The following is a 55354-nucleotide window of genomic DNA, read 5'->3' as shown; positions in this document are numbered from 1 at the left end:
CGGGCGCAAGGGCGGTGTGCAGGCGCTCGGCAACTCGTTCGGATCCTTCGATCACGCGCCCTATATCGCGCTGTCGGGCGATGACCGCACCGGCGACGTTTCGGCGGGCGAGACGCTGCGCATCAACGGCGCGTTCTGGCCGCAGATCAAGCGCGTCGCGGTGTTCGCCAACATCTATTCGGGCGTGCCCAACTGGCAGCAGACCGATGGCGTGGTGCTCGTCACCATGCCGGACCAGCCGCCGATCGAAGTGCGGCTGACCGAGGGGCGCGACGACCGCAGGCTGTGCGGGATCGTGCTGATCGAAAATGACGCGGGTGCAATCAAGGTTACGCGGATCGTGGAATATCTCCATGATACGCGCATGTTCGACGAATCGCTCGGCTGGGGCCTGCGCTGGGTCGCCGGGCGCAAGGATTGAGGCCGCACGCGGCGAACCGGGGGATGATGGTGTTCAAATATTTCAGGGGATCGTTGCTCTTCACCGCGCTGTGCCTCGCGATCGGCGCGGTGCTGGGCTGGACGATCACGCATGATGTCGCGGGCACGCTCGGCATCCTGTGGATCGTGCTGGTGCTCGGCGTGCTCGAAGTCTCGCTGTCGTTCGACAATGCCGTCGTCAACGCGACCGTGCTGCGCGACATGGACCCGATCTGGCGCCGCCGCTTCCTGTCCTGGGGCATCATCATCGCGGTGTTCGGGATGCGAATCCTGTTCCCGCTGGTGATCGTCGCGATCGCCGCGCAGGTCGGGCCGATCGAGGCGCTCAAGCTCGCCGCGACCGATCCGGTCACCTACGAGCGGATCATCACCGGCGCGCATGTCGGCATTTCCGGATTCGGCGGCGCGTTCCTCGCGATGGTCGGGCTGACGTTCTTCCTCGACGAAGACAAGGACATGCACTGGATCGGCGTGATCGAGCGCCCGTTCGCGGGCCTGTCGCGGATCTCGGGGCTGGCGATCGGCATCGTGCTCCTCGCGCTCTACGGCATTTCGCGGCTGATCGCACCCGAGGAGGCGATGACCTTCATCACCTCGGGGATCTTCGGGCTGGTCGCCTATATCGCCGTGCAGGCGATCGGCGCGGTGCTCGAACAGGCCGACGGCGACGAGGATTCGCAGGGCGGCGCGGCGCATGCCGGCGGCCACGCGGTCGCGGTGACGGCGGCGAAATCGGGGTTGGCGGCGTTCCTGTACCTCGAAGTGCTCGACGCGTCCTTCTCGTTCGACGGCGTGATCGGCGCGTTCGCGCTGTCGAACAACCTGTTCATCATCGCGCTCGGCCTCGGCATCGGCGCGATGTTCGTGCGGTCGATGACGGTGATGCTGGTCGATCGCGGCACGCTCTCCGAATATCGGTATCTCGAGCATGGCGCGTTCTACGCGATCGTCGCGCTCGCCACGATCATGCTGCTGTCGGTGCGCTTCGAAATCCCCGAGACGGTGACCGGGCTGATCGGCGCGGGGCTGATCGGCCTCGCCTTCGTCGCGTCGCTGCGCGCCAAGGGTGACGACGATGACGACGCGATCGTGGCCACCGGCGAGCGGCTCAACAACTCGTAAGCAGGAGACACCACCATGTCGGTTAGCCTCACCAAAGGCGGCAATGTCAGTCTGTCGAAGGAGGAACCCAACCTCAGCAAGATCCTGATCGGGCTCGGCTGGGACACCCGCACGTCGGACGGCGCCGACTTCGACCTCGACGCGAGTGCCTTTCTGCTCGCGGCGGGCGACAAGGTGCGCAGCGACAGCGATTTCATCTTCTACAACAATCTGCGCTCAGGCGACGGATCGGTCGAGCACACCGGCGACAACCGCACCGGCGAAGGCGATGGCGATGACGAAGCGCTCAAGGTCGAGCTGACCCGCGTGCCCGCCGACGTGCAGAAGATCGCGATCACCGTGACCATTCACGAGGCCGAGGCGCGCCGCCAGAGCTTCGGCATGGTCTCCAACGCGTTCATCCGCATCGTAAACGATGCGACGGGCCGCGAGATCTCGCGTTATGACCTCGCCGAGGATGCCTCGACGGAGACGGCGATGATCTTCGGCGAAGTCTATCGCAACAACGGCGAATGGAAGTTCCGCGCGGTCGGGCAGGGCTTCAAGGGCGGCCTCGCCCCGCTCGCGCGCAATTATGGCGTCAACATCGGCTGATATCGGCCGGACAAGGAGTTGGATATGGCAGTTTCACTTTCGAAGGGCGGCAACGTCAGCCTCAGCAAGGAGGCGCCCGGCCTCAAGGTCGTGCGCGTCGGCCTCGGCTGGGATACGCGCGTGACCGACGGCGCCGGGTTCGATCTCGATGCCAGCGTCTTCCTGCTGAGCGAGAGCGGGAAGGTCCGTTCGGACGCGGATTTCGTGTTCTACAACAACAAGAACGGTGCCAACGGCGCGGTCGTCCACCAGGGCGACAACCAGACCGGCGAGGGCAGCGGCGACGACGAGGTCGTGGTGGTGACGCTCGATCAGGTGCCCGCCGAGATCCAGAAACTCAGCTTCGCGGTGACGATCCACGACGCCGACGCGCGGCGCCAGAATTTCGGCATGGTCTCGAACGCCTACATCCGCGTCGTCAACAATGACGGCGGCACCGAGATCGCGCGCTACGACCTGTCCGAAGACGCATCGACCGAGACGGCGATGATCTTCGGCGATCTCTACCGCAACAATGGCGAGTGGAAGTTCAAGGCGATCGGGCAGGGCTTCGCCGGCGGGCTCGGGCCGCTCGCGCGGTCGTTCGGCGTCAACGTCTGACCCGCAGGACATCGCCCGCCGATGCGTGATCTGGTCGCGGGCGAACGGGCCGCCATCTCCGGCGCGGGCGTGTTCGCGCTCGCCGGGGATGGCGGCGACCCGCCGACGCTGGCGCTGATCGCGCTAGGGGCGGATCGGCGCGTGTCGCCGGTCTTCGCGCCGATCGACGCGGTGACGCGGGAGATGCGCCCCGCCGCGCGGTTCGAGGGCGCCACGCGGCTGCGCGTCGCGCTCGACGAGATGCCGGGCGCGGTCGAGCGGCTGCTTCTGATCGCTTTCGATCGCGGCAATCGGCCGATCGAGCGGGTGGTCACGCTCGACCTGGGCGACATGCGCTTCGCGGCCGATCTGCGCGCACGGCCCGATGCCGCCGTCATCCTGATAGAATGCTATCGGCACCAAGGCGGGTGGCGGATCGCCGCCAACGGCCAGGGCTTCGCGATGGGGCTGAGCGCGATCGCGGCGGCCTATGGGATCGATCATGACTGGGTGATGCGGCTGATCCCGCGCTTGCAGCCGCCGGATGCGCCGGATGGCGAGCGCGGCCCGCGCGCGGGCACGTCGAGCGGGAGCGGTGTCGCGGTCGAGCGCCACCATATCCTGACCAACGCGCATGTCGTCGAGGATGCGCGGGTGGTGACGGTGCAGGCGGGCGGGCGGCCGCTCGCCGCCGACACGGTGTTCGCCGACCGCCGCAACGATCTCGCGCTGCTGCGGGTCGAGGCGCCGGTCGCGGGGATCGCGCAGTTCCGCTCCGAAGTGGGGCTGCATCTCGGCGAGGATGTCGTCGCTTTGGGGTTTCCGTTGCAGGGGCTGCTCGGCACCGGGCCGCAGGCGAGCGCGGGCAACATCGCGGCGCTGACCGGGATCGGCAACGACAGCAGCCTGTTCCAATTCACCGCGCCGATCGCGAGCGGCAACAGCGGCGGTCCGATTCTCGACATGGCGGGGCATCTGATCGGGCTGGTATGTTCCTCGCTCAATCTCGACCGCGTGCGCCAGACCGGGGCGAGCGCGGAGAATATCAATTTCGGCATCAAGGGCGCGATGATCCTCAGTTTCCTCGATTCGTTCGGCATCGAGCCGCAGATGGCGCACGGCAATGCCGTGATCGGCCGCGCCGCCGTCGTGCGCCAGGCGCGCGACATGATCGCGCGGGTGACGTGCGAATGCTGAGCATCGCCGAAGAGACGCGCACGGTGGAGTTGCCGACCGGGCGGCTCGACATCGCGGTCGAGGAGGCCGCGTGGCCGCTCGACCGGCTGTGCGCGTTCGCCGCGCGCGAGAACCCCAGGCGCGGCTTCCTCGTCGTGTCGCGCGTGCTCGGGCGGCATCTGCCGACGCCGCCGCACCTGATCCGCGAGAGCGCGCGCGATCTGGCGGCGCGCATCCCGGCCGATCTGCCGGGGCCGGTGATGGTGATTGGCCTCGCCGAGACCGCCGTGTGCCTCGGCCAGACGGTGCATGAGGAACTGCGTGCGGCGACCGGGCGCGACGATGTGTTTTTCCTCCATTCGACGCGACAGCAGCTCGACCATCCGTTGCTGTGCCGGTTCGAGGAGCCGCACAGCCATGCTTCGGCGCATCTGATCTACCGCCCCGACCTGCCCGAGCCGCGCAGCCTGGTGATCGTCGATGACGAGATTTCGACCGGCACGACCTTGTGCAACCTCGCCGAGGCGCTGGTGGCGGCATGGCCGCGTGTCGAGGAGATCGTGGTGGCGACGCTGACCGACTGGTCGCGCGGACGCGACTGGCGAGCGCGGATGCCGCGACCGACCGCGGTGGCGGCGCTGCTCGGCGGGCGGCTGGCGTGGACGCAGGGCGCCGACGTGGCGGCGGACGCGGGGTTCGATCGGGCGGCGGCGTCGCTGGGGCGGATGCGGTCGCATCGTAACTTCGGGCGGCTGGGCATCGCCGCGCCGGTGGCGCCGCCGCCGGTTAGCGCCGTGCCCGAGATCACCGGGCCGGTGCGCGTGCTCGGCACCGGCGAGTTCACCTATCTGCCGTTCCGTCTTGCCGAACGTCTCGCGGGCGAAGGGCATGACGTGGTCGTGCAGGCGACCAGCCGCAGCCCGGCGCGGATCGGGCTGGCGATGGCCAGCAAGCTCCGCTTCTCCGACAATTATGGAACCGGCGTGCCCAATTACCTCTACAACGCCGATCCGGCGGACGGCCGCATGACGCTGATCGCGCACGAAACCGGCGCGGACACGCTCGATCCGGCGCTGATCGCCGCGCTCGATGCCACGCCGATCGGCTGGTCGGCATGATCCGCGCGATCGCGCTCGTCGATCTCGACGACACATTGTTCCAGACACTCCGAAAATGCCCGCCCGACGTGCCGGTCGAGCGGCTGACCCCGCTCGGCTTCGCCAAGGACGGCGCGCCGCTGAGCTATGCGACGCCGCGCCAGATGCGGTTCCTCGAATGGCTCGCCGAGACGACGCATCTCGTGCCCGTCACCGCGCGCAGCCTCGATGCGCTCAGGCGGGCGCACATTCCGTTCCGCGCGGCGGTGTGTGCGCATGGCGGGGTGATCCTCGACGATACCGGCGCGATCGATTCGGGCTGGGCTGAGATCATTGCCCTGCGCGCCGCCCCCCATGCCGAGACGCTGGCCGTGTTCGCCGACGCGATCGCCACCGAGGCGCGCGCGCGCGGCGTCGCGATCAACGCGCGCGTGCTGAACGAGGGCGATCTGCCGCTCTACACGCTCGCCAAGCACGCCGATGCCGATGCCGAGGCGCTGTTCGCGGTGGTCGATGCCGCGATCCCCGCGTTGCCCGATGGCTGGACCGACCATCGCAACGGCAACAATGTCGCGCTGATGCCGCCCTATCTCGGCAAGGCGCATGCCGTTGCGCATATCCTGCCGGCGCTGCGCGCGCGCTTCCCCGACGCGCCGGTGATCGGCGTGGGCGACAGCCATACCGATGCGCCGTTCATGGCGCTGTGCGACTTCGCGATGATGCCGCCGCGCTCGCAACTCGCGGGGGGCCTGTTCGATGTCGGCTGAAGCCGCGCCGTTCTCCGGCAGCTACGATCCCGCCGACGTCACCTTCCTGCTCAAGCCGGTGGCAATGCCTGCGACCGATGTCGCGGCGAAGGAAGCGGCGATCCAATCGGGCCGGCGGCATTATTCGGAGATGATCGCGCCGGAGAGCGTGCCGGGCGCCGACTATCTCGCGCTGTACCACGCCGCGCTGGCGCGCAACGGCGCGCGGTTGGCGCAGGATGTCGCGAGCCTCGCCGCGCATCTCGCGGAGCGGCGGCCGGGGCGCGAGGTGGTGATCGTGTCGCTGGCGCGCGCGGGCACGCCGATCGGGGTGCTGCTCGCGCGGACGCTGCGCGCCTGGGGGCACCGAGCGAGCCATTATTCCGTCAGCATCATCCGCGATCGCGGCATCGACCGGAACGCGCTCGCTCATATCGCGGCACGCCATGATCCGCGTGATGCGGTGTTCGTCGACGGCTGGACCGGCAAGGGCGCGATCGCGGGGGAACTCCGCGCCGCGCTCGCCGAGCGCCCGTTCGGCTTCGCGCCCGAACTCGCGGTGATCGCCGATCCGGCGGGGCAGGCCGACCTCGCCGCGACCGACGACGATTATCTGATCGCGTCGGGGCTGCTCAACGGCATCGTCTCGGGGCTGGTGAGCCGCTCGATCCTCAACGCCGACGTGGTCGGGCCGGAGGATTTCCACGCCTGCGTCACCTATCCGCAGTTCGCCCACGCCGATCTGTCGCGCGCCTTCGTCGATGGCATCGCGCCGCTCGCCGCCGCCGCCGCGCCCCGGCCGATCGCGGACCACGCCGATCGCCGACCGGCGCTGCGCGCGGGGTGCGAGGCGATGATGGCGGCGCTGCTCGCGCATGCGGGCACGCGCGACCGCAACCGGATCAAACCCGGCATCGCCGAGGCGACGCGCGCGTTGCTCAGGCGCATGCCCGAGCGCCTGCTGGTGCGCGATCCGGGTGACGCCGATGTCGCGCATCTGCTCCATCTCGCCGCCGAACATGAGATTCCGGTCGAGCCGCTCGGTGAGCGCTCGCGCTACCGCGCGGTGGCGATCATCCGCACTTTGGGACACGATGCATGACCCTCGACCCGCTTCCCGCGCTCGCGCTCGGCGCGACGCTGTACATGCCGTGTACGCGCGACGATCTCGCCGAGGCACTGCTTGGCGGTCGCCGGATCGCCGGGCTGCGATCGGCGGTGCTGTGCCTCGAGGATGCGGTGCTCGATCGCGACGTGCCGTTGGCGCTGGCGCATCTCGCGGCGTTCCTGCGCACGCTGTCGGCGCGCGGCGCGGGGCCGGGCGAGCCGCTGCTGTTCGTGCGCCCGCGCGACGCGGCGATGCTCGAGCATGTGCTGTGCATGCCGGGGGTCGAGCGGCTGACCGGCTTCGTCATCCCCAAGGCGCATGCGGACACCATGCCGGCCTATCTCGCGCTGCCGTTTCATGACCGGCACCGGCTGATGCCGACGCTGGAGACGCGCGAAGCGTGCGACCCGCACGAAATGCGGCGCCTGCGCGACCAGTTGCTGGTGGTGCAGGATCGCATCGTCGCGCTCCGGATCGGCGGCAACGATCTGCTGCGCGCGATGGGCTTGCGCCGCCCGGCGGGGCGCACCGCCTATGACGGGCCGCTCGGCGGGATCATCGCCAGCCTCGTCGCGAGCTTCGCGCCGTGGGGCTTCGCGCTCAGCGCGCCGGTGTTCGAGCGGTTCGCCGATGTTGCGCTGCTGCGCGAGGAGGTTGCGCGCGACATCGAGCACGGGTTGCAGGGCAAGACCGCGATCCATCCCGATCAGATCGCGGTGATCCACGCCGCGCTCGCGGTGCCGACCGCGCAAATCGAGGAGGCGCGGCTGATGCTCGCCGACGACGCGCCGGCCGTGTTCGCGCATGACGGCGCGATGTGCGAGCCGGCAACGCACCGCGCCTGGGCCGAACGGCTGCTCGAACGCGCGGCGCTTTACGGAATCGCCGACCCGCAGCCCGCGCTGCGCCTCATCACAGGAGCCGACCAATGAGCGATTTTCGTACCCGCATCGACGAGCAGGCCAGCGCCGGCGTGCGCTTCGAAGTCTATCAGTTCGAGCGCAAGAGCCATGCGCTCCACATGCCGCTGCCCGCCGCATCGGCGAGCAGCGGCACCGCGCCGGTGATCCATCTGCACCCGCCCCACGCGGCGACGGCGCGGCAGGTCCGCATCGTGCTGGAGGGCGGCGCGGCGCTGCTGGAGCCGGGCGCGCTGCAATATGCGCATGGCAAGCTGCAGGTCGATATCCAGAAGAACGCCGGCGCGGGCGGCTTCCTCTCGCGCGCGATCACCTCGGCCGGATCGGGCGAGAGCGCGTTCGCGACCCGCTATGCCGGCTATGGCGAGGTGTGGACCGAGGTGACCACCAAGCACTTCATCCTCGCCGCGATGGACGGCCCGCAGGATGCGCTGATCCTCGACGACGGCGCGTTCTACGCCTGCGACGCCAATGTCGCGCTGTCGACCCATATCCACCGCTCGGTGCAGGGCATCCTGTCGGGCAATGGCCTGATGCAGCCCAAGCTGACCGGCGCGGGCGCGTTCGTCGTCGAGTCGCCGGTGCCGGCGGACGAGATCGAGGTGGTCGAACTCGACGGCCAGAAGGAGCTGATCGTCGATGGCGACCTGATGCTGATGTATTCGGCGGGCTTGCAGGTCGAGCTGCGTCCGCTCGTGCGGGGTCTGCGCAACGCGTGGCGCAGCGGCGAGGGGCTGGTGTATCTGTTCCGTGGGCGCGGGACGGTGTGGCTGACGCCGACGATGCGGCTGGGGTAATTCCCGCATCCGTTCGTCCCGAGCGAAGTCGAGGGACAGTGCAGGTGTCTCGACTTCGCTCGACACGAACGGTCAGGGAAGACCTCGCTATCGCAGCGGATCGTCGCCCTTGCCGTAGCGATTCTCGATGAAGCGCAGGTTGTCGGCGAAACTGTCGAGATCCTCCTGCGCGAGCGAGCGCGACAGCGCCTCCAGCCGGGCGATCATGCGTTCGAAGCCTTGGTTGAGATTGTAGCTCGCCGAGCGCCCGGTCTGGCGGAAGATCTCGGCGCGGTGGCTGGGCGGAATCTCGGCATAGCTTTCGATCAGGCGGGGCAGGTGATCGTCGCGCATCTGCCGCACCTCGGTCGCCGCCGAGATCATCAGCGTGTCGTCCCGCGTCCGCGCCTCGATCTCGGCGATCAGCGCGAGCAGCCGCGCGACCAGCGGGCGCGACGTTTCGGGCAGGCGCGGATCGTCGGCGGAGATGGCCGGGCCCGCGGGCGGGGCGGGCGACGGCGGCGCGCCGGTCACCGTCGGCGAGGATTCGATCGGCCCGCTCAGCCATTCCGCCAGTCTGTCCAGGAATCCCGTCAACTCATCACACTCACGCCTGCGCCGTCGCAGCCACGGTAGAGCATCGACTCGATGGCGCGCTAGAGGGCGCCACGCGATGCCTCGGCCGCGTCGATCGCGCGGCGTGCCTGCGCGATCGCATCGTCGAGCGCGCGGTGCAGCGCGTCGCCGGCGGTGGGCGCATCGCGCGCCGCATCGGCGGTGCGTTCCAGCGCCGCCGCCTGCCGGGAGAGCGCCTCGCTCCCCGCCACCGCGCGGCGGGCGGCGAGCGCGGTGCGCAGCGCGGCGATACTCGTCTCGCGGGCGCGGTCGAGCGCCTGCGCGAGCGCGTCCTGGCTGTTGGCGAGCAGATCGAGCGTGAGGATGCCCTGCTGGGTGACGGCGGCCTGGGTGAGCACGTCCTGTTCGCGCGCGAGCAGGCGCCCGGCGGCGGGGCCGCGCAGGAAGTGTGCGCGGTCGGGCCGATCGCGTGCGATTTCGCGCGCCGCCGATTCGACCGCCTTGGCGCAGGCGCGGATCAACTCGATCGCCCCGTCGAGCGCCTCCGCGGCGGCGCGGAGCCTGGCCCGATCGGTGTCGATCATGATCCGCGCGCGTGTGAGCGAATCGCGTTCGCGCGCGAGCGGGTCGACCAGCGCCTCGATGCGGGCGGCGGGGGGCGTCGGCGTTTCGGCCACGGCGCGGCCGGGGAACAGCGACCACGCGGGTTTGGGCGGCGGCTCGGCGATGCTCTGCGCGAGCGTCTGCAAGGTCTGGAGACCCTGTTCGGCGGCGGCGGTCGTCCCCACGCCGCGTTCCAGCCGCCCGCTCGCCTCGGCGGCGGCGGCGATCGCCTGCCGCCCGAGCGCGTCGATCGCGGAAAGCACCGCGTCCTCCGCCGATGCGAGCCATTGCCGCAGGATCAGCCGGGCCTCGGCGCGAACGTCACGGTCTCGCTCGGGTACGGACAAACGCAGATCCTTCAAGACCCATCGGGCAACTGGCGCGCCCGGAGGGATTCGAACCCCCGACCAAGGAGGTAGAAGCTCCTTGCTCTATCCAACTGAGCTACGGGCGCGCGCCGTGCCCCGGTTAGCGCGGATTGCGCCGTTGCGAAACGGCGATATTACCAAAACCGGGAAGGGGGCGCGATGATGCTCGACAAGGTGGTGGCGGCGGATCTGCGGGGCAGGCAGTTCCGCTACTATGATTTCGTGATGGTCGCCTTCGTCGTGATCCTCGTGCTGTCGAACGTGGTCGGCGCGGGCAAGCGCGCGGTGATCGATCTGCCGTGGATCGGGCTGTGGCCGTTCGGGGCGGGCATCCTGTTCTTTCCGCTCTCCTACATCCTCGATGACGTGCTGACCGAAGTCTATGGGTACGCCCGCGCGCGCCGCGTGGTGTGGGCGGGGTTCGTCGCGCTCGCCTTTCTGGTGGCGATGGAGTGGACGACGGTGGCGCTGCCGCCCGCCGCCGATTGGGGTGGGCAGGCGCATTACGAATATGTGTTCGGTTCGCCGCCGCACATCGTTGCGGCCTTCCCCTATGTCGATGTCGGCATCGGCGGGCGGATCGCGTTCGCGTCGCTGTGCGCCTTCTGGGTCGGCGATCTGCTCAACTCCTATGTGCTCGCGCGGATGAAGATCCTGACCGACGGCAAATGGCTGTGGACGCGTACGATCGGTTCGACGATCGTCGGGGAGGGGGCGGACAGCCTCGTCTTCTATCCGCTCGCCTTCTACGGACTGCCCGACTGGCCGGTACAGGCGATGCTGATGGTGATGGCCAGCCAGTTCGTGCTGAAGGTGGGCTGGGAGGTGCTGCTGACCCCGGTCACCTACGCGGTGGTGGGCTTTCTCAAGCGCCGCGAGGGTATCGACGTCTATGATCGCGGGACCGATTTCTCGCCGTTCCACGCAGGCGTCTGAGCGGTTTCACGGAACGCGGTCGCGCCGGCGTCGTTCAGCGGCACGGCGCGGCGTTAGCATTTGGGAAATCACGCTTCTTTAGCGTCGCCGCCGCCGCGTGACGGGCTCGCCCGTGCCGTATTCCCGGGAAGCCAAGACGATGCGATTTTACGATGCCACGCGGTTTTTGTTTCCGCGCAATTTCCACCTGCGCCTGTTCACCTTGTGCTTCGGCGCGGTCCATCTGCCGCTGATCGCCTTCTGCATCACCGAAGCCGTCGTGCGGCAATGGGACTGGCGGTTGTTCGTGCCGTTGCTCGCCGCGACCATCACCGGCACCGCAGCGGCGATCGGCGCGATCTGGGCGCTGCTCGCCCCCGTCGCGCACGCGACCACGCTGCTGCGGATGCTCCAGCGCGGCCAGCGCATCGCGGAGGTTCCCGAGGGCGGGCCGGACCTCGTCGGTGAGTTGCTGCGCGGGGTGGCGCATGCCGCCGCCGAGACGAGCGCGCGAATCGAGCGGCTCGCCGACGCCGCCGAGAAGGACATGCTGACCGGGCTTCGCAACCGGCGCGGCTTTCTCGATGCGGTCGCGCCGTTGCTCCACCGCGAGCGCACCGCCGTGGTGGCGATGCTCGATCTCGACCATTTCAAGGCGATCAACGACCGCTTCGGGCATGACGCGGGCGACGAGGTGCTTCGCGAGTTCGCGCACCGGCTGGGCGGTGCGTTACGCCGCTCCGACCTGAGCGCGCGCTGGGGCGGCGAGGAGTTCGCGGTACTGTTGCCCGACACCGGTCTCGATACAGCGCGTGAGATCATCGAGCGTTTGCGCGCCGGGCTGCGCGCCAATCCGATCGCGGCGGGGACCGGCCACGCGCTCACCTTCTCGTGCGGAATGGCGGTGGCGCGTGACTATGCGACGCTGGCGAAGGCGATGGGGGATGCCGACGACGCGCTGTACGGCGCCAAACACGCCGGGCGGAACCGGACGATGACCTGAGCGAGCGAGGGCGAAGCGATCAGGCGCCGACGGTTTCGAGCAGCCCCTCGAACAGCCGGCGGCCGTCGTCGCCGCCATGCGCCGCTTCGATCCGGCGTTCGGGATGCGGCATCATGCCGAGCACGTTGCCGCCGGCGTTGAGCACCCCGGCGATGCCGCGCGCCGAGCCGTTGACCGCGCTTGCATATCGGAATGCGACGCGGCCCTCGCCCTCGATCCGGTCGAGCGTCTCGGCATCGGCGAAATAATTGCCGTCATGGTGCGCGACGGGAATGGTGATCGTCTCACCCTGCGCGTAGCGGCTGGTGAAGGCGGTCTGCGCGTTCTCCACCGTCAGCGCGACTTCGCGGCACACGAAGTTGAGGCCGGTGTTGCGCATCAGCGCGCCGGGCAGCAGCCCCGCCTCGGTCAACACCTGGAAGCCGTTGCAGATGCCGAGCACGGGCAGGCCCTTGTCCGCCGCCTCGACCACCGCACGCATGATCGGCGAGCGCGCGCCGATCGCGCCGGAGCGCAGATAATCGCCATAGGAGAAGCCGCCGGGCAGCGCGACGAGGCCGACGCCGTCGGGCAGCGCGCTCTCGCCATGCCAGACCATCTCGGGCTTGCGGCCGGTCACCGATTCGAGCGCGACCGCGATGTCGCGGTCGCAGTTCGAACCGGGAAAGACGATGACGGCGGTCTTCATGCGCGTTCCACCCGGTAATTCTCGATCACGGTGTTGGCGAGCAACTGGCGGCACATCGCGTCGATGCTGGCGTCATCGGTATCGTCGGCGACGTCGAGTTCGATCAGCTTGCCCTGGCGGACATCGTTGACGCCGGCGAAGCCGAGGCCGTCGAGCGCCTTGTGGATCGCCTTGCCCTGCGGATCGAGCACGCCCGGCTTCAGCGTGACGAAGATGCGGAGCTTCATGAGCATTATCCTGCTTGAAAAGGTTGCGGGCGCTATGGCGATGGCGGGCGCGCGCCGCAAGTCTTGTCAGAACAGCGCGCTCGGCCAGCCCAGCGTCACACGCGCGCCGTAGCGGCGCAAAGGCGCGCGCGGCCATGGGCCGGTGAGGTACAGCGGGGCATAGCCGCCGGTATCGGTGCCGGCGAGTTGCGCGGCGATGCGTTCGTCACCGATCCAGCGCTCGTCGCCCGCGAACGGCCGGCGCAGCGCGACGGCCCGAACCTCGGCAGGGTCGAGGATTTGGTGATAGTCGAACGAATTGCGCTGCTCGCCGTGCGCGTCGGTGATCCAGGCGGTCGCGAAATACAGATCGCTCCAGACGCTGCCGCGCGGTTGGCTGAAGATCAGCAGGCGGGCGGGATCATCGGCGTCGACGGGGACCGGCACGATCTTCACGCACAACAAAAGCAGGAACGGGACGATCGACGCGAGCGTCGCCGGGCGGCGCGCGCCGACGATCACGAAGCGCACCGCGAACAGCCCGAACAGCGGTAGCAGCCATTTGAAATAATGGACGTTGTTGTAGCGCCACAGCCCGGTCGGCAGCAGATCGACATAGGCGAGCATCAGGCTGGTGTAGAGCGCGGCGGCGACGGCGAGCGCGATCGCGGCGGCGCGGCGGTCGCGTGGGCCGGTGAGGCAGGCCTGCACCAGACCGGCCGCGCCGAGAATCAGCCAGGGCGCGACCTTGAGCAGCCCGGTGCCGCCGCCGAACCATGCGTGCGGATCGACGAGGATGACATAGGCCTTCCAGCCGAGCCACGCGAAGTTGAAGCCGTAGCGCGCCGAGAACAGCATATAGGGGCTGGGGCCGGGGCCATAGACGAGCAGCCAGGGGATCGCCGCCAGCGCGAAGGCGCCGGCGCCGGCGAGGAACGCGGTCAACACTACGCCCCGGCGAGGGGGAGGCGTGCATGGCGCGCGCAGCATCGCCGCCAGCCCCAACCCCGCCGCGATCAGCGCGATCGGCGCGTCGCCGGGGCGCGCAAACGGGGTGAGCGCGACGGCGATGCCGAGGATCGCGGCCTCGCGGCGCTTCGGCATCGCCTCCGTCCACGGGTGCGTCGCCATGCCGAACGCCAGCCACAGCAGCGCCGCCGAGGCGGTGGTGGTCCACGGCTCGATCCACGGCTTGGCGAACACGAACTGGACGAGCGTGGTGGCGGCGAAGATCGCGGCGGCCGGCCAGCGCCGCACGCCGAACGCGGCGGCGACCCGCTGGAACCCTGCGAACGCGAGCAGGTAACAGGCGAGGTTCGCGATGAAGAACGGCTGGCTCGGCCACAGGCCGACGAAGGGCGTGCCGAGCAGCGGATAGAGCAGCGGATACCAATGCTCCGACGCCGCGAAATCGCCGCGCGCGAGCGCGGTCGCCGAGCGGACGTAGAGCGACTGGTCCTGCCAGCCGCGCCAATACAGCACCGACGGGTCGTGAAGCGCGGCGGGTGTCGCCACCCGCAGCCATGTCAGCAGCCAGCCGACCGCCAGCGCCGCGAACGGCGTGGCGGGCGCGCTCGCGAGCCGGCGAATCACGCCGCCCGCGCGCTTATTTGCCGCGGTTCAGCCGGTGTTGTTCGAGATCGAGGACCGCGTTCTCCGCGCCTTCGGGAAGCAGGCCGAGCCGGCGCGCGACCTCCTGATACGCCTCGACCTCGCCGCCGAGATCGCGGCGGAAGCGATCCTTGTCGAGCTTCTCGTTGGTCGCGATGTCCCACAGGCGGCATCCATCCGGGCTGATCTCGTCGGCGAGGATGATCCGGCCGAAATCATTGTCCCAGATGCGGCCGAACTCGAGCTTGAAGTCGACCAGGCGGATGCCGATCCCGGCGAACAGCCCGCTCAGGAAATCGTTCACGCGGATCGCGAGGTCGGCGATGTCGTGCATCTCCTCCTGGCTCGCCCAGCCGAACGCCGAGATATGCTCGTCGGTGATCATCGGATCGCCGAGCGCATCGTCCTTGTAATAATATTCGATGATCGTGCGCGGGAGCGGCGTACCCTCCTCGATGCCAAGCCGCTTCGCGAGCGACCCCGCGACGACGTTGCGCACCACGACTTCGATCGGCACGATCTCGACCTGGCGGATCAACTGCTCGCGCATGTTGAGCCGGCGGATGAAGTGCGTCGGCACGCCGATCTGGCCGAGCAGCGTGAAGATGTGCTCGGAAATCCGGTTGTTGAGCACGCCCTTGCCGTTGATCGTGCCCTTTTTCTGGGCGTTGAACGCGGTGGCGTCGTCCTTGAAATACTGGATCAGCGTGCCCGGCTCCGGACCCTCGTAGAGAATCTTGGCCTTGCCCTCGTAGATCTGGCGGCGGCGAGCCATGCGGCGATACCCCTGAAATGAGCGGCCCCGGCATCGCGGGACGCGCGGCCGGGGCGGGAAGGCCTGACGCTATACCGAAAGCGCGCGGGGCGCGCAATCAGTCGCTTGGCGGGGCAGCGTCTGTCCGGCGCCGGGTGATGCGTTTACGCAACGACCAGCGCCAGCCGAGTCGCCGCTTGAGCCAGAGCAGCAACGCCAGCAAAGCGACCCACGGCAGCGCAACGATCACGAAGGTGAGCAACGCCGCCAGGCTGTTCCCGAACGACTCGCCGGCAGTGCGAGCGCTGCGTCGGACGGGAGCGAATATCGAGCGTGGATCGGATGAAGTATAGTCCACGTCGATCTGCGACATCGCGACGCGTTGGCGCAGTTCCGCCTGAAGACTGCGCGCCGCATCGACTTCTTCTTGCGTGTCCGAATACGCCTTTTCGGCAGCGACGAGATCGCCGACGTTGCCGCTGCCATGCTGGATCAGCGCGAGCAGCCGATCGGCCAGCGCCTGCTTGGCGCGGACACGGGCGTCGGTGTCGATGGTCTGCTTGGTGATATCTTCCGCATTGGTCGAGCGCGACTGGACCGTTCCGCCGGCGGCAACGACGACAGCGTCGAGCTTGGCATTGAAACCGTTGGCGATGCCAGCCGCTACCAGCAAGCTGGTCTGGCCGTTCGTGCCGCCCTCGATGGTGTCGGTTCCGACGCTCGTCTTGATGATCCGGCAGCGCGCGCCGCCAAGGGCGGTGCAGAGCGCGACCTGCTTCGCCTGCACTCCGGCGATGCTGCCGGCGTCAATCCGGTAGGTGACCGAATAGCTGTACGCGATCTTCGGCGCGCCCGACGTGTCCGCAGCCGGTGCGGCAACGTCGAACGTGTTCATCTTCGCCGTGTGACCCGCTTTGTCGCAACCCGCCAATGCGGCGCTCGCGATTACCAGCCAGACCAAGCGCATCGTTGCCCCCTCCGAGTACGTTACACTGTAACATAAACGATCGCGGGAGGCCGACAAGTGCGCCCGGTCACAGCCTCAGCGGCACTCCTTCCGCTTCACCTCGCGCCGCCACGGGGCGGCGAACTGGTCCTCGTTCAGGCGCTGGAAGGCGGCCATCGTCGCCGTGAAAAGCTTATGGATCATGTCGCTAACTCGTTTGTGCTGGTCGGCCCATTCGGGTCCGTGAAAATCGTCGTGCATGGCAATCCTCCTCGTTTCCAATTCGGTGCGCGCGGGACCGTAATGGCACGATGCGCATGGGAGCGCCAACAAAGCGCTCGACATGATCGACAAGCTGGGCTTATCAAACGGGCATGCGCCGCATTCCGCCTCTCGCCGCCGTCCGGGTGTTCGAGGCGGCGGCGCGGCATGAGAATTTCACCGCCGCCGCCGCCGAACTCGGCATGACCCAGGCGGCGGTCAGCTATCAGATCAAATTGATCGAGGAGCGGCTCGGCGTGCCGCTGTTCCGGCGCGAGAAGAAGCGCGTGCTGCTCACGGAGGCGGGGCGGCGGCTGTCGCCGCAGGTGACGGGCGCGTTCGACACGCTCGACACCGCCTTCGCCGCCGTGCGCGCCGACGACGGCGCGCTGCTGACGATCTCAACCTCGAACACCTTCGCCAACGCCTGGCTGGCGTGGCGGCTCGGCAGCTTCCAGGTCGCGCATCCCGAGACGGCGGTGCGGGTGCTGACCAGCGACGCGATGGCGGATTTCGTGACCGACGACGTCGATGTCGCGATCCGCGCCGGCGTGGGCGGCTGGCCCGATCTCGCCGAGCACAAGCTGATCGAGATCGACTTCACGCCGATGTGCAGCCCCGGCTTCCTCAAGCGCTACGGCCCGTTCACGCCCGAGGATCTGTTGCGGCTGCCGATCATCAGCCGGCATGACATCTGGTGGCCCTATTGGCTGCGTGAGGCTGGGGTGGACGTGCCCGAGGGTAAGCCGCCGCCCGGCGTGCGGCTCGATTCGCAGGCGCATGAGGGGCATGCCGCGATCGCCGGGCAGGGCATGGCGATGCTGACGCCGTTCTTCTGGCGCAACGACCTCGCCGACGGCAAGCTGGTGCGCCCGTTCGAACAGGTCTCGACGCGCGGCCACGCCTATTGGCTGGTGTACCCGGAGGCGCGGCGGAACGTGCCGAAGATCAAGCGCTTCCGCGAATGGCTGCTGGCGGAACTGGCGCGGGGCGTGCCGCTGCCGGTGTGAGAGCTTCCCTCGCGCGGCAAACCCGATTAACCGGAACACATGGCCAACACCGACCTGCCGCCCGACACCCCGCCGATCGGCATTCTCGACGCCCCGTTCGACAGCGCACTTTCGGACCGGTATCTGGTCTATGCGCTGTCGACGATCACCGCGCGCTCGCTGCCCGACGTGCGCGACGGGCTGAAGCCGGTGCATCGCCGGCTGCTGTGGGCGATGCGGCTGCTTAGGCTCGATCCGGCGCAGGGCTATAAGAAGAGCGCGCGCGTCGTCGGCGACGTGATCGGCAAATATCATCCGCACGGCGACCAGTCGGTCTATGACGCGATGGTGCGGCTCGCGCAGGATTTCGCGATGCGCTACCCGCTGGTCGACGGGCAGGGCAATTTCGGCAATATCGATGGCGATAACGCCGCCGCCTATCGCTACACCGAGGCGCGGCTGACACAGGTCGCGATCGACCTGATGGATGGGCTCGACGAGGATGCGGTCGATTACCGGCCGACCTACAATGGCGAGGACAACGAGCCCGAGCTGTTCCCCGGCGCCTTCCCCAATCTGCTCGCCAATGGCGCGGCCGGCATCGCGGTCGGCATGGCGACGAGCATCCCGCCGCACAACGTCGCCGAACTGTACGAGGCGGCGATCCTGCTGGTCGATCAGCCCGAGGCGGACGATGCGGCGGTGGGGGCGCTGGTGCGCGGGCCGGACTTCCCGACCGGCGGCCTCGTCGTCGATTCGCCCGCCGCGCTTGCCGAGACCTATCGCACCGGGCGCGGCGGGTTTCGCGTGCGCGCGCGCTGGCATGTCGAGGATCAGGGGCGCGGCACGTGGAACGCGATCGTCACCGAAATCCCCTACGGCGTGCAGAAGGGCAAGCTGATCGAGCAAATCGCGGCGATCATCAACGAGAAGAAGCTGCCGATCCTGGCCGACATCCGCGATGAATCGGACAGCGAAATCCGCGTCGTTATCGAGCCGCGCAGCCGCAGCGTCGATCCGCAACTGCTGATGGAGAGCCTGTTCCGCCTCTCCGATCTCGAATCGCGCTTCAGCCTCAACCTCAACGTGCTCGACAAGACGCGCACGCCGCGCGTGATGAGCTTGCGTGAGGCGCTGCTCGCGTGGGTCGAGCATCAGTTCGTCATCCTGCGCCGCAAGAGCGAGCACCGGCTCGCCAAGATCGCCGACCGGCTTGAACTGCTCGACGGTTATCTGATCGCCTATCTCAACCTCGATCGCGTCATCGAGATCATCCGCACCGAGGATGAGCCCAAGCCGGTGATGATCGCCGAGTTCGGGTTGACCGACCGGCAGGCCGAGGCGATCCTCGACATGCGGCTGCGGCGCTTGCGCAAGCTCGAGGAGATGGAGATCCGCAAGGAGCGCGACGGGCTGGAGAGCGAGCGGGGCGCGCTGGAGGCGCTGCTCGGCAGCGAGGCGCGGCAGCGCACGCGGTTGAAGCGCGACTTCGGCAAGCTGCGTGACCGCTACGGCCCCGAGACCGCGCTCGGCAAGCGCCGCACCACGATCGAGGAAGCCGCGCCCGCACGCGATATCCCGCTCGAGGCGATGATCGAGCGCGAGCCGGTCACGATCCTGCTGTCGCAGCGCGGCTGGATTCGCGCGATCAAGGGGCATCTCGACGCGGCGGGAATCGCGGCGGCGAAGTTCAAGGAAGGCGACGGCCCGCTGTTCAGCCTGACCGCGCAGACCACCGACAAGATCCTGCTCGCCGCCGACAATGGCCGCTTCTTCACGCTCGGCGCGGACAAACTGCCCGGCGGGCGCGGGTTCGGCGAGCCGGTGCGGCTGATGATCGATCTCGACGGCGCGATCGAGATCGTCGGCCTGTTCCGCGCGAGCATGGCGGAGAAACTGCTGGTCGCGGCGAGCGACGGTCGCGGCTTCATCGTGCCGGTGGCGGAGACGCTGGCCGAGACGCGCAAGGGCAAGACCGTCGTCACCCCGCGCGCGGGCGCCAAGCTGAAGGTGGTGCGGCCGGTCGATCCGACCGCCGACCAGATCGCGGTGATCGGCGAGAACCGCCGGCTGCTCGTCTTCGCGCTCGCCGAGCTGCCCGAAATGGCGCGCGGGCAGGGGGTGCAGTTCCAACGCTACAACGATGGCGGCCTTTCCGATGCGATCCCCTTCGTGCTCGCGCAGGGGCTTAGCTGGACGATGGGCGGCGAGAGCGGGCGAACCCGCACCGAAACGGACCTGACCTTCTGGCGATCGGCGCGCGGCGCCGCCGGGCGGATGCCACCGAACGGGTTCCCGCGCGATAATCGCTTCTGAAGCAAACGCTTCTTGCGTATCGTTTCGGTTGCGACGAAAGGACGTGTCAGATGCTCTTGACCGGTATGCCGTAGCGCCGATGGCGATGGGACTTGATAAGCCTCTCGTGCCGAGCGCGCTGTCGCCGCTCGGCATCGTCGAGCGGGTGTTCGGCATCGTGCCCACCATCCAGATGTCCTCGCGGCTGATCGGCCTGTTGCCGATCCCGGCGATGATGATCCGCGCCAAGGCCGGTGCGATCACGATCGACGTCACCAACCCGCCGTTCACGCGGGCGGGCCTAGGGCTCGCGGTCGATGGCGTGCAACTGCTCGACCTGATCGGCGAGCGGGTCGCCGCGTTCGTGGAGAGCGACCGGCTGGAAGGGGATTTCCCGCTCCAGCTCGGTGACCATGCCGAGCGTCGGCACTTCCGCGTCGCGATGGCGCGCCTCGCGCGCAATGCCGACGGGCGTTGCCTCGTCACCTTCGTCGACCAGACCGCCGAATTGCGCACCGAGGACACTCTGCGCCGCGCGATGCTGACCGACAGCCTGACCGGGCTGCCCAACCGCGCCGGCTTCAGCGACCGGGTCGAGCATCTGCTCGACGAGGCGCCTGCGCGGTTCCGCTACGCGGTCATCATGCTCGATCTCGATCGCTTCAGCCGGGTGAACGCCTGCCTCGGTTCGACGTCGGGCGACGAACTGCTCATCACGGTGGCGCGGCGCCTGAAGGGCGTCCTGCGCGCGCATGACGTGCTCGCGCGCAGCGGCGGCGACGAATTCGCGATCTTCATGGCCGTGGAAGACGGCGCCAGCGATGTCGCGCAGGTCACCAAGCGCGTCATGGGCGCGCTGGCCGCGCCGTTCCGCTTGTCGGGCTTCGAGATTCGCGTCGCCTGTTCGGTCGGTGTCGCCTTCGGCGCGGCGCGGCTCGACGATCCCGAGGAGTTGATCCGCCACGCGCAATTCGCGGTGAAGCGCTCCAAGAGCAGTGGCCATGCCGAAGCGTATCAACCGCAGGCGTTCGACATCGCGCGCGAACAGTTCGGCATGGAAACGGCGCTCCGCCGCGCGCTCGACCGCGGCCAGTTGCGGCTCAACTACCAGCCGATCTACGATCTCTCCTCGGGTCGGCTGGTGTCGTTCGAGGCGCTCGCGCGCTGGAAGGACGATACGGGGATGGAGCTTCTCCCCTCCGATTTCATCCCCGTCGCCGAGGAATCGGGGCTGATCGTGCCGCTCGGCCGCTGGGCGATCGAGGAATCGGTGCGTACGCTGGCCGACTGGGACGCGCGGTTCGGCGCCGATTGCGGGGTGAAGATCGCGGTCAACCTGTCGGCGATCCAGCTTCAGCGCGACAGCATCACGCCGCTGCTGGAGAGCGCGCTCAGCACGCACGGCCTGCCGGGATCACGCTTCACGCTCGAACTGACCGAAAGCGCGCTGGTCACCGATCCCGATCGGATCGCGGGCATCATGCACGGGCTAAAAGGGCTGGGTACGACGATCGCGATGGACGATTTCGGCACCGGCTATTCGAATCTCGCCTATCTCCAGAAGCTGCCGATCGACGTGCTCAAGATCGACCGCAGCTTCGTGACCGGGATGCTCGCCGATCGCGACAAGGTGGCGATCGTGCGTGCGATCCTCAGCCTGGCGCAGGCGCTCGGCATGCAGACCACCGCCGAAGGCGTCGAGTCGAGCGATCTCGCGCAGACGCTCGCGGCGTTGGGATGCACCTATGCGCAGGGGTTCGTCTATGCGCGCCCGCTCGAGGCGTCCGACGCTTATGCGCTGCTGGAGACCCGCCGCCACTGATCGAGCGCGTCATCAACGATCGCGTCGAGCCGGGGCTGTGCGGGGAAGTCCTCGCGCACCCATTCCGCCTCGATCGCGCGAAGCAGCCGGGCGACCTCCGGCCCCTTGCGCACGCCGCGTTCGACCAGCGCGCCGCCGCTCACCGGCAGGCGCGGCGGCTGCCATCCGGCGATCGCCGCGACATCGGCGAGCGGGCGATCCGACAGCAGCAGCCGGTCGATCGCGAGATCGGGGCCGAGCGTGTAGGCGATCGCCCGCGCGGGAGCATCGCCGGCCGGCTGCGTCGCGCCGACGAGACGGCGGCGATCGAGGTTGGAGAGCTTCAGCCGGGCGCCGACATCCTCCGCGATCGCCGCGTCGGCGGGCAACAGCGCGGCGAGGCGGCGGATCGGGTTGGGCACCGTGCCGCTCCCCGCCTCGCGCGCGGCGAGCCGGGCGAGACGGTCCGTCGCCACGATCTCGGGCAGCACCGGGCGGAAGATGCCGTGGCCGATCATCAGCGCGACGGTCGGCACCGCATGGTCGGCGAGCAGCAGCTTGAGCAGTTCCGCCGCGATCCGCTCACGTGAAAGCGCCATCAGATCGTTGGCGCGCGCTGCGCACGCCGCGAGTCCCGCCGCATCGACCGTCTCGCCGAAGCGCGCATGGAAGCGGAAGAAGCGCAGGATACGCAGATGATCCTCGGCGATGCGCTGGAGCGGATCACCGATGAAGCGCACGCGCCGCGCGGCGAGATCCGCGACCCCGCCGAAATAATCGAACACCTCGCCGGTGATCGGATCGGCATAGAGCGCGTTGATCGTGAAATCGCGGCGCGCTGCATCCTCCTCCCACGCCTGGGTGAAGGCGACGGTGGCGTGGCGGCCATCGGTCGCGACGTCGCGGCGCAGCGTCGTCACCTCGACCGGGCCGTCCGGCAGCACGGCGGTGATCGTGCCGTGGGCGAGGCCGGTCGGCACCGCCTTGATGCCGGCGGCGCGCAACCGATCGAGCACGTCCTCGGGGGGCAGTTCGGTGGCGAGATCGATGTCGGCGACATCGATCCCGAGCAAGGTGTCGCGCACCGCGCCGCCGACGAAGCGCGCCGCGCCCGGCCCGAGCGCCGCGCACAGCCGATCGAGGCCCGCCCGCGCGCGCCAGGCCGCAGGGGGCAGCATCAACCCGCCCATCGCAACCGCCGCGACAGGTTGACGATCATCGCCGCGGTCGCGCCCCAGATGCGCTGGCCGCCCCACAGGATCTCGTAATAATGGCGATCGTGGCCCTGCCACTCGACCGCCACTTCGAGGTGGTTCCCCGAATCGAGCAGGAAATCGAGCGGCACCTCGAACACCTCGGCGACTTCGACGGCGCTCGGCACCAGCACGAGATCGGGCGGGACCACGGCCACCACCGGCGTCACCCGGAAGCCGGTGATCGTCCGATACGGATCGCTCTCGCCGACGACGGTCACGCGGTCGCGGGGCAGGGCGATCTCTTCCTCCGCCTCGCGCAGCGCGGCGGCGACCGCGTCAGCGTCTTCGGGATCGATCCGCCCGCCGGGAAAGGCGACCTGCCCGGCGTGGCGCTTCAGCGTGTCGGTGCGGCGCGTGAGGATGACGCCGGGGCGGTCGCGATCGGTGACCGGCACCAGCACCGCCGCGCCGATGTCCGCGCCGGTATCGATCGGTTCGCCCGCGACGTGATCGCCGGTCAGCAGCGTGGTATCCTGGGCATGGCCGGCGGCGAGCGCGTGGCGCAGCCGTTCGACCAGCGTCATTCGGCCGGCTCCAGCGGGAAGAACGCGCCCTTGCTCCACAGGCCCGGCGGTTCGTCGCCTCCCGCGATCGCGAGGTTGGCGAGTTCGTAATAGACCGGGCGCGCGACCAGCGCCTCCATCCCGCCGCGCACCGCGAGATAGGGACGGGGGCCATCCTCACCCGCGACGAAGCGCAGCGGATGATCGGGCCCGGCGGTGACGAGATCGCCGGTGTTGAGCCGGAAGACGAGCGATTGCGCCGCGCCCGCGCCGTCCGCCTTCAGCTCGACCGCGACGAACGGCGCGTCCTCGACTTCGATGTCGAGCTTCTCGACCGGGGTGACGAGCACGTGGCTGCCATCGGGCTCGCGCCGGAGGATCGTCGAGAACAGCCGCACCATCGCCTCGCGTCCGATCGGCGAACCCTGATGATACCAGGTGCCGTCGCGCGCGATGCGCATTTCGCTGTCCCCGCAATGCGTGGGGTTCCACCGCTCGATCGGCGGCAGTTTCTGGTCTTCGGCGAGCCGCGCGATCTCGGCGAGCGAGAGCGCGGATAGATCGGGCATGGGGTCCATCGGCATGGCGCAGCCGGTAAGCCAGCCCGGCGGTCGCGTAAAGTCGGGGGCCCGGAATCCGGCGCGCGGACTCAGGTGAGCGCTGGGATGCGCGGCGCGAGCATGCCGGCACCCTCGGGCGCGGTGCCGCGCGCGAGCAGGCGGCGCTGCTCGACCGGGCCGGGCGCGCGCCACAACGCCGTCGCGCGCGCATCGAACCCGAAGAAGCGGCCATAATATTCCGGATCGCCGATCAGCATCAGCGGGGGCGCGCCGGACTCCTCGGCGGCGCGGATCGCGTGGCGGGTCAGCCGCTGGCCGACACCTTCGCCCTGCCGCGCCGGCTCGACCGCGATCGGCCCGACCATCACCAGCGGATCGCTGCCGCCGTCGTCGCGCGCCAGCCGCACCGGCCAGCATTGTATCGTGCCAATGAGCGCGCCGTCCTCGACCGCGGCGAAGCTGAGCGCGGGAACGGCGCTGGTGCCCTCGCGAATCCGATAGGCGGTGCGGCGGTGCCGGTCTGGGCCGAACGCACGGTCCAGCAACCGCTCGACCGCGTCGGCTTCGATCTCGGCGAGGGGAATGATAACGATCACAGGCATCGTCCGCAGCGTGGCCGGCAACGGGCGGCCGGGGCCGCGCCCTTTAGCGCCGCCGCGCGCCAACGCAAGCCGAATATGCGGGGGCGGTTCCCACCGCCGCCGCATCTGCTATGGCGCGTGGAAATTCGACCTTTTAGGACGCACGCTTTGGACGACCGGCTCTGCCTTGAAGTACATGATCTCGAAGTACAGGTGCTGACCGGCATCTATTCCGAAGAAACCCACCTGCCGCAGCCGTTGCGCATCTCGCTCTCGGTCGATCTCGACTGCCCGGCGCATTTCGCGCCCGACGATCCGCTCGGCATGTCCAAGAACTATCTCGATCTCAAGCGCGCCGCGACGACCGCGCTGCCCGCCGGGGTCCACTTCACGCTGATCGAGGCGGTGGCGGACCATATCGCCGACACCTTGTTCCTGCAGGACCAGCGGGTGCGGCGGGTTCAGGTGAAGATCGTCAAGCTCGCCATCGCCGAGGCGGGGGAATCGATCGGAATCACGCTGGTTCGCCACCGCCGCTGACGCGCGGCCGAAACTGGTCTTACCGGTCGCAGCGGCCGAGCGAGTCCAGCACGACCTTGTAATCCTCGCGCGCGATGTCCGCCTCGGACGGGTCGATCCCGGCGGTGCTGCTGTCGGGGAGCGCCGTCGGCAGCCCGCAGGCGAGGCGATACCACAGCAAGGTGTCGTGCTGCGGCGCGGCGGCATTTGGATCGGCGAGGTCGCCAATCGACGCCGACCAATGCGGCGGCTCGCCCTGCTTGCGCACGATATTGAGCGAGACCGGGCTGCCATCGGCGGTGGTCAGGAAGATCTGCGTCTCGCCTTCGCCCGGCAGCGCGCCGGGGGTGTGGAACGCATGACCGACCCCGGTGATCGCGGGCGGCGCGCCCGCTGCGACCACTTCGGTGGCGATCCTGCGGGTGAGCGCGTCCGCCTCGGGCGACCAGTCGCGCTGCCCGTCGAGCGCGACGAGCTGGATCTGGCCGGGCTGTCGCGCCGGGCGGGCGAACAGCAAGACACGCAGCTTGCGCAATTTGGGCATCCGCCCGCGCGCGTCGAGCGGCACATCGGCGACATAGCCGATCGTCGGTGGTAGCGCGCCCGGCGCGCGGATCAGCGCCGCGACATCCGCCTCTATATAGACGCGCGCATAGCCGGGGCGGACATCCGCCGCGGCGGGGCCCTTGATCGGCGCGACGCTGCGGATGGCCGCGTCGACAATCGTGGGAGCGTTAACAATCAGGTCCGCGAATCGGGTATAGGACAAAGTCGCCATCGGCGCCGGATCGGCACGCTCGACAGGCTGCTGGGCGCCCGCGGGAGGGCAAGACAATGCTGCGACCGCGCAAAAAAGTGCGATTGTGGGAATCTTCGCCATTCTTGCTGGTTAGCCGATCGTTTCGTCTGGATACAGAAATAATTCTGCCACGGAGGCGCGCTAGGGCTTTTTGCGGGGACAAAGCGTTTGCTTCGCGGTTTTCGCCGCGATACAGGTTTGGCCTGTCCAGGATACACTAGCCCACGCAAGGGCAGTTACGAGCGGGCATTACGGCACGGTACAAAGCGCCGCCGTCGTATACAGAGGAGTTTCGTTACTGAATGGCTTACGCTGATCGAGATACAAGTGGCAGCCGTATTGTCTCGATCGTGATCGTTTCGATCGTGGTCGCGGCATTCGGGTGGGCATTCGTGAACGGGCTTGCCTTCAAATACATCAAGAAGGCGCAAGAGAAGCTCAATACGTTCGACGTGGCGCCCCCGCCACCGCCGCCGCCGGATAAACCGCCGCCCCCGCCGCCGCCAGATCAGCCGCAGGTGCAGCCGCCGCCCGTGGTGTCGCCGCCGCCGATCGTGCAGGTCCAGACGCCGCCGCCGGTGATCCAGACGGTACAGACCCCGCCGCCGGCAATCCAGATCACGCCGCGCGCCGCTCCGCCGGCACCGCCAGCGCCGCCCGCGCCGCCGGTCGTGTCGAAGGCCGCCGGCCTCAAGGGCAACCCGGGCCAGTTCTTCGGTCCCGACGCATATCCCGCCGCGGCGCTGCGCGCCGAAGCTCAGGGTCGCGTCGTGGCGAGGCTCACGGTCGGCACCGATGGCCGCGTGACCGACTGCCAAGTGACGACGTCGAGCGGAAACTCCGACCTCGATTCGACCACGTGCAGCATCGCCAAGCGTCGCGTGCGGTATTCGCCCGCGATGGATGCCTCGGGCACGCCGATCGTTTCGACGACGACGCTGCCGGTCAAATGGGTTTTGCCTGAATAATCATCTTCCCCGGCGCACCTGCGATTGGGCGCCGGGGGTTTATTGAGAGGGAAGTTACCGCATGCTCACCACCATTCTCGCTGCCGGGGCGACGCCGCCCGAGAACAACTTCGGCCTGATGAACTCGCTGAACGAAGGCGGCCCGGTCACCTGGACCGTCGCGATCATTCTGACCATCTTCCTCTTCTTCACGCTCTACATCCTGTTCACCAAGCTGTTCGAGCAGCAGAAGGTCATCAACCAGGGCAAGCGCGTCGGCGCCTCGTTCTGGACCGCCAACAGCCTGCGCGAAGGCGCGGCGAAGCTCGAGAAGAACTCGGCCTACCGTCAGATCGTCGATGACGGCCTGACCGCGCAGGAGCAGCACGGCCGCCTGACCGATCCGGTCGAAGCGCACGACTGGGTCCATGGTTCGCTCGCCCGTTCGGAAGCCGCGATCAACTCGCAGCTCGGCGGCGGTCTCGCCTTCCTCGCCACGGTCGGTTCGACCGCGCCGTTCATCGGTCTGTTCGGTACGGTGCTCGGTATCTACCGCGCGCTCATCAAGATCGGCCAGGCTGGCCAGGCGTCGATCGACAAGGTCGCCGGTCCGGTCGGTGAAGCGCTCATCATGACCGCCTTCGGTCTGGTCGTCGCGGTTCCGGCGGTGCTCGCGTTCAACTACCTGCAGCGCCGCAACAAGGCGATCGCCGAGAACCTCAGCGCGTTCTCGAACGACGTGCTCGGCTATATCGCGTCGGACGGCGCGGTGAAGCCGACGATCGCCGCGCGCAAGGCTCCGGTGGCTCCGGCCAAGCCTGCGACCACCGTTACCAAGTAAGCAGCATATGGGAGCCGTTCATGCGGCGGCTCCCACCCTCCGCTGCCGGAGAATGCTCCGGCAGTACGACTGTTGAGAATAGGATAGCCGTCCATGGCGATGAGCACTGGCGCACCAACTGACAGCGATACGCCGATGTCGGACATCAACACGACGCCGCTCGTGGACGTCATGTTGGTGCTCCTCATCATCTTTCTGATCACCGTTCCGGTGGTGGTTCAGAACATCAAGCTGAAGTTGCCGGACGTGAAATACGATCCGACGACGACCAAGCCCGAAAACGTCAGCCTGTCCGTGATCGAAGACGGCAGCGGCAATTGCGCGGTCTATTGGAACCTCACGCGGGTGACGCATGAGGAACTGCTGAAGCGCGCGGTCGACAAGCTCGAAGCCGAAGTCAAGCGGCTCGGCGGCGCTGCCAACCTGACCCCGGACGATCTGCCCGAGGCGCACATCCGCGGCGATGTGAACGTGCCCTACAAGTGCATCGGTGGCGCGATCTACACGATGCAGATGGCGGGCTTCGCGAAGGTGGGCTTCATTTCGCAGCCGCCGCCCAACGTCGTCCCCGGCGAATGATCACCACGTCGTCTTTTTGGGACCGCGGTTTTAGGGAATTTTCGATATGGCAATGAGTTCTGGTCGCGGTGAAGGCGATCCCATGATGGACATCAACACGACGCCGTTGATCGACGTCATGTTGGTTCTGCTCATCATGTTCATCATCACCATCCCGCCGCAGACGCATGCGGTGAAGGTCGATCTGCCCATCAACAGCAATCACCCGGCCAATCCGATCGACGCCACCAAGAACAAGGTGATCGTCGATTCCGCCGGCGTGGTGCAGTGGAACGGCAGCCCGGTCGATCTTGTGACGCTCCAGCAGTATCTCGAGCAGACCAAGACGATGAACCCGGAGCCGGAGCTGCACTTCCAGCCCAATCCGGATGCGAAGTACGAGAAGGTCGATACCGTCCTCGCCGTCATCAAGCGGTCGGGCGTCTCGAAGCTCGGCTTCATCGGCAACGAGCAGTATCGCAACGATTTCTGATCGTTCCGGCGTAACTTCCAGGTTCCAAAGGCGGCTCTTCGGGGCCGCCTTTTTTGTTGAGCTGCTGGGAGGCGGTGCGGACGATCCCGCTGGCTGCGCCGTCAGAGGCGCGGCAAGGTCACGCCGCGCTGCCCCATATATTTGCCCGCGCGGTCCGCATAGCTCGTCTCGCACGGCTCGTTGCCCTGCAGGAACAGGAACTGGCATGCGCCCTCGTTCGCGTAGATCTTGGCGGGGAGCGGGGTGGTATTGGAGAATTCGAGCGTGACATGCCCCTCCCAGCCGGGTTCGAGCGGGGTCACGTTGACGATGATGCCGCAGCGCGCATAGGTCGATTTGCCGAGGCAGATCACCAGCACGTCGCGCGGCACCCGGAAATATTCGACCGTCCGCGCCAGCGCGAAGCTGTTCGGCGGGATCACGCACACGTCGGTCTTGCGATCGACGAAGCTGTTCGCCGCGAAATCCTTGGGATCGACGATCACGCTGTCGATGTTGGTGAAGATCTTGAACTCGTCCGAAACGCGCGCGTCATAGCCATAGGATGACAGCCCGTAGGAGATGCAGCCGTCGCGCTTCTGCCCATCGACGAACGGTTCGATCATGCCGGTCGTAAGCGCCTGCTCGCGAATCCAGCGGTCTGACATCACGGACATTGAGCGCTCCTGTTGGGGCGCACGCTTTCGCCGGAAAGGCGGGGCAGGGCAAGACCCGTCGGCGCTACGCCAACCGGTCGAGCCACGCCTGGGCTTGCTTCGGCTCGCCCGGCGCCTGCGGCGAGACCCGGCCGCGCGATGCGAGGAATTCCTGCTGAAGCGCGAACGGTGGCATACCGAGCTGCGCGCGAGCCTTGTCGATGGTCTCGCCGATCTCGGCCAGTTCGTCGAGCACCGGCGCGGCGGCCGCGCGCGCCGCGCGATCGGCGGTGTGACCGAACAGCCCCCATTTTCCCGCAGCCGCCACGCGCAGCGCGGCGATCAGCGCCTCGCGATATTCGGCTTCGAGTTCGATGCGCCGATCATCGAGGCGGGCGAGGCGGTCGGCCTTGGCCATCAGACGCCGATGCCGAGATCGGCCGGGCCGAAGGCGTGCGGCAACAACTCCGAAACCGTGTAACGCTCGACCGCGTCGCCTTCCGCCGCCGCGCACCAGATCGTCACGTCGCGGCCGCCCATCTGCGCGGCTTCGTTGATGACCTGGCGGCAGCGCCCGCACGGCCCGACCACCGCCGCCCCGCGCGGCACGCCGCCTGCGTCCATCGCGCCGCCGATCACCGCGACCGCGACGACGTCGCGTAGCCGCCCGGCGCCGCTCGCGGTCGCCAGCGCGACCGTCTCGGCGCACAGCGACAGGCCGTAGCTGGCATTCTCGAAGTTCGCGCCGGTCACGACGCCGCCGTCCGCGAGCAGCACCGCCGCGCCCACGCCGAACCGCGAATAGGGCGCGTGTGCGTTGCGCGCCGCCGCGCGCGCCGCAGCGACCAGCCGGTCGCGCATCATGTCGTCGAGAACGGAAGTTTCATTCATGGTCGCACCACATCCCAATTGACCGGACCTTCGATGCCGTCGATCCGGCGCATGTCGTTCGCTTGCCACATCCGCCACGGCCGGGCGGCATAATCGGGCGGGAAGAAATTGCCGGTCGCCCACACCGGGCGGTCGAACGCGGCGGTCACATGATAAGCGGCGTCGAACGGCCGGCTGATCTTGAGCAGCACCGGCTTGCCGGTATGCGCCTCGACCATCGTCAGGAAACGGCGCAGCTCGGCGATCACCGCGGGCGCATCGGGCCGCGCGGCGCAATCATCGGTGAAACCGAGTTCGATCGCGGCGGGAAGCGCATCGGGGGTGCGTGGCACGGTCGTGTTGAAATTGTTCGCCTGATCCACCGCGAGATGACACAGCGAATAGCGGTGCATCGCGCCGCGCCGCATGCCGGTCTTGGGGACGGCATCCCAATTGGCGGCGAAGCGCATGTCGCGGCCGGCGGCGCCGCTGGTCGCGCGGACATAGGCGAAGTCGGCGCCGGCGCCGTGGACCGACCACCATTCGATTTCGCCCTGCGCATCGGACACGTCGACGCCCTGGATCGGGTATTTCGCGCTCGGTCGCCATTGCAGCGCGAGCGCCGAGGCCGCGCAGGCGAGCGCGATCAGCAGCACTGCCACCACGCCCATCGCGGCGAGCCGCTTCGCCCAGGTGTTGAGCCGCATCGCCGTCAATTCCGGATGTGGAGCACGCAGATCAGCGTGAACAGCCGCCGCGCGGTGGCGAAGTCGATCTCGATCTTGCCAGCCAGCCGCTCCTTGAGCAGCGCGGCGGCTTCGTCGTGCAGCCCGCGCCGCGCCATGTCGATCGTCTCGATCTGCTGCGGCGTGGCGTTGCGGATCGCCTGGTAATAGCTGTCACAGATCGCGAAATAGTCTTTGATCGGCCGCCGGAAGCGCCCCATCGCCAGCACATAGGTTTCGAGATGCGTGCCGTCCTCGCGGTGGATGGCGATGCCGAGCCGGCCTTCCTCGACCGCCAGCTCGATCCGGTACGGCCCGGCATAGCCGTCCGCATAGGCGCGCTGGGGCGCGAAATAATTCTCCTCGATCAGATCGAAGATCGCGATCCGCCGTTCTTGCTCGATATCGGCCGAGCGCCACAGGATCGTGGCCTCGTCGAGCGAGACGTGGATGATGCGCGGGTCCGCCATCCCAGCGGCCCTATCGGGGAAGTCGCCGCCCGACAATCACCAGCTTATCCACACCTTGCACGTCCGATCCGGCGCAAGCGGGTTTGAGCGCGCGGGCGGGCGGGCTAGAGAGCGGCGATGGCTACCGCATTCGCAACCCCCGTACCGTCCGCCCCCGAGGCACCCGTCCTTCCGCAGAACGTCGAGGCCGAGGCGGCGATGCTCGGCGCGATGATGATCGACAACCGACTCGCCGACGATCTGATCGACAAGCTCGAACCCGAACATTTCTTCGAACCGCTCCACGGCCGCATCTTCGCGGCGATTCGCAAGCTGCGCGGCACCGACATGCTGGCCACGCCGGTGACGCTGCGGCCGCTGTTCGATGCCGATCCGGGCATGAAGGAGCTGGGCGGCCCCGGCTATCTCGCGCAACTGACCGGCAGCGGCGCCGGGCTGATCGGCGCGCGCCAGTTCGCGCAGCAGATTTACGATCTGGCGATGCTGCGGACGCTGGTGACGGTCGGGCGCAGCCTGGTCGATCGCGCGCTCGATACCTCCGAGGAGGTCAATCCGCGCGCGCAGATCGAACTGGCCGAAGAGGAGCTGTTCAAGGTCGCGGCGGATGGTGGCAGCGAGAGCGCGGTCAAGAGCTTCGCGCAGGCGACCACGCTCGCGGTCAAGATGGCGCAGCGCGCGCTCAATTCGGGCGGCAACCTCTCGGGCATCACCACCGGGTTCGATTCGATCAACGGCAAGATCGGCGGCATGCATCATAGCGACTTGATGATCCTTGCCGGGCGACCGGGCATGGGCAAGACCGCGCTCGCCACCAACATCGCGTTCAACGCCGCGCAGCGCTACATGCGCGACCGGGCCGACGGGCTGCCACACAGCGAATCGGTCGGCGCCAAGGTCGCGTTCTTCAGCCTCGAAATGTCGGCCGATCAGCTCGCCACGCGTATCCTCGCCGAGCAGGCGCGGATCAGCGGCGAGGCGCTGCGCATGGGCAAGATCAGCAAGACCGAGTTCAACCAGCTTGCCGCCGCCGCCGCCGAGCTGGAGAATTTGCCTTTGTTCATCGACGACACCGCCGGCCTGTCGATTGCGGCGCTGCACACGCGGATGCGGCGGCTCCAGCGCCGGCACAACAACGAGATCGGGCTGGTGGTGGTCGATTACCTCCAGCTCCTGACTGGATCGGCCAAGGCGTCGGGCGACGGGCGCGTTCAGGAAATTTCGGAGATTTCGCGCGGCCTGAAGACGCTCGCCAAGGACATGAACGTGCCGGTGATCGCGCTGTCGCAGCTCAGCCGCCAGGTCGAGCAGCGCGAGGACAAGCGCCCGCAGCTTTCGGATCTGCGCGAATCGGGCTCGATCGAACAGGACGCGGACATGGTGATGTTCGTGTTCCGCGAGGATTATTACGTCGCCGCCAAGGAGCCGAAGCGCCCGGTCGAGGGGGACAGCGCCAAGATCTTCGAGGATCACGCGCAATGGGCAAGCGAGATGGAGCGCGTGTTCGGTCTCGCCGAGTTCATCGTCGCCAAGCAGCGCCACGGCGCGACCGGCAAGGTGATCCTCAAGTTCGAGCCGATGTTCACCCGGTTCAGCGATTATGTCGGGTATTGAGCTCGGCTGACGTGTATTCGTGGCGGGGGGCGATCAGCGCAGAACCGCGTTCCGCAAGCCTCGGGTATCCAACGTGGACGGCACCATCCATCCGTTCGTGCTGAGCGAAGTCGAAGCACGTGTCACGGGCGCCGCGCTTCAGGCACGTGCTTCGACTTCGCTCAGCACGAACGGGTAGGTTGCGTTCGATCTCGCGCTCAGAACACCGGTTCTTCGCCGGGCTTCTCGGCGACGTGGATGCCGCATTCGACCTTTTCCCACCCACGCCAGCGGCCCGCGCGCGGGTCTTCGCCGGGGAGCACCTTGCTAGTGCAAGGCTGGCAGCCGACCGACAGATAGCCATCGGCTTCGAGCGGGTGACGCGGCAGGTCGTGCGCGTTGAAATAGGCCTCGAGATCGGCCTTCACCCAATCGCCGAGCGGGTTGATCTTGAGCCGGCCGTCCTCGATCTCGAACCGCGCGATGTTCTGGCGCGTGCTCGACTGGAACGCCTTGCGGCCCGAGATCCAGCTATCGAGATCCTGCTTGGCGCGCTTGAGCGGCTCGACCTTGCGGATCTCGCAGCAGCCGTCGGGATCGTAGGACCAGCGCAGGCCCTTCTCGTCCTTCGCGGCGATCACCGCCGGGTCGGGTTCGACCGACCAGGACGCGCGCAGGCCGAGCCGCTTCACCAGCGCATCGCGATAGGCGAGCGTCTCGGGGAACATCTTGAGCGTATCGACGAAGATCACCGGCACGCTCGGGTCGGCCTTGGCGACGAGATCGAGCAGCACCGCGCTTTCGGTGCCGAACGACGACACCACCGCGACGCGCCCGAGCAGCCCTTCCGCGAACAGTGCCGTCAGCATCGTCTGCGCATCGACGCCCGCGAACCGCGCGTTGAGCGCGTCGGCATCGGCCTGGGTGAAGGCGGGGCGCGTGTCGATGATGTCGAGCTTACGAGCGGGGCTGGCCATGACGCAGTTTCCAAACAGGCACGGCACGGTCAGCCGCCCCCTGATATACGTGCTCGTAGCGCGACAACGAGGCGTGCAGCGTGGCAGAATCGATTTCAGTGCGGGGAGCAAAACTATCGAAGCCACACCGCCGCATCGGCACGATCTGATCGACCAGCACGTCGCCCTCGGCGCGCAGTTCGCCGGTGTAGCCCGCCTCACGCAGGATACGCGCCGCCGAATAGCCGCGCCCGTCGCGGAAGGCCGGGAACGCCACTTCGACCAGCGCGAGCTGGCCGAGGTGCGGGAGCAGCGCACGGACATCGTCACCCGGTTCGATGCGGACGGCAGTCGCGTTGGTCTGGCCGAGGAAGGCGTCGAGCGTGACGGCGGGCTCCTCGTGCGGGGCGTCGTCGCGGAAGCGGAGGGGGGAATCGGTCATTGGCAACCATCCGTCACCCCAGCGGAAGCTGGGGTCTTGTTGGGGAGGGCACGGCAGGAGCCGCGGGAGACCCCAGCTTGCGCTGGGGTGACGGCCTGGGAATCACCCATACAGCGCCACCTTGAACGGCTCCATTCCGACGCGCCGATAGGTATCGAGGAACCGCTCACCCGCCTCGCGCCGCTCCAGATACACGTTGGTCACCGTCTCGACCGCGTCGACGATGCCGTCCTCGTCGAAGCCGGGGCCGGTGATCTTGGCGATGCTGGCATCCTCCGCGCCCGATCCGCCGAGCGAGAGCTGATAATTCTCGATGCCCTTCTTATCGACGCCGAGGATGCCGATGTGCCCGGCATGGTGGTGGCCGCAGGCGTTGATGCAGCCGCTGATCTTGAGCTTCAATTCGCCAAGCTCGCGCTGGCGGCCGAGATCGGCGAAGCGGTTGGCGATCTTCTGCGCGACAGGGATCGAGCGCGCATTGGCGAGCGCGCAATAATCGAGGCCGGGGCAGGCGATGATGTCGCCGATCAGATCGAGGTTGGCGGTGGCGAGGCCGGCGGCGTCGAGCGCCTGCCAGACCGCGTAGAGATCGGCCTTGCGGACGTGCGGCAGCACGATGTTCTGCGCATGAGTCACGCGAAGCTCGTCGAACGAGTAGCGCGTGCCGAGATCGGCCATCACATCGAGCTGGTCGGCCGAGGCGTCGCCGGGGATGCCCTCAGTCGGTTTGAGGCTGATCGTGACAATCGCATAGCCGGGCTGCTTGTGAGGGCGCACGTTCTGATCGACCCACACCGCGAAATCGGGATCGCTGCGGTCAATCGTGTCGGGCGCGTCGGCGTCGAACGCGGGGGGGGCGAAGAAGGCGCTGATCCGTTCCAACTCGGCGAGCGGCGGGTCGATGCCCAGCGTCTTCACATGCGCGAACTCTTCCTCGACCTGCCGCGCATATTCGGCCGCGCCGATCTCGTGGATCAGGATCTTGATCCGCGCCTTGTAGATGTTGTCGCGCCGGCCGTAGCGATTGTACACGCGCAGGCACGCTTCGAGATAGCTCATCAGATCGTCGGCGGTGACGAAATCCTTGATCTCGGGCGCGACGAACGGGGTGCGCCCCATGCCGCCGCCGACATAGATCTTCGCGCCGAGCCGGCCGTCGCGCGTGAGCAACTGGATGCCGATGTCATGCAGCCGCATCGCCGCGCGATCCTCATCGGCGCCGATCACCGCGATCTTGAACTTGCGCGGCAGATAGGTGAACTCCGGGTGGAAGGTGCTCCACTGGCGCAGCAGTTCGGCCCAGGGGCGCGGATCGGTGACCTCATCGGCGGCGGCGCCGGCGAACTGATCCGACGAAATGTTGCGGATGCAATTGCCCGAGGTCTGGATCGCGTGCATCTCGACCGTCGCCAGTTCGGCGAGGATGTCGGGCGCCTGATCGAGCTTGATCCAGTTGAACTGGATGTTCTGCCGCGTGGTGAAATGGCCATAGCCGCGATCATATTTGCGCGCGACATGCGCGAGCATGTGCATCTGCTTGCCGGACAGCGTTCCATAGGGCACCGCGACGCGCAGCATATAGGCGTGAAGCTGGAGATACAGGCCGTTCATCAGCCGCAGCGGCTTGAACTGATCCTCGGTGATCTCGCCCGCCAGCCGGCGCTTCACCTGATCGCGGAATTCCTCGACGCGGGCATCGACGATCGACTGGTCGTAAGTGTCGTACTGGTACATCAGAAAGCCCTGACTTTTGGCACGCGGAGGCGCGGAGGCGCTGAGAAGAAAGAGAATGGGTTCGCGCAGAGGCGCAGAGGGCGCAAAGAGCGAATCGCGGGCGGCAGCGCGCTTGTTTTTCCCTCGGCCGCTGGGAAGTCTTCCGTCCGCACCGTTGCGCCGACGCCTCTGCGTCCTCCGCGCCTCTGCGCGAACACGCCTTCTACTCCGCGCCTTCGCGCCTCCGCGTGAACCATCACAGCACCACCTGTGGCGACGCCTCCGGCGCCAGCGTCAGGTCCATCCGCACGGTCGGGCCGAGCGCGCGGACACGATCCTTGATGTGGGCGGGGCGGGGGCCGTCGGGGGTGAGCGTCGCCTCGATCACATAGGGGCCGTTGACGCGGCGCGCGGCCTCCTCGAGCTTGCCGAGCGCCTCGCCCTCGCTGCCGACATCGGCGGCGTCGGTGACATGGCGCGACCAGCCCGAGCCGGTCCACCAGATCACGTCCCCGGTCGGCAAGTCATTCCCCGTCAACAGCTTCACGCGAACGTCCCCTCGGCAACCGTCGCCCAGCGTCCGAGCCGCTCGTGGGCGTCCGACAGATCGACGACCTCGCCTACAACGATGATGGCTGGGCTCGCCACCTTTTCGCGCTCCACCATCGCGCCGAGATCCGCGAGCAGCGTACGTAGCGCGCGTGCCCCGGCGAGCGTGCCGCGTTCGAGCGTGGCGACCGGCATGTCGGGGGCGACCCCGTCGCGCATCAATTTGTCGGCTATGTCGGCAGCGGTCGCGACGCCCATGTAGATGACGAGCGTGCGGCCCTTGCCGGCGAGCCCCGACCAATCCTGATCGGCGAGCCCCTTGCATTGGCCCGCGACGAAGCTCACCGCGCTCGAATAGTCGCGGTGGGTGAGCGGCAGCATCGCCTCCGCCGCGCAGCCGAGCGCGGCCGAGACGCCAGGGATCACCTCGACCGGCAGCCCGGCGGCGCGAACCGCCTCGACCTCCTCGCCGCCGCGCCCGAAGATGAACGGATCGCCGCCCTTCAGCCGCACCACGATCGCGCCGGTCTTCACATGCGCGACGATCAGCGCGTTGATCGACTCCTGCGGCAGCGTGTGCCGCGCGCGGCGCTTGGCGACCGAGATGCGCTGCGCCGCGGCGGGGGCGAGATCGAGCACGCGCGGGTCGATCAGGCCGTCATGGACGACGATGTCGGCGGATTTGAGCGCCTCGACGGCGCGCACGGTGAGCAGGCCGGGATCGCCCGGACCCGCGCCGACGAGGATGACGCGCCCGCGCGCGTGGGGATCTAGCAGCGTAGCCATGTGCGCCCGATGCGCGAATTGGCCGGGCCGCACAACCGATGCCTGCTTTTGCGGCGGGTAGGGAAACTTTGCGTCGGTCCTTTTCAGTCGAGACGCCGAAAGGTGGACCGCCCGGGTTCGAACGCGCGCCCAAAGGGCGAGAATCGTGCGTCGCTCAGCGCTTGGGCATGTCCAGTTCGCGCGCGCGCTGGGCGAGGCGGATCGCCTCGTCGATCAGTTCGGCGGCGAAGTCGGGCGCCTTTTCGCGGACGGCGATCGACAGACAGTTGCTGGCCTGCTGGCGGAGCTTGTTGGAACGCGGAGAGCGGGTCGAGTCTGGTGTTTCGGTCGTCACGGTCGCTCAATCGCTTATCCGACAGGGAGGTTCCGCGGCTCGTCGCAGCCCGCCGAAGCGATGCGACGAGCCGTGCTCAGGCGTCGCGCAGGCCGACGCCGATGCTCGCGCGGGCCTGTTCGGCCTCGCTCGAAACCACCGGATAGGCGCAATAATCCGCCGCGTAATAGGCGCTCGGCCGGTGGTTGCCCGACCAGCCGATGCCGCCGAACGGCGCGGCGGACGAGGCGCCATTGGTCGGCTTGTTCCAGTTGACGATGCCGGCGCGCGCATTGGCCCAGAACTGATCGTAAAGCACCGGATTCTGGCTGAGCAGCGTCGCCGACAGGCCGTAACGGGTATTGTTCGCCTCGGCGATCGCATCCTCGAACGTTTTGGCCCTGATCACCTGCAGGATCGGGCCGAACAACTCGACGTCGGGGCGCTCGGCTATGTCGGTGGTGTCGATCATCGCCGGGGACAGGAACGGCAAGCCGGCCTTGGGGCGCTCGAGATGGCGGATCGGGCGCCCGCCGCGCATCATCAGTTCGAGGAAGCTCTCGCTCAGCAGATCGGCCGATTCGTTATCGATCACCGGACCCATGAACGGGGCGGGCTTGGCGTGCGGCGCATCGACGATTATGCGGCCGACGAGCGCACATACCGCGTCGATCAGGGGATCGTGAACGCGTTCATCGACGATCAGCCGGCGTGCGGCGGTGCAGCGTTGGCCCGCGCTCATGAACGCCGACTGCGCGATGATCACCGCCGCCGCGTGGACATCGGGCGATTCCCACACCACGATCGGGTTGTTGCCGCCCATTTCGAGCGCGAGGATCTTCTCCGGCCGGCTGGCGAAGGCGCGGTTGAGCGCGATGCCGGTGCGCGCCGAACCGGTGAACAGCAGCCCGTCTATGCCGTCGTGCGCGGCGAGCGCCTTGCCCTCGTCCGGGCCGCCGAGCAGCAGCCGCACGCAGCCCTCGGGCACGCCGCTTTCATGGAAGCATGAGACGAGGAACGCGCCGACCGCCGGCGTCTTCTCGGACGGTTTGAACACGACCGCATTGCCGGCGAGCAGCGCGGGGACGATATGGCCGTTGGGCAGGTGCGCGGGGAAATTATACGGCCCCAGCACCGCGAGGACGCCGTGGGGCTTGTGGCGCAGAGCGATCCGACTGCCCATCGGCGCGTCGAGGCGGCGCTGCGCGGTGCGCTCCGCATAGGCTTTGATCGAGATGTCGACCTTGGCGATGACCGTTTCGACCTCGGTATGCGCCTCCCACAGCGGCTTGCCGGTTTCGCGCGCGATCAGATCGGCGAAGGCATCGGCGCGCCCGCGCACGACGTTGGCGAAGCGGCGCAGCGCCTCGGTACGGTAGGCGAGCGGACGTGACGCCCAGCTCGCCCAGCTCTCGCGGGCGATGGCGACCTCGGCATCGACATCGCCGGATTGGCCCCGCCACAGTTCGGCGTTCGTCGCCGGTTCGAAGGAGATGAGTTCATACGCGGACATGGCGTGTGCCCTTGCCCGAATTCGGCACCGGAATCCACCGCATCCGCATCACGCCAGCGCCGCGCCCATCTCGCGGATCGCGGTGATCTTGCTCGCGAACAGCGACCAATCGTCGCGGTCCGCGATCGCGGACCAGATCGCCTCGACCTCGCCGATCACCATCGCGCAGGGCGTGTCGTCGCGCCAATAAAGGTGGTCGCGGGCTTTGCGCGCAGCATAGGGCGCAACGCGCGCGCGGGCTTCGGCGAAGGCGTCGCCCTCGGGGATATGGCCTCCGAAAGCATCGAAGAAGAAGCGGTCGACCGGCAGCATCTCGGCGCGCAGGCCGTGTTCGACCGCGCCGACCAGCGCCGCGTCCTCCTCCGCGCCGCGCCGGGCGAGGCCGAGCCGCCACAGGATCGCCTCGCTCACGGCGGCCTGATAATGATCGCCGAACGTCTCGAGCACCGCGATCAGCGGCGCCGCCTCGCTCACCGTGCGCAGCGATACCGCGAGCTGCATCGCGTTCCAGTGGATCGCCTCGGGCTGGCGGCCGAACGCATAGAGACCGGCATGGTCGAAATAGGCGGCGGTGAAAGCCGGATCCCAGGTCGGCAGGAACCGCCACGGGCCATAATCGAAACTCTCACCGGTGACGTTGATGTTGTCGGTGTTGAGCACGCCATGGACGAACCCCGCCGCCATGTAGCTGGCGGCGAGCCGGGCGGTGCGCCGCACCACCAGATCGAGCAGCCGGGTCGCCGGTTCGTCGCCGGGCTCCTCGCCGTACAGGTTGCGCAGCACATAGCCGATCAGCCGCGTCATCGTCTCGGCGTCGCGCAGATAGGCGAGCCGCTGGAAGGTGCCGATGCGGATGTGGCTGTGGCTGAGCCGAACCAGCACCGCCGAGCGGGTGGGCGAGGGTTCGTCGTTGCGCTCGAGCGCCTCGCCGGTTTCGATCAGCGAGAAGCTGCGCGAGGTTTGCACGCCGAGCGCTTCGAGCATTTCGGTCGCAAGCACTTCGCGCACCCCGCCCTTGAGGGTGAGGCGGCCGTCGCCGAAACGGCTCCACGGCGTCTGGCCGCTGCCCTTGGTGCCGAGGTCCATCAGCCGGCCGCCGTGGTCGCGCATCTGCGCGAACAGGAAGCCGCGCCCGTCACCGATGTCGGGATTGTAAGAGCGGAACTGATGGCCGTGATAGCGCAACGCGAGCGGTCGCGGCAGATTGTCCGGCAAGGGCGCGAACCGGCCGAAATGCCGCGTCCATTCGGCGTCGCTGAGTGCGGCCAGCCCGACCTCGTCGGCGGCGCGATCGTTGCGGAAGCGCAGCCGGGTTTCCGGGAAGTTCGCGGCTTCAACAACGTCGTACACGGCATCGCCCAGTTCGAGGATGCGCGGATCGGGGCGATATGCTTGCGGGGTTTCGTTCATGCCGCGATATGGGTGCGCCACAGCCGAGGACGCAACCATGCCCGCCTATGAAAACCGATACTGGTGGTCGAACGACGGGCTGCGGCTGCATTATCGCGCCTATCCCGGCCGCGAGGATCGACCGCCGATCATCTGCATTCCGGGGCTGACGCGCAACGCGCGCGATTTCGAGGATCTCGCCCCGCGCCTCGCCGGCGAATGGCGGGTGATCGCGCTCGATCTGCGCGGGCGGGGTGAAAGCGCCTATGCCAAGGATCCGATGAGCTACGTGCCGATGACCTATGTTCAGGACATCGAGGCGCTGCTCGCCGAACTCGGCGTTTCGAGCTTCATCGCGTTCGGCACGTCGCTCGGCGGCATCCTGACGATGCTGCTGGCGGGCGCCGCGCGCGAGCGGCTGGCGGGGGCGCTCATCAACGACGTCGGGCCGGAGATCGAGCCGGCGGGCATCCTGCGCATTCGCGGCTATGTCGGCAAGTCGAACACCTGGCCGACCTGGATGCACGCCGCGCGCGCGGTGGCGGAAAGCAATGCCGACGCTTTCCCCGACTACACGATCGAGGATTGGCTGGTGATGGCGAAGCGGCTGTACCGGGTGAACAGCGCCGGCCGCATCGTGCTCGATTACGACATGAAGATCGCCGAGCCGTTCCGCGTTCCGGGCAACGAGGCCGGCCTCGATATGTGGCGCGCGCTCGCCCGGCTGGAGGGCGTGCCGACGCTGATCGTCCGCGGCGCGCTTTCCGATCTGCTGTCCGATGCGACCGCGACGCGGATGGCCGAGACGCTCGATCTGGCCGAGCTCGTCACCGTGCCGCAAACCGGGCACGCGCCGACCCTTTCCGAGCCGGTCGCGGTGGCGGCGATCGACCGGCTGCTGGCGCGGATAGGGGAACCGGTGGCGGCCTGAACCGTCTCTCCCGTACCACCGAACGGGAGTTTTGCATGCTTGATCTCGCCGACGCGCATACCGCCGTTTCAACCCTTTCCGGCAAACGCATCCTCGTCACCGGCGGTACCACCGGCATCGGCCGGGCCATCGCCGTGCTGCTGGCGAGCGAAGGGGCGCGGCTGCACGTCTGTGGCCGCACGCCCGAGCATCTCGCCGACGCGGTCGGGCGGATCAGCGAGGTCGGCACCGGAGCCGGCCTCAACGTCGATCTTGGCGAGCCGGGCGCCCCCGAGCGCTACGTCAAGGCGGCGAGCGAATGGCTGGGCGGGCTCGATGTGGCGGTCATCAACGCGGCGATCCCCGCCGAGGGCCTGACGGACATGAGCGACAGCGAACTGCGCTATGCCATCGCCGTCGATTTCACCGCCTATCTCACCAGCGCTCATGCCGCCGCCGAGGCGATGGGCGCGGCGGGTGGCGATATCGTGCTGATCGGCTCGGTGTCCGCGCACGTGCTCGGGCCGGGATCGACCGTTTACGCTGGCATCAAGGCGGGCATCGCCGGTTTCGCCGAGGCGCTGCGCAAGGAACTCGGGCCGAAGAACATCCGCGTGACCTTGGTCGAGCCGGCGCTGACCCAGTCCGACATGCACTATCCGGACATCGACGCCGAAAAGCAGAAGAGCATGGTGCGCGAGGAGAAGATGCTACGATCGGAGGATATCGCGGTGGCGGTGCATTACGCGCTGACCCAGCCGCGCCGCGCGGTGGTGCAGCAGATCGTCGTCGCGCCGCGCCTGAGCGAAGGGGAGTGACCGTGGCGTTCGACGCAATCGTGTTCGATCCGCGCGATGTCGATCTCGCGCGCTCGCCGCTCGCCGGCAAGCTCGGTGCCGAGACCTATGTGTTGGGCGCCTTCAACCCCGGCATGACGCGGCTGCCGAACGGCAATCTGCTGCTGATGGTCCGCGTGGCCGAGGCGCTCAAGCAACCGATCGTCGATCAGCACATCCATGCGATCCGCTGGGACGACGGCGGTTATGTGCTCGATCCGTGGCCGCTGGAGCACGTCGATACCGCCGATCCGCGCAAGTTCATGATGCGCGGCGGCGGCTGGAAGGTGATGGCGCTGACCTCGCTGTCATGGCTATTGCCGGTCGAGCTGTCCGCAGACGGCGCGGACGTCGTCGCGGTGCATTATGACAGTGCCATCGCGCCGCGCGCGCCCTATCAATGCTACGGCGTCGAGGATGCGCGGATCACGAAGGTCGGCGAGCGCTATCTGATGACGACCTGCTCGGTCAGCCCCGAGCGGCATTCGACCACGCTCTACACGTCGGACGATGCGCTCGATTGGCGGCTCGAAGGCATCGTGCTCGATCATCAGAACAAGGACATGCTGATCTTCGAAGGCCGGATCGGCAGCAAATATTTCGCGCAGACCCGCCCGCTCGGCGACCTTTATTTCGCCTATCCGCCCGGCAGCGAGTGGCGCGCGGGGCCGTCGATCAACCTGGCCTCGTCGCCCGACGCGATCCACTGGAAGCCGTATGACAAGCCCGGCATCCGCCCGCACGCCAAGACGCTCGCCACCGCGCGGATGGGTGGCGGCGCGCCGCCGGTGCTGACCGAACGCGGCTGGCTGACCTTGTGGCACGGTGTCGAGCCATCGGGCGTGGTTGGCATCTATCGCACCTATTGGTCGATCCTCGACCGCGACGATCCGTCGGTGGTGGTCGCGACCAGCGACACCGCCGTTCTGGAACCCGCGCCCGAGCTGACCGAGCCGATCAAGGATTTGATGTACCTCGACAATGTCGTGTTCACCACCGGCATCGCCGACGCGGGCGACCATTATGTCGTGGCGAGCGGCGAGGCCGATCTCGCCTGCCGGATCACGCATGTGTCCAAGGCGATATTTTCGGCCTGAGCCTTGAAAGCCGGGTGCGAAACCGGGCAGGGGCGAGGGATGCCCGCGGTGAACATCCTCCACCTTCATTCCAGCTTCAGCCTCGGCGGCAAGGAAGCGCGCGCGGTGCGGCTGATGAACGCGTTCGGCGAGCGCGCGCGCCACACGATCGTCTCGGCGATGCCCGACCAATATGGCGCGCGCGATGCCATCGCGCCCGGCATCGCCTATGAGATCGCGCAGAACCCGCCGCCGCTGACCGGCCGCCCATCGGTCGCGCGATATGAGGCGATCGCCCGCTACATGCGCCGCTTCGATCTGGTGCTGACCTATAATTGGGGCGGCATAGACGGCGTGATGGCGCGCCGCGTCGCCGGAATGAAGGGGCCGCCGGTGGTCCACCACGAGGACGGCTTCAACGAGGACGAGGCGCAGGGCCTCAAGCCGCAGCGCAACATCTACCGCCGGATCGCGCTCACCGCCGCGCACGCGCTCGCGGTCCCCTCGGTCACGCTGGAGACGATCGCGCTCAAGACGTGGAAGCAGCCCGCCGAACGCGTTCACCGCATCGGCAACGGCATCGCCACCGCGCGTTACGCGGTGAAGCCCGCGCCCGATGCGATCCCCGGTTTCCGCCGCAAGCCCGGCGAGATCGTGATCGGCACGCTCGCGGGCTTGCGTCCGGTCAAGAACCTGCCGCTGCTGGTCCGCGCGGTCGGCGGCATGGCCTCGCGCGCGCGGCTGGTCATCGTCGGCGAGGGGCCGGAGCGTGAGGCGATCCGCGACGCGGCCGAGGCGATGGGGCTGGCAGACCAACTCGTCATGCCCGGCTTCCTGCCCGAGCCGCACCGATATGTCGGGCTGTTCGACATCATGGCGCTGTCGTCACGTAGCGAACAGGCGCCGATCTCGATCATCGAGGGGATGGCGGCGGGGTTGCCGATCGTTGCGCCGCCGGTCGGGGACATTCCCAACATGGTCGCGCCCGGCAACCTTCCCTATATCGAGAACGCCATCGACGAAGTTCGCATCCGCGATGCGTTGCAGGCGATCGCCGGGGCCGAGCCGGCCGCGCGCCGCTGGCTGGGCGAGCAGAACCGGGCCAAAGCGGTGGCCGAATATGACGAGGGGACGATGATCGCGCGCTATGCGGCGCTCTATTCCGGGGCACTCGGAAGGCCCGGTTGTCTGGGCTGAGTCCTAATTGTCTCGTCAAGCGTTGCCGATCCGCTATATCACGAGCCAGGATTGTTTCGGCCAGTTTTCTATCGGGAGATATCGGTGTTCAAAGGTTTGAAGCCCATCATCTATAACGGCCGCGAAGTATGGCCGTTGGTGGAGGGCGGAAAAGGCGTGGCGGCGACCAACCATGCGAGCGCGGGCGCCTGGGCGGCGGCGGGCGGCATCGGTACCGTTTCCGCCGTCAACGCCGACAGTTACGATCCCGAAGGCAAGATCATCCCGCAGGTCTATCGCTCGCTCACCCGGCGCGAGCGGCACGAGGAACTGATCGAATATGCGATCGAGGGCGCCGTCCAGCAGGTTCGCCGCGCGTTCGACATCGCCGGCGGCAAGGGCGCGATCAACATCAACGTGCTGTGGGAGATGGGCGGCGCGCAGCGCATCCTGCACGGCGTGCTCGAGCGTACGCGCGGCCTCGTCGCCGGCGTGACCTGCGGCGCGGGCATGCCGTACAAACTGTCCGAAATCGCCTCGTCCTACGACGTCAGCTATCTGCCGATCGTCAGCTCGGGCCGCGCCTTCCGCGCGCTGTGGAAGCGTGCCTATTCGAAGGCGTCGCAGTGGCTGTCGGCGGTGGTTTATGAAGATCCGTGGCTGGCGGGTGGGCATAACGGCCTGTCCAACGCCGAAGACCCGCGCAAGCCCGAAGACCCCTATCCGCGCGTGAAGGCGCTGCGCGACACGATGCGCGAGGGCGGTATCTCGGACGAGGTGCCGATCGTGATGGCGGGCGGCGTCTGGTATCTGCGGGACTGGAGCGACTGGATCGACAATCCCGAACTCGGCACGATCGCCTTTCAGTTCGGCACGCGCCCGCTGCTGACGAAGGAAAGCCCGATCCCCGAGGCGTGGAAGGCGCGGCTCACCAATATCGAGGAAGGCGAGGTGCTGCTCCACCGCTTCTCGCCGACCGGATTCTATTCGAGCGCGGTGCGCAACCCGTTCCTGCGCAATCTGGAGGAGCGCTCCGAGCGGCAGATCGCCTTCTCGACGCAGGAAGCGGGCGACCATGTCTTCCAGCTCGATGTCGGCGTTAAGGGTAAGAACTTCTGGGTGACGCGCAACGATCTGCTGCGCGCGCGGCAGTGGTTCGGCGCGGGCTTCACCGATGCGCTGAAGACGCCCGACAACACGCTCGTGTTCGTCACGCCCGAGGAAAAGGCGGTGATCCGCAAGGACCAGGCCGATTGCATGGGCTGCCTCAGCCAGTGCGCTTTCTCGTCCTGGGCGGATAGCGAAACCAACTCGACCGGGCGGCTCGCCGATCCGCGCAGCTTCTGCATCCAGAAGACCTTGCAGGACATCGCGCATGGCGGCGATGTCGAGCAGAATTTGATGTTCGCAGGACACGGCGCGTATCAGTTCAAGCGCGACCCGTTCTATTCGAACGGCTTCGTGCCGACCGTGAAGGAACTGGTCGATCGCATCCTGACCGGCGATTGATGCGACAAGGGCGGCGGATCGCTCCGCCGCCCCTGTCTGATTTCAGGTCTGATCTTAGCGGTAGCAGACCGTCACGCGCCGATGATGGCGCCAAGTTACCCGGCAATCGCGACCGCCGCGGCCCCAGCCGTTGCCATAGCCATAGCCGCGGTGCGGCCCATAATAGCCGCGGTGTGGGCCGTAATAGCCGCGGCGGTCGCCACGCCAGTCGTGGCGGTCTCCGCGCCAGCCGCGATGGTCACCGCGATAGTCGCGGCGGTCATAGCCGTGATGATCGCGACGATAATCCTGCGCGGAGGCGCTGGTGCTGACACCCAGGCCCGCAACCATCAGTCCGAGCGCGGCGGCGATCTTGAAGCTTTTCATCGAACCATCCTCTGTCCGTTGATCGGTATCCGCGTTTTAGGGCGCGCGAATCGTATCGATGCTGAATGTGTCTGTAGTCTTAGGTACAGGTTGCCCGCGCGTCGCTTCCGTCACGCGGCGCCTTTTATTTTGGCCGGGGGCGGCTAAACGCTCACCGGATGAGCGAACTTCCGAAAACCTTCGACCCCGCCGAAATCGAACAGCGCTGGTATGCGCATTGGGAGGCGAACGGGCTGTTCCGCCCCGATCGCCCCGGCGCCGAGCCGTGGACGATCGTCAACCCGCCGCCCAACGTCACCGGCTCGCTGCACATCGGCCATGCGCTCGACAATACGTTGCAGGATATCCTCGCGCGCCACGCCCGGCTGAAGGGCAAGGATGCGCTGTGGGTGGTCGGCACGGACCATGCCGGCATTGCCACGCAGATGGTGGTCGAGCGGCAGATGGGCCTGCACCAGCAGAAGCGCACCGATTTCACGCGCGAACAGTTCGTCGAGAAGGTGTGGGCGTGGAAGGCGGAGAGCGGCGGCGAGATCACCCAGCAATTGCGGCGGCTCGGCTGCTCGATGGATTGGAAGAACGAACGCTTCACGATGGACGAGGGCTTTTCCAAGGCCGTCCTCAAGGTGTTCGTCGATCTCTACAACGAAGGGCTGTTGTACCGCGACAAGCGGCTGGTGAACTGGGATCCGGGCCTCGGCACCGCGATCAGCGACCTTGAGGTCGAGACGCGCGAGATCGCCGGCAAGTTCTGGCATCTGCGTTACCCGCTCGCCGATGGATCGGGGTTCATCTCGGTCGCGACGACGCGCCCCGAGACGATGCTCGCGGATATGGCGGTGGCGGTGAACCCGGCGGACGAGCGCTATCAGGCGCTGATCGGCAAGCAGGTGCGCTTGCCGATCACCGGGCGGCTGATCCCGATCGTGGCGGATGAGCATGCCGATCCCGAACTTGGCTCGGGCGCGGTGAAGATCACGCCGGGGCATGACTTCAACGATTTCGAAGTCGGCCGGCGCGCGGGCATCGAAGCGCGCGACATGCTCAATATGCTCGACGCCAAGGCGCAGGTGACGCAGACCGCCGACGGACTGATCCCCGCCGACCTGCTCGGGCTCGATCGATTCGAGGCGCGCCAGCGGATCGTCAAGCTGCTCGAAGAGGACGGCGTGCTCGAACGCGTCGAGGACCGCACGATCCAGACGCCCTATGGCGACCGCTCGGGCGTCGTGATCGAGCCGTGGCTGACCGACCAATGGTATGTCGATGCGGCGACGCTCGCCAAACCGGCGATCGAGGCGGTACGCTCGGGCAAGATCAAGATCGTGCCGAAGACGTGGGAGAAGACGTTCTTCAACTGGATGGAGAATATCCAGCCTTGGTGCGTGTCGCGCCAATTGTGGTGGGGGCACCGGATTCCGGCTTGGTTTGGCACAGTTCGTGAAACCGATCGCGGCAATGGCCAGCCGGGGCCGATCTTTGTGGCTGAGACCGAAGAACAGGCTCGAGAAAAGATGCGGGCGTTCTACGGCGCCGAGTACGATCAGCTTACTTTTTTCGACAGTTCGCAAGATGCTCTGATGTGGGCGGATCAGGCGGGGAATGATCCGTTTTATCCACGTTTTGTGTATCGTGACAGCGACGTGCTGGACACGTGGTTCTCCTCCGCTTTGTGGCCGTTCGCGACACTGGGCTGGCCTGACGCACCATCCCCGTTCATCCCCAGCGAAGTCGAGGGACAAGCCGCGAACGCTGCGCTCGGTGTCTCGACTTCGCTCGACACGAACGGAGAGGGGGCGGCGCTTCAAAAAGCGCCGTTCGTCCTGAGCGAAGTCGAAGGACATGCCACGAACGCTCCGCCCGGGGCACGTGCTTCGACTGCGCTCAGCACGAGCGGGGAGGGTGGTGCGTCGCGCCCGCAACTCCACGGCCGCTACCCCAACGACGTGCTCATCTCCGGCTTCGACATCCTGTTCTTCTGGGATGCGCGGATGATGATGCAGGGGCTGCACTTCATGAAGGACGTGCCGTTCCGCACGCTCTACCTGCACGGCCTCGTCCGCGCGGCGGACGGGCAGAAGATGTCCAAGTCGAAGGGCAATGTCGTCAATCCGCTCGGGCTGATCGATACATACGGTGCGGACGCGCTGCGCTTCTTCATGGCGGCGATGGAGAGCCAGGGCCGCGACATCAAGATGGATGAGAAGCGCGTCGAGGGCTATCGCAACTTCGCCACCAAGCTGTGGAACGCGGCGCGCTTCTGCCAGGCGAACGGCATCACCGCCTCGACCACGCTGGAGGCGCCGCGCGCGGACCTGGCCGTCAACAAATGGATCATCGCCGAGACGATCCAGACCGTGCAGGCGGTCGATCTCGCGCTCGCCGATTATCGTTTCGACGGCGCGGCCAACGCGATCTACCAGTTCGCGTGGAGCCGGTTCTGCGACTGGTATATCGAGCTCATCAAGCCACTGCTCGGCCAGATGGACGCGCCCGCGACCGGCCCGGATGCGGATGAAACGCGCGCGGTGGCGGGCTGGGTGCTCGATCAGATCCTCGTGCTGCTCCACCCGTTCATGCCGTTCATCACCGAGGAATTGTGGTCGAAGACCGGCGCGCGCGCGAGCGAGCTGATCGTCGCGAAATGGCCGATGGCGGATGCGCGGTCGATCGACCCGGAGGCGAGCAAGGAGATCGACTGGCTGATCCGGCTGGTGAGCCAGATACGTACCGCACGAACCGAACTGAATGTACCGCCAGGAGCAAGGCTGCTGCTCTTTGCTTCAGTAGCAGGCGCGCCGACGCGAAATCGGCTAGAGCGCAACATCGGTGTGTTGTCGCGCGTCGCTCGGATTGAAGACATAAGTTTTTCGCCTGTGCCAAGCGGTGGCGCAATGCAAATCGTAGTCGATGAAGATACTTTCTTTTTCCCGTTGGAAGGGGTCATAGACCTAGATGCCGAGCGTGCGCGGCTCACCAAGGGCATCGCGGCGGCGGAGAAGGAGCGTGACGCGCTCGCCGGGCGGCTCGGCAACGCGAGCTTCGTCGAGCGCGCCAAGCCCGAGGCTGTCGAAAAGGCGCGGGCGGATCATGCCGAGAAGACCGCCGAGGCGGAGCGGCTCGCGGCGGCGCTGGCGCGGTTGGGCTAGTCCGTCGCCCCGGCGCAGGCCGGGGCCGCTGCGTTTTGTTCGATCCGCTCGTCAAGTTACACAGCGGCCCCGGCCTGCGCCGGGGCGACGGTCGGATCGAGCGCTTTGCGAATCCCGCCACCTCGCCTATCGCCACCTTCAGCAAAGAGGGGATGCGCGCGTGGCACAGCCGCCGAGGGGCCGTGGCAGGGATCTGACGACCGGGCCGATCGGGTGGACGCTGCTCGCGTTCGCGCTGCCCACGCTCGCGTCGAACATCCTCCAGACGCTCAACGGGTCGATCAATTCGATCTGGGTCGGGCGGTTTCTCGGCGAGAGCGCGCTGGCGGCGACCTCGAACGCTACGATCGTGATGTTCCTCAGCTTCGGCGCGGTGTTCGGGTTCGGCATGGCCGCGTCGATCCTGATCGGCCAGTCGATCGGGCGACGCGATATCGAGGCGGCGCGGCGCGCGTTCGGGTCGGCGGTGGGCCTGGTGGTCGCCGCAGCGGCGGGGATCGCGGTGTTGGGCTATGTCTTCGCGCCCGATATCCTGCGACTGATGGCGACGCCGGGGGACGCGCAGCCGCTGGCGTTGGTCTATCTGCGCGTGATCTTCCTCGGGCTGCCGCTTTCGATGCTGAGCCTGCTGATCCAGATGGGGCTGCGCGGCACCGGCGACGCGCTCACGCCGATGTGGTTCATGGTGCTGAGCGCGATCATCGATGCCGGCCTCAACCCGTTGCTGATCCGCGGCATCGGGCCGTTTCCGCACATGGGCATCGCCGGCTCGGCGACCGCCACGTTGATCGCGTCGGCGGTGTCGGCGGTCGGGCTCGTGATCTACGTCTATGCGCGCGACCTGCCGATCCGGCTGCGCGGCGCGGAACTGCGGTGGCTGATCCCCGATCCCGCTTTGGTGCGGGTGATCGTCGCCAAGGGCGTGCCGATGGCGGCGCAGATGCTGGTGATGTCGGCATCGGGGCTGACGATGATCGGGCTGGTCAACCGGCTCGGCGTCGAGACGGCGGCGGCCTATGCGGTGTCGCAGCAGCTCTGGAATTATATCCAGATGCCCGCGATGGCGATCGGCGCGGCGGTGAGCAGCATGGCCGCGCAGAACATCGGTGCGGGGCTGTGGGACCGGGTTGGCAAGATCACCCGCGCGGGGATCGTCTCCAATACCGTCATCACGCTCGTCGTGATCGCTGCGATCATCCTGTTCGACCGGCCGGTGATGGGGCTGTTCATCGACAGCCACAGCCCGGCGATCCCGATCGCACGGCACATCCAGCTCATCTCGAGCTGGACCTTCCTGATGTTCGGCGCGACGATGGTGATCTTCGGCACGGTGCGGGCAAACGGCGCGACGCTTGCGCCGTTGCTGATCCTCGTCACCGCGCTGATCCCGTTCCGCATCGGCATCGCAATGCTCGGCAAGCCGCTGCTCGGCGCGGATGCTTTGTGGTGGGCGTTCCCGCTCAGTTCGATCGTGTCGTTGGTGCTGGCCAGCCTGTATTTCCGCTACGGCAGGTGGCGCGACGCGGTGCTCGCCGTCTCCTCGCACGTCGAGGAAGCGAAGGAGGGCGCGCGCGCCACCGCCGAACCCACCGGACGGTTGCACCCGAACGGCTGAGGGCGCATCTGGGCGGGCATGAGTCACTATCCCGCGCTTCGCCTCCGCCGCACCCGTTCGACGCCGTGGAGCCGCCGTCTCCATGCCGAGACGGTGCTGACCCCGGCCGACCTGATCTGGCCACTGTTCATCGCCGAAGGCCAGGGCATCGAGGAGCCGATCGCGACGCTGCCGGGGGTCTCGCGCTGGTCGATCGATGGCATCGTCGCGCGCGCGAAGGAAGCGCGCGAGGCCGGCATTCCGTGCGTCGCGCTGTTCCCCAACACGCCGCCGCATCTGCGCAGCGAGGACGGGCGCGAGGCGCTCAACCCCGACAATCTGATGTGCCGCGCCACGCGCGCGCTGAAGGACGGGGTGCCCGAGGTCGGCGTGCTGACCGACGTCGCGCTCGATCCCTATACCGCGCACGGCCACGACGGGCTGGTCGATGCGGCGGGCTATGTCGTCAATGACACCACCGCCGAAGTGCTGGTCGCGCAGGCGCTGAACCAGGCGGCGGCGGGGGCGGACATCATCGCGCCGAGCGACATGATGGACGGGCGGATCGGCCAGATCCGCGACGCGCTGGAAGGCGAGGGGCGGGTCAACGTCCAGATCATGTCCTATGCCGCCAAATACGCCAGCGGCTTCTACGGCCCGTTCCGCGACGCCGTCGGCTCGCGCGGGCTGCTCAAGGGCGACAAGAAGACCTATCAGATGGATTCGGCCAATGCCGAGGAGGCGCTGCGCGAGGTCGCGCTCGATCTCGCCGAGGGCGCCGATAGCGTGATGGTCAAGCCGGGGCTGCCCTATCTCGACATCATCCTGCGCGTGAAGACCGAGTTCCAAGTCCCTGTATTCGCCTATCAAGTTTCGGGCGAATATGCGATGATCGAGGCGGCGGTCGCGGCCGGCGTGGCCGAGCGTGACGCGGTGGTGCTGGAGACGCTGATGGCGTTCAAGCGCGCCGGCTGCTCGGGCGTGCTGACCTACCACGCGCTGCACGCGGCGCGCCTGCTGGGCGCATGATCGAAACCGCGCGGCTGGTGCTGCGGCGACCGGTCGCGGCCGATCTCGCGCCGCTGCATGCGATGTGGAGTGACCCGCGCGTGATGGCCGATCTCGGCCCGCTCAAGACGCGGGAGCAGAGCGCGGCGACGATCGCCCGGCATGAGGGCTATCGCCAGTCGCACGGGCTCGGCTTCTGGACGGTCGCGCTGCGCGAGGACGGCACCGTGATCGGCTTCTGCGGTCTCAAACCGGGCGCGGAGAACACGCCGATCGCGGGCGAGGTCGAGGTCGGCTGGATGCTGGCGGCGGCGCACTGGCGGCAGGGCTTCGCGCGCGAGGCCGCCGAGGCGAGCCTCGCCTGGGGCTGGGCGAACAGCGCGGCGCCGCGCATCGTCGCGATCACCGCCGCGCAGAATGCCGCCAGCCGCGCGCTGATGGAACGGCTCGGCATGGTGCGGCTCGGCGGTTTCGATCACCCGAACTTCGCGGTCGACGATCCGCTTCGGGAGACGGTCAGCTACGCGATCGACCGGGCATGATCGAAACCGCACGGCTGCGGCTGCGGCCCTGCCGCGCGGCGGACAAAGCCGCCTTCGCCACGATCCTCAACACCCCGGCGATGATGGCGCATCTGGGCGGGGTGAAGACGCAGGCCGAAATCGACGCGCTGATCGACAAGCGAATGGCCGATCAGGCGCGGCATGGCTTTTCCTATTGGGCGGTCGAGGAGCGCGACGGCGGCGCGCTGGTCGGCACGTGCGGGGTGCGGATCGCCAGCAATTATCCCGATGCGCCGGTTTACGGCATGCACGAAGCCGGCTGGCGGATCGCCGATTCGCATTGGGGGCGCGGCTATGCGCTCGAGGCGGCGGAAGCGAGCATCGCCTGGGCCTGGGCGAATACCGACGCGCCCGAGATCGGCGCCTGGACCACGATCGGCAACGTCGCGTCGTGGCGGCTGATGGAGCGCCTCGGCATGACGCGCCGCCCCTACCTCGACTTCCGTCGCGCGGGCGAGTCCGAGGACACGATCGTATATGTCGTCAGGCGGCCGGCAGCAGCGCCTGGATCGCCGCGATCCGGGTGATCTCGGCGGTGAGCTGCGCGTCGCCGCGCGCCTTCAGCGATTCGAGCGCGGGGTAGGGTGGCTTGGCGTCGCGCGCACGGCCGATCGCGAGCTCGTCAAGATCGGTGACGCTGGCCGACGTGGTCGCGCGAAACGCATCGAGCTTGGCGAGTGCGGTCTGCGCGGCGATCCAGCGATCGCTGCCGACCCCGCCGCCACGTGCCGCCCGAGCGGCGCGCTCCGCGCCGTCCGCCGCCGGGCCGAACGCCGCGTCGGTATCGGCCAATGTCTTCGCGGTCGTGGCGAGCGTGGCGTCGAGCGCGGCATCGGGCGGGAGTGCGGCGGGGGCGGCTGCGGCCGCTTCCGCATCGCTCCGCCGCTCGATCGCGCGCGGCTGAAGCGAGGGATAGCGCGAGACGGTCTGTTCGGCGCAACCGCCCGCCAACGAAGTGGCCAGCAAAAGGGCGGGAACGGCGAGGGCGCGGCGGTTTTTCATGGAAATCGCTCTATGCCGGACAAAAGAATCGCGCAACGCACTTGCGCACCCGAAAAACCCCATCTAAAGGCGACCTCCCACGCACCCGTAGCTCAGCTGGATAGAGCATCAGACTACGAATCTGAGGGTCGGGCGTTCGAATCGCTCCGGGTGCACCAGGTTTCTCACCATCACTGGTGATAACCCCCGCCTCACCGATTGGTGAGGCGGGGGTTTTTATTTGCTTCGGTGTCGCGGAGACGTGGGCGGCATGTTTGCCGTTCACCGCGACCATTCGGCACGCGGGCATTTTCTTCCCATCTTCAGCGCGATATCGTCGATCCGTATCGACGCTGAAGACGGGAAGGGCGGCGATGTCTTACCAGAAGATGTCGTACACGGTATCGACGACACGGCCGGTGTAGATATCGACCAGCAACGCGTCATTGTAATAGCGCACCCAGCGATACGGGCCATAGGCCGGCGGCAGGCGGTAGTAATCGGCGTCGTTGATCCAGTAGCTCTGTTCGTACAGGATCGAATTGAGCGTCAGGCCGATGCCGAAGCGACGGTAGCCGTAGCTCCAACCGCTCGGGGCATAATAGCGCGGCAGGCGGTAGAGTCCGCGATTGCTGTTGCGATAGGCGAAGTAGTTATAGCGATTGTCGTTGCGCCAGCCGCGATTCCAGTCGCGGCGATCGTTGCCGTTCCAGCCGTTGCCACGGTTCCAGTCGTTGCCGCGCCCCTGCTGCCAGCCCGGACGATTGTCGCGGCCCGGTTGCCAGCCGCCGGGACGATCGTTGCCGCGCCCCTGCCAGTTGCCGGGGCGGTCATCCCCACGGCCCTGCTGCCAGCCGCCGGGGCGGTCGTCGCCGCGCGGACCATTGCCTTGCCAGCCGGGGCCACCCGGGCGCGGCCGGTCGCCGCGATCACCACGCCAGTCGCCGCCATTGCCACGATCGCCGCCCTGCCAGCCTCGCCCGTCGCCGCCGCGACCGTCCCCGCCGCGACCGTCATGGTCGCCGCGATTGCCCTGCCAGCCGCCCGGCTGTTGCGGCTGCGGCTGACCCTGCGGTTGGGCGCCGGGTTGCTGATCTGGCCGCGCGCCGGGCTGGGCCTGGAAGCCGCGTCCGTCACCGCCGCGTCCGCCCTGGAATTGCGGGCGATTGTAGCCATCGTTGCCGCGCCCTTGCCAGCGCTGGGCTTGCGGCCCCGGCTGTTGGGGCTGGGCCTGTGCCTGTTGTGGGCGCGGCTGCATCGGGCGCTGGCCGCCGTCGCCACGCCCGCCGCGCCATTCGCGATGATCCTGCGCGAAGGCGGTCGCCGGCACCAGCGCCGACGCCGCCATGATTGCCGCAAGCAAATACTTACGCATCGAACGAACCCTCCAGAGAGCGGCCGAACGATTCGCCGCTGTTACTTCGTTAATGCTCCACCGGCACTGAGCCTTTTCTGAACTTCATTGACAGCAACGCGAAAGCATTCATGGCGTGACCGGTCTGATCGCCGGCACGCGCCGCGCGGCGTCGTCGGGGGAGGTGTCCGGCGGCGCGCCGGCCTCGACCGTTTCGTCGCCGCGCTGCACGCGCGCCGCCTGCAACAC

The 55354-nt window shown here is 67.8% G+C and carries 61 protein-coding genes and 2 tRNA genes (2 of these 63 running past the window's edge); 32 read left to right on the top strand and 31 right to left on the bottom strand.

What is annotated here, in order from left to right:
* The 10 genes in view from BLS81_RS02635 to BLS81_RS02590 are tightly spaced (at most 26 nt apart) and all read left to right on the top strand, a layout consistent with a single transcriptional unit that may run on beyond the window.
* Nucleotides 1-421, top strand: the final stretch of a protein-coding gene (locus BLS81_RS02635) for a TerD family protein (RefSeq protein WP_093220340.1). It extends 758 nt beyond the left edge of the window; 421 of the gene's 1179 nt are visible here — the last part of the coding sequence; its start codon lies off the left edge, out of view; it ends in the stop codon at nt 419-421.
* A gap of 26 nt (nt 422-447) precedes the next feature.
* The gene (locus BLS81_RS02630; protein ID WP_176787043.1) at nt 448-1563 is read left to right on the top strand and encodes a DUF475 domain-containing protein; all 1116 of its coding nucleotides are present in this window, start codon (nt 448-450) and stop codon (nt 1561-1563) included.
* Nucleotides 1564-1578: 15 nt separating this feature from the next.
* Nucleotides 1579-2157: a TerD family protein gene (locus BLS81_RS02625; protein WP_093220338.1), complete on the top strand. Its 579-nt coding sequence runs from the start codon at nt 1579-1581 to the stop codon at nt 2155-2157.
* A 24-nt stretch (nt 2158-2181) separates the two neighbouring features.
* Complete coding sequence (locus tag BLS81_RS02620; protein ID WP_093220335.1) at nt 2182-2757, top strand: TerD family protein; 576 nt, start codon at nt 2182-2184, stop codon at nt 2755-2757.
* Between the two features lie 21 nt (nt 2758-2778).
* Nucleotides 2779-3933, top strand: a complete 1155-nt coding sequence (locus BLS81_RS02615) for a trypsin-like peptidase domain-containing protein (protein ID WP_093220332.1) — start codon at nt 2779-2781, stop codon at nt 3931-3933.
* Entirely contained in the window at nt 3927-5030 is a 1104-nt protein-coding gene (locus BLS81_RS02610; RefSeq protein WP_093220330.1) for a phosphoribosyltransferase domain-containing protein, read from the top strand. The genes BLS81_RS02615 and BLS81_RS02610 overlap by 7 nt, the downstream gene beginning before the upstream one ends.
* Nucleotides 5027-5776 carry an HAD family hydrolase gene (locus BLS81_RS02605; protein WP_093220327.1) on the top strand — a complete coding sequence of 250 codons (750 nt, stop codon included), beginning with the start codon at nt 5027-5029 and terminating at the stop codon, nt 5774-5776. Before BLS81_RS02610 ends, BLS81_RS02605 begins: the two co-directional genes overlap by 4 nt.
* On the top strand, nt 5766-6857 hold the full coding sequence (locus BLS81_RS02600) for a cysteine protease StiP domain-containing protein (RefSeq protein WP_093220324.1): 1092 nt from the start codon (nt 5766-5768) through the stop codon (nt 6855-6857). Before BLS81_RS02605 ends, BLS81_RS02600 begins: the two co-directional genes overlap by 11 nt.
* A complete protein-coding gene (locus tag BLS81_RS02595) occupies nt 6854-7795 on the top strand; it encodes an HpcH/HpaI aldolase/citrate lyase family protein (protein ID WP_093220322.1) in 942 nt (313 codons plus the stop codon). The genes BLS81_RS02600 and BLS81_RS02595 overlap by 4 nt, the downstream gene beginning before the upstream one ends.
* Nucleotides 7792-8580: an AIM24 family protein gene (locus BLS81_RS02590; RefSeq protein ID WP_093220319.1), complete on the top strand. Its 789-nt coding sequence runs from the start codon at nt 7792-7794 to the stop codon at nt 8578-8580. The genes BLS81_RS02595 and BLS81_RS02590 overlap by 4 nt, the downstream gene beginning before the upstream one ends.
* Before the next feature lie 87 nt (nt 8581-8667).
* Here the strand turns inward: BLS81_RS02590 and BLS81_RS02585 are convergent, their stop codons facing one another.
* The 3 genes from BLS81_RS02585 to BLS81_RS02575 form a co-directional block, all read right to left on the bottom strand.
* Nucleotides 8668-9156, bottom strand: coding sequence for a hypothetical protein (locus tag BLS81_RS02585; RefSeq protein ID WP_093220317.1), 489 nt, complete (start codon nt 9154-9156; stop codon nt 8668-8670).
* Between the two features lie 59 nt (nt 9157-9215).
* The gene (locus BLS81_RS02580; protein WP_176786989.1) at nt 9216-10085 is read right to left on the bottom strand and encodes a toxic anion resistance protein; all 870 of its coding nucleotides are present in this window, start codon (nt 10083-10085) and stop codon (nt 9216-9218) included.
* 30 nt (nt 10086-10115) lie between these two features.
* Nucleotides 10116-10192: transfer RNA gene (locus BLS81_RS02575), tRNA-Arg, on the bottom strand.
* Nucleotides 10193-10265: 73 nt separating this feature from the next.
* On the opposite strand from BLS81_RS02575, the gene BLS81_RS02570 reads away from it, so the two are divergent.
* Both BLS81_RS02570 and BLS81_RS02565 read left to right on the top strand, forming a co-directional pair.
* Entirely contained in the window at nt 10266-11042 is a 777-nt protein-coding gene (locus tag BLS81_RS02570; RefSeq protein WP_093220310.1) for a queuosine precursor transporter, read from the top strand.
* Between the two features lie 112 nt (nt 11043-11154).
* A complete protein-coding gene (locus BLS81_RS02565; RefSeq protein WP_256326033.1) occupies nt 11155-12024 on the top strand; it encodes a GGDEF domain-containing protein in 870 nt (289 codons plus the stop codon).
* A gap of 19 nt (nt 12025-12043) precedes the next feature.
* Here BLS81_RS02565 and purQ read toward each other — a convergent pair whose 3' ends face one another.
* The 6 genes from purQ to BLS81_RS20615 all read right to left on the bottom strand — a co-directional run bounded on the left by purQ (nt 12044) and on the right by BLS81_RS20615 (nt 16490).
* The gene (gene purQ, locus BLS81_RS02560; protein ID WP_093220305.1) at nt 12044-12712 is read right to left on the bottom strand and encodes a phosphoribosylformylglycinamidine synthase subunit PurQ; all 669 of its coding nucleotides are present in this window, start codon (nt 12710-12712) and stop codon (nt 12044-12046) included.
* The gene (gene purS / locus BLS81_RS02555; protein ID WP_093221743.1) at nt 12709-12939 is read right to left on the bottom strand and encodes a phosphoribosylformylglycinamidine synthase subunit PurS; all 231 of its coding nucleotides are present in this window, start codon (nt 12937-12939) and stop codon (nt 12709-12711) included. Before purS ends, purQ begins: the two co-directional genes overlap by 4 nt.
* Before the next feature lie 66 nt (nt 12940-13005).
* Nucleotides 13006-14511 (bottom strand): hypothetical protein, encoded by a 1506-nt coding sequence (locus tag BLS81_RS02550; protein ID WP_093220303.1) that lies wholly within the window; start codon nt 14509-14511, stop codon nt 13006-13008.
* Between the two features lie 13 nt (nt 14512-14524).
* The gene (gene purC, locus BLS81_RS02545; protein ID WP_069206569.1) at nt 14525-15304 is read right to left on the bottom strand and encodes a phosphoribosylaminoimidazolesuccinocarboxamide synthase; all 780 of its coding nucleotides are present in this window, start codon (nt 15302-15304) and stop codon (nt 14525-14527) included.
* 97 nt (nt 15305-15401) lie between these two features.
* A complete protein-coding gene (locus BLS81_RS02540) occupies nt 15402-16307 on the bottom strand; it encodes a DUF4349 domain-containing protein (RefSeq protein ID WP_176786988.1) in 906 nt (301 codons plus the stop codon).
* An 18-nt stretch (nt 16308-16325) separates the two neighbouring features.
* Nucleotides 16326-16490 (bottom strand): hypothetical protein, encoded by a 165-nt coding sequence (locus BLS81_RS20615; RefSeq protein ID WP_176786987.1) that lies wholly within the window; start codon nt 16488-16490, stop codon nt 16326-16328.
* 113 nt (nt 16491-16603) lie between these two features.
* Between BLS81_RS20615 and gcvA the strand changes: the two genes are divergently transcribed.
* The 3 genes from gcvA (at nt 16604) to BLS81_RS02525 (ending at nt 21596) form a co-directional block, all read left to right on the top strand.
* Nucleotides 16604-17500, top strand: a complete 897-nt coding sequence (gcvA, locus tag BLS81_RS02535) for a transcriptional regulator GcvA (protein WP_093220298.1) — start codon at nt 16604-16606, stop codon at nt 17498-17500.
* 39 nt (nt 17501-17539) lie between these two features.
* Nucleotides 17540-19795, top strand: a complete 2256-nt coding sequence (parC, locus tag BLS81_RS02530) for a DNA topoisomerase IV subunit A (protein WP_093220295.1) — start codon at nt 17540-17542, stop codon at nt 19793-19795.
* A 172-nt stretch (nt 19796-19967) separates the two neighbouring features.
* Complete coding sequence (locus tag BLS81_RS02525; RefSeq protein ID WP_371128244.1) at nt 19968-21596, top strand: putative bifunctional diguanylate cyclase/phosphodiesterase; 1629 nt, start codon at nt 19968-19970, stop codon at nt 21594-21596.
* Here BLS81_RS02525 and BLS81_RS02520 read toward each other — a convergent pair.
* From BLS81_RS02520 to BLS81_RS02505, 4 genes are all read right to left on the bottom strand, one after another.
* Complete coding sequence (locus tag BLS81_RS02520; RefSeq protein ID WP_093220292.1) at nt 21566-22765, bottom strand: CCA tRNA nucleotidyltransferase; 1200 nt, start codon at nt 22763-22765, stop codon at nt 21566-21568. The genes BLS81_RS02525 and BLS81_RS02520 overlap by 31 nt on opposite strands.
* Nucleotides 22753-23355, bottom strand: coding sequence for a CoA pyrophosphatase (locus BLS81_RS02515; protein WP_093220290.1), 603 nt, complete (start codon nt 23353-23355; stop codon nt 22753-22755). The genes BLS81_RS02520 and BLS81_RS02515 overlap by 13 nt, the downstream gene beginning before the upstream one ends.
* The gene (locus BLS81_RS02510) at nt 23352-23918 is read right to left on the bottom strand and encodes a DUF1285 domain-containing protein (RefSeq protein ID WP_093220287.1); all 567 of its coding nucleotides are present in this window, start codon (nt 23916-23918) and stop codon (nt 23352-23354) included. Before BLS81_RS02510 ends, BLS81_RS02515 begins: the two co-directional genes overlap by 4 nt.
* A gap of 65 nt (nt 23919-23983) precedes the next feature.
* Nucleotides 23984-24490 (bottom strand): GNAT family N-acetyltransferase, encoded by a 507-nt coding sequence (locus BLS81_RS02505; RefSeq protein WP_093221738.1) that lies wholly within the window; start codon nt 24488-24490, stop codon nt 23984-23986.
* A gap of 153 nt (nt 24491-24643) precedes the next feature.
* Between BLS81_RS02505 and BLS81_RS02500 the strand changes: the two genes are divergently transcribed.
* Nucleotides 24644-25015: a dihydroneopterin aldolase gene (locus tag BLS81_RS02500; RefSeq protein ID WP_093220285.1), complete on the top strand. Its 372-nt coding sequence runs from the start codon at nt 24644-24646 to the stop codon at nt 25013-25015.
* Nucleotides 25016-25034: 19 nt separating this feature from the next.
* Here BLS81_RS02500 and BLS81_RS02495 read toward each other — a convergent pair whose 3' ends face one another.
* On the bottom strand, nt 25035-25772 hold the full coding sequence (locus BLS81_RS02495) for a hypothetical protein (RefSeq protein WP_093220282.1): 738 nt from the start codon (nt 25770-25772) through the stop codon (nt 25035-25037).
* 323 nt (nt 25773-26095) lie between these two features.
* Here BLS81_RS02495 and BLS81_RS02490 point away from each other — a divergent pair, with 323 nt between their 5' ends.
* The 4 genes from BLS81_RS02490 (at nt 26096) to BLS81_RS02475 (ending at nt 28632) form a co-directional block, all read left to right on the top strand.
* Nucleotides 26096-26761 carry an energy transducer TonB gene (locus BLS81_RS02490; protein WP_093220279.1) on the top strand — a complete coding sequence of 222 codons (666 nt, stop codon included), beginning with the start codon at nt 26096-26098 and terminating at the stop codon, nt 26759-26761.
* A 61-nt stretch (nt 26762-26822) separates the two neighbouring features.
* Nucleotides 26823-27581, top strand: coding sequence for a MotA/TolQ/ExbB proton channel family protein (locus tag BLS81_RS02485; protein ID WP_093220276.1), 759 nt, complete (start codon nt 26823-26825; stop codon nt 27579-27581).
* 93 nt (nt 27582-27674) lie between these two features.
* Nucleotides 27675-28160, top strand: coding sequence for an ExbD/TolR family protein (locus BLS81_RS02480; RefSeq protein ID WP_176786986.1), 486 nt, complete (start codon nt 27675-27677; stop codon nt 28158-28160).
* A 46-nt stretch (nt 28161-28206) separates the two neighbouring features.
* On the top strand, nt 28207-28632 hold the full coding sequence (locus BLS81_RS02475; protein ID WP_093220270.1) for an ExbD/TolR family protein: 426 nt from the start codon (nt 28207-28209) through the stop codon (nt 28630-28632).
* Nucleotides 28633-28733: 101 nt separating this feature from the next.
* Here BLS81_RS02475 and dcd read toward each other — a convergent pair whose 3' ends face one another.
* From dcd to BLS81_RS02450, 5 genes are all read right to left on the bottom strand, one after another.
* The gene (gene dcd, locus BLS81_RS02470; protein WP_093220268.1) at nt 28734-29288 is read right to left on the bottom strand and encodes a dCTP deaminase; all 555 of its coding nucleotides are present in this window, start codon (nt 29286-29288) and stop codon (nt 28734-28736) included.
* 64 nt (nt 29289-29352) lie between these two features.
* Nucleotides 29353-29685 carry a hypothetical protein gene (locus BLS81_RS02465; RefSeq protein WP_093220266.1) on the bottom strand — a complete coding sequence of 111 codons (333 nt, stop codon included), beginning with the start codon at nt 29683-29685 and terminating at the stop codon, nt 29353-29355.
* Nucleotides 29685-30158 carry a cytidine deaminase gene (locus tag BLS81_RS02460; RefSeq protein WP_143023269.1) on the bottom strand — a complete coding sequence of 158 codons (474 nt, stop codon included), beginning with the start codon at nt 30156-30158 and terminating at the stop codon, nt 29685-29687. The genes BLS81_RS02465 and BLS81_RS02460 overlap by 1 nt, the downstream gene beginning before the upstream one ends.
* Nucleotides 30155-30844, bottom strand: a complete 690-nt coding sequence (locus BLS81_RS02455) for a glycoside hydrolase family 25 protein (RefSeq protein WP_093220261.1) — start codon at nt 30842-30844, stop codon at nt 30155-30157. The genes BLS81_RS02460 and BLS81_RS02455 overlap by 4 nt, the downstream gene beginning before the upstream one ends.
* 5 nt (nt 30845-30849) lie before the next feature.
* Nucleotides 30850-31332 carry a UPF0262 family protein gene (locus BLS81_RS02450; protein ID WP_093220259.1) on the bottom strand — a complete coding sequence of 161 codons (483 nt, stop codon included), beginning with the start codon at nt 31330-31332 and terminating at the stop codon, nt 30850-30852.
* A 117-nt stretch (nt 31333-31449) separates the two neighbouring features.
* Here BLS81_RS02450 and BLS81_RS02445 point away from each other — a divergent pair, with 117 nt between their 5' ends.
* Nucleotides 31450-32943 carry a replicative DNA helicase gene (locus BLS81_RS02445; protein WP_093220256.1) on the top strand — a complete coding sequence of 498 codons (1494 nt, stop codon included), beginning with the start codon at nt 31450-31452 and terminating at the stop codon, nt 32941-32943.
* Nucleotides 32944-33140: 197 nt separating this feature from the next.
* Here BLS81_RS02445 and BLS81_RS02440 read toward each other — a convergent pair whose 3' ends face one another.
* From BLS81_RS02440 to BLS81_RS02405, 8 genes are all read right to left on the bottom strand, one after another.
* On the bottom strand, nt 33141-33899 hold the full coding sequence (locus tag BLS81_RS02440; protein ID WP_093220254.1) for a phosphoadenylyl-sulfate reductase: 759 nt from the start codon (nt 33897-33899) through the stop codon (nt 33141-33143).
* Complete coding sequence (locus tag BLS81_RS02435) at nt 33880-34320, bottom strand: DUF934 domain-containing protein (protein WP_093220251.1); 441 nt, start codon at nt 34318-34320, stop codon at nt 33880-33882. The genes BLS81_RS02440 and BLS81_RS02435 overlap by 20 nt, the downstream gene beginning before the upstream one ends.
* Nucleotides 34321-34422: 102 nt before the next feature.
* Nucleotides 34423-36054: a nitrite/sulfite reductase gene (locus tag BLS81_RS02430; protein WP_093220248.1), complete on the bottom strand. Its 1632-nt coding sequence runs from the start codon at nt 36052-36054 to the stop codon at nt 34423-34425.
* 235 nt (nt 36055-36289) lie between these two features.
* A complete protein-coding gene (locus BLS81_RS02425) occupies nt 36290-36580 on the bottom strand; it encodes a DUF2849 domain-containing protein (RefSeq protein ID WP_093220246.1) in 291 nt (96 codons plus the stop codon).
* Entirely contained in the window at nt 36577-37368 is a 792-nt protein-coding gene (gene cobA, locus BLS81_RS02420) for a uroporphyrinogen-III C-methyltransferase (protein WP_093221735.1), read from the bottom strand. The genes BLS81_RS02425 and cobA overlap by 4 nt, the downstream gene beginning before the upstream one ends.
* A 154-nt stretch (nt 37369-37522) precedes the next feature.
* Nucleotides 37523-37702: a hypothetical protein gene (locus BLS81_RS02415; protein WP_093220243.1), complete on the bottom strand. Its 180-nt coding sequence runs from the start codon at nt 37700-37702 to the stop codon at nt 37523-37525.
* Between the two features lie 76 nt (nt 37703-37778).
* Nucleotides 37779-39194: a succinylglutamate-semialdehyde dehydrogenase gene (astD, locus tag BLS81_RS02410; RefSeq protein WP_093220240.1), complete on the bottom strand. Its 1416-nt coding sequence runs from the start codon at nt 39192-39194 to the stop codon at nt 37779-37781.
* Between the two features lie 48 nt (nt 39195-39242).
* Nucleotides 39243-40604, bottom strand: a complete 1362-nt coding sequence (locus tag BLS81_RS02405; protein ID WP_093220238.1) for a protein adenylyltransferase SelO family protein — start codon at nt 40602-40604, stop codon at nt 39243-39245.
* A 37-nt stretch (nt 40605-40641) separates the two neighbouring features.
* On the opposite strand from BLS81_RS02405, the gene BLS81_RS02400 reads away from it, so the two are divergent.
* The 5 genes from BLS81_RS02400 to BLS81_RS02380 all read left to right on the top strand — a co-directional run bounded on the left by BLS81_RS02400 (nt 40642) and on the right by BLS81_RS02380 (nt 46090).
* Nucleotides 40642-41514 (top strand): alpha/beta fold hydrolase, encoded by an 873-nt coding sequence (locus tag BLS81_RS02400; RefSeq protein WP_093220235.1) that lies wholly within the window; start codon nt 40642-40644, stop codon nt 41512-41514.
* 35 nt (nt 41515-41549) lie between these two features.
* Nucleotides 41550-42311, top strand: coding sequence for an SDR family oxidoreductase (locus tag BLS81_RS02395; protein WP_093220233.1), 762 nt, complete (start codon nt 41550-41552; stop codon nt 42309-42311).
* A complete protein-coding gene (locus BLS81_RS02390; RefSeq protein ID WP_093220230.1) occupies nt 42308-43426 on the top strand; it encodes a glycoside hydrolase family 130 protein in 1119 nt (372 codons plus the stop codon). The genes BLS81_RS02395 and BLS81_RS02390 overlap by 4 nt, the downstream gene beginning before the upstream one ends.
* Nucleotides 43427-43465: 39 nt before the next feature.
* Nucleotides 43466-44602: a glycosyltransferase family 4 protein gene (locus BLS81_RS02385; protein ID WP_093220229.1), complete on the top strand. Its 1137-nt coding sequence runs from the start codon at nt 43466-43468 to the stop codon at nt 44600-44602.
* Between the two features lie 84 nt (nt 44603-44686).
* Nucleotides 44687-46090: an NAD(P)H-dependent flavin oxidoreductase gene (locus tag BLS81_RS02380; RefSeq protein ID WP_093220226.1), complete on the top strand. Its 1404-nt coding sequence runs from the start codon at nt 44687-44689 to the stop codon at nt 46088-46090.
* Between the two features lie 54 nt (nt 46091-46144).
* Here BLS81_RS02380 and BLS81_RS02375 read toward each other — a convergent pair whose 3' ends face one another.
* Nucleotides 46145-46456, bottom strand: a complete 312-nt coding sequence (locus tag BLS81_RS02375) for a hypothetical protein (protein WP_093220224.1) — start codon at nt 46454-46456, stop codon at nt 46145-46147.
* 158 nt (nt 46457-46614) lie between these two features.
* On the opposite strand from BLS81_RS02375, the gene BLS81_RS02370 reads away from it, so the two are divergent.
* The 5 genes from BLS81_RS02370 (at nt 46615) to BLS81_RS02350 (ending at nt 53297) form a co-directional block, all read left to right on the top strand.
* Nucleotides 46615-49605: a valine--tRNA ligase gene (locus BLS81_RS02370; RefSeq protein WP_093220221.1), complete on the top strand. Its 2991-nt coding sequence runs from the start codon at nt 46615-46617 to the stop codon at nt 49603-49605.
* Between the two features lie 160 nt (nt 49606-49765).
* Nucleotides 49766-51220: an MATE family efflux transporter gene (locus tag BLS81_RS02365; protein ID WP_256326031.1), complete on the top strand. Its 1455-nt coding sequence runs from the start codon at nt 49766-49768 to the stop codon at nt 51218-51220.
* Between the two features lie 18 nt (nt 51221-51238).
* Entirely contained in the window at nt 51239-52228 is a 990-nt protein-coding gene (hemB, locus tag BLS81_RS02360; RefSeq protein ID WP_093220216.1) for a porphobilinogen synthase, read from the top strand.
* Nucleotides 52225-52749: a GNAT family N-acetyltransferase gene (locus BLS81_RS02355; protein WP_093220214.1), complete on the top strand. Its 525-nt coding sequence runs from the start codon at nt 52225-52227 to the stop codon at nt 52747-52749. The genes hemB and BLS81_RS02355 overlap by 4 nt, the downstream gene beginning before the upstream one ends.
* Complete coding sequence (locus BLS81_RS02350) at nt 52746-53297, top strand: GNAT family N-acetyltransferase (protein ID WP_093220211.1); 552 nt, start codon at nt 52746-52748, stop codon at nt 53295-53297. The genes BLS81_RS02355 and BLS81_RS02350 overlap by 4 nt, the downstream gene beginning before the upstream one ends.
* Here the strand turns inward: BLS81_RS02350 and BLS81_RS02345 are convergent.
* Nucleotides 53254-53772: a hypothetical protein gene (locus BLS81_RS02345; RefSeq protein ID WP_093220209.1), complete on the bottom strand. Its 519-nt coding sequence runs from the start codon at nt 53770-53772 to the stop codon at nt 53254-53256. The genes BLS81_RS02350 and BLS81_RS02345 overlap by 44 nt on opposite strands.
* 81 nt (nt 53773-53853) lie before the next feature.
* Here BLS81_RS02345 and BLS81_RS02340 point away from each other — a divergent pair.
* A tRNA-Arg gene (locus BLS81_RS02340) sits at nt 53854-53930 on the top strand.
* A 200-nt stretch (nt 53931-54130) separates the two neighbouring features.
* On the opposite strand, the gene BLS81_RS02335 is transcribed toward BLS81_RS02340, so the two are convergent.
* Nucleotides 54131-55126, bottom strand: a complete 996-nt coding sequence (locus tag BLS81_RS02335; RefSeq protein ID WP_176786985.1) for an RcnB family protein — start codon at nt 55124-55126, stop codon at nt 54131-54133.
* A 108-nt stretch (nt 55127-55234) separates the two neighbouring features.
* Nucleotides 55235-55354: the end of a (2Fe-2S)-binding protein gene (locus BLS81_RS02330; protein WP_093220206.1), read on the bottom strand. The gene runs 423 nt beyond the window's last position; the window shows 120 of its 543 coding nt (coding positions 424-543); the start codon falls outside the window, past its right edge — the gene reads right to left on this strand; it ends in the stop codon at nt 55235-55237.

Origin of the sequence: Sphingomonas sp. NFR15, assembly GCF_900103265.1 — a bacterium.
GTDB classification, from domain to species: Bacteria; Pseudomonadota; Alphaproteobacteria; order Sphingomonadales; family Sphingomonadaceae; genus Sphingomonas; species Sphingomonas pollutisoli.
The sequence above is the reverse complement of the archived record's forward strand: the minus strand, read 5'-3'. Positions and strand labels throughout refer to the sequence as shown.

Coding starts and splice junctions, on each gene's coding strand:
- BLS81_RS02520 (WP_093220292.1), bottom strand. CDS start 22,765: ATGGGCGGGTTGATGCTGCCCCCTGCGGCCTGGCGCGCGCGGGCGGGC.
- BLS81_RS02620 (WP_093220335.1), top strand. CDS start 2,182: ATGGCAGTTTCACTTTCGAAGGGCGGCAACGTCAGCCTCAGCAAGGAG.
- BLS81_RS02375 (WP_093220224.1), bottom strand. CDS start 46,456: ATGAAAAGCTTCAAGATCGCCGCCGCGCTCGGACTGATGGTTGCGGGC.
- BLS81_RS02480 (WP_176786986.1), top strand. CDS start 27,675: ATGGCGATGAGCACTGGCGCACCAACTGACAGCGATACGCCGATGTCG.
- BLS81_RS02350 (WP_093220211.1), top strand. CDS start 52,746: ATGATCGAAACCGCACGGCTGCGGCTGCGGCCCTGCCGCGCGGCGGAC.
- dcd (WP_093220268.1), bottom strand. CDS start 29,288: ATGTCCGTGATGTCAGACCGCTGGATTCGCGAGCAGGCGCTTACGACC.
- hemB (WP_093220216.1), top strand. CDS start 51,239: ATGAGTCACTATCCCGCGCTTCGCCTCCGCCGCACCCGTTCGACGCCG.
- BLS81_RS02495 (WP_093220282.1), bottom strand. CDS start 25,772: ATGGCGACTTTGTCCTATACCCGATTCGCGGACCTGATTGTTAACGCT.
- astD (WP_093220240.1), bottom strand. CDS start 39,194: ATGTCCGCGTATGAACTCATCTCCTTCGAACCGGCGACGAACGCCGAA.
- purS (WP_093221743.1), bottom strand. CDS start 12,939: ATGAAGCTCCGCATCTTCGTCACGCTGAAGCCGGGCGTGCTCGATCCG.
- BLS81_RS02510 (WP_093220287.1), bottom strand. CDS start 23,918: ATGCCGATGGACCCCATGCCCGATCTATCCGCGCTCTCGCTCGCCGAG.
- BLS81_RS20615 (WP_176786987.1), bottom strand. CDS start 16,490: ATGCACGACGATTTTCACGGACCCGAATGGGCCGACCAGCACAAACGA.
- BLS81_RS02625 (WP_093220338.1), top strand. CDS start 1,579: ATGTCGGTTAGCCTCACCAAAGGCGGCAATGTCAGTCTGTCGAAGGAG.
- BLS81_RS02370 (WP_093220221.1), top strand. CDS start 46,615: ATGAGCGAACTTCCGAAAACCTTCGACCCCGCCGAAATCGAACAGCGC.
- gcvA (WP_093220298.1), top strand. CDS start 16,604: ATGCGCCGCATTCCGCCTCTCGCCGCCGTCCGGGTGTTCGAGGCGGCG.
- BLS81_RS02525 (WP_371128244.1), top strand. CDS start 19,968: ATGTCCTCGCGGCTGATCGGCCTGTTGCCGATCCCGGCGATGATGATC.
- BLS81_RS02515 (WP_093220290.1), bottom strand. CDS start 23,355: ATGACGCTGGTCGAACGGCTGCGCCACGCGCTCGCCGCCGGCCATGCC.
- BLS81_RS02395 (WP_093220233.1), top strand. CDS start 41,550: ATGCTTGATCTCGCCGACGCGCATACCGCCGTTTCAACCCTTTCCGGC.
- BLS81_RS02490 (WP_093220279.1), top strand. CDS start 26,096: ATGGCTTACGCTGATCGAGATACAAGTGGCAGCCGTATTGTCTCGATC.
- BLS81_RS02430 (WP_093220248.1), bottom strand. CDS start 36,054: ATGTACCAGTACGACACTTACGACCAGTCGATCGTCGATGCCCGCGTC.
- BLS81_RS02600 (WP_093220324.1), top strand. CDS start 5,766: ATGTCGGCTGAAGCCGCGCCGTTCTCCGGCAGCTACGATCCCGCCGAC.
- BLS81_RS02465 (WP_093220266.1), bottom strand. CDS start 29,685: ATGGCCAAGGCCGACCGCCTCGCCCGCCTCGATGATCGGCGCATCGAA.
- cobA (WP_093221735.1), bottom strand. CDS start 37,368: ATGGCTACGCTGCTAGATCCCCACGCGCGCGGGCGCGTCATCCTCGTC.
- BLS81_RS02485 (WP_093220276.1), top strand. CDS start 26,823: ATGCTCACCACCATTCTCGCTGCCGGGGCGACGCCGCCCGAGAACAAC.
- BLS81_RS02570 (WP_093220310.1), top strand. CDS start 10,266: ATGATGCTCGACAAGGTGGTGGCGGCGGATCTGCGGGGCAGGCAGTTC.
- BLS81_RS02345 (WP_093220209.1), bottom strand. CDS start 53,772: ATGAAAAACCGCCGCGCCCTCGCCGTTCCCGCCCTTTTGCTGGCCACT.
- BLS81_RS02615 (WP_093220332.1), top strand. CDS start 2,779: ATGCGTGATCTGGTCGCGGGCGAACGGGCCGCCATCTCCGGCGCGGGC.
- BLS81_RS02445 (WP_093220256.1), top strand. CDS start 31,450: ATGGCTACCGCATTCGCAACCCCCGTACCGTCCGCCCCCGAGGCACCC.
- BLS81_RS02595 (WP_093220322.1), top strand. CDS start 6,854: ATGACCCTCGACCCGCTTCCCGCGCTCGCGCTCGGCGCGACGCTGTAC.
- BLS81_RS02610 (WP_093220330.1), top strand. CDS start 3,927: ATGCTGAGCATCGCCGAAGAGACGCGCACGGTGGAGTTGCCGACCGGG.
- purQ (WP_093220305.1), bottom strand. CDS start 12,712: ATGAAGACCGCCGTCATCGTCTTTCCCGGTTCGAACTGCGACCGCGAC.
- BLS81_RS02435 (WP_093220251.1), bottom strand. CDS start 34,320: ATGACCGATTCCCCCCTCCGCTTCCGCGACGACGCCCCGCACGAGGAG.
- BLS81_RS02440 (WP_093220254.1), bottom strand. CDS start 33,899: ATGGCCAGCCCCGCTCGTAAGCTCGACATCATCGACACGCGCCCCGCC.
- BLS81_RS02450 (WP_093220259.1), bottom strand. CDS start 31,332: ATGGCGGACCCGCGCATCATCCACGTCTCGCTCGACGAGGCCACGATC.
- BLS81_RS02405 (WP_093220238.1), bottom strand. CDS start 40,604: ATGAACGAAACCCCGCAAGCATATCGCCCCGATCCGCGCATCCTCGAA.
- parC (WP_093220295.1), top strand. CDS start 17,540: ATGGCCAACACCGACCTGCCGCCCGACACCCCGCCGATCGGCATTCTC.
- BLS81_RS02630 (WP_176787043.1), top strand. CDS start 448: ATGGTGTTCAAATATTTCAGGGGATCGTTGCTCTTCACCGCGCTGTGC.
- BLS81_RS02355 (WP_093220214.1), top strand. CDS start 52,225: ATGATCGAAACCGCGCGGCTGGTGCTGCGGCGACCGGTCGCGGCCGAT.
- BLS81_RS02455 (WP_093220261.1), bottom strand. CDS start 30,844: ATGCGGCTCAACACCTGGGCGAAGCGGCTCGCCGCGATGGGCGTGGTG.
- BLS81_RS02605 (WP_093220327.1), top strand. CDS start 5,027: ATGATCCGCGCGATCGCGCTCGTCGATCTCGACGACACATTGTTCCAG.
- BLS81_RS02590 (WP_093220319.1), top strand. CDS start 7,792: ATGAGCGATTTTCGTACCCGCATCGACGAGCAGGCCAGCGCCGGCGTG.
- BLS81_RS02400 (WP_093220235.1), top strand. CDS start 40,642: ATGCCCGCCTATGAAAACCGATACTGGTGGTCGAACGACGGGCTGCGG.
- BLS81_RS02475 (WP_093220270.1), top strand. CDS start 28,207: ATGGCAATGAGTTCTGGTCGCGGTGAAGGCGATCCCATGATGGACATC.
- purC (WP_069206569.1), bottom strand. CDS start 15,304: ATGGCTCGCCGCCGCCAGATCTACGAGGGCAAGGCCAAGATTCTCTAC.
- BLS81_RS02335 (WP_176786985.1), bottom strand. CDS start 55,126: ATGCGTAAGTATTTGCTTGCGGCAATCATGGCGGCGTCGGCGCTGGTG.
- BLS81_RS02385 (WP_093220229.1), top strand. CDS start 43,466: ATGCCCGCGGTGAACATCCTCCACCTTCATTCCAGCTTCAGCCTCGGC.
- BLS81_RS02460 (WP_143023269.1), bottom strand. CDS start 30,158: ATGAATGAAACTTCCGTTCTCGACGACATGATGCGCGACCGGCTGGTC.